This window comes from Ruegeria sp. AD11(2025), from assembly GCF_056542405.1.
Genome location: NZ_JBQFZU010000012.1, coordinates 1 through 54,153, shown reverse-complemented (window position 1 = coordinate 54,153; position 54,153 = coordinate 1). Strand labels below are relative to the sequence as shown.

The window sequence follows — 54,153 nt, the reverse complement described above, 5'->3', positions numbered from 1 at the left end:
TTACTGGGCCTGGAATAAAATTCCTCAATTCACCGACTTTGTGCGTCATTCCCCCTGCGCTGCGCTGGCAGCTGAACTGTTGGGCGCATCCTCGATCAACCTTGTGATGGACAACTGGTTCCTGCGGGAGGCCGGGTCAACCTCGCGCCCGCCGTTCCATCAGGACCTGTCCTATTTCGATTTCGAAGGCACGATGTGCGTCCTCTGGCTGCCGCTGGAGCCGGTGAGCAAGGAGAACGGGATAGCATTCGTCAGGGGCTCGCACCTATGGGACAAACTGTTCATGCGGGTCCGGTTTGCTGACGGGCATCCAAGCTATGAGCCGACCGAGGTCGCGGGCCTTACTTATCATCCACCACCCGATGTCAACGCCGATCCAAAAGCTTATGACCTGCTGCAATGGGATATGCAGTTGGGCGATTGCATCTTCTTTGACATGCGCACGTTGCACGGTGGATTGTCCTCGGTCACGCCAACTGAAACGGTTCGGCGCTTTACCCTGCGGATGACGGCGCCGGACGGGATCATCCGGTATCGCGGCGATTGGGCAAAAGATGAGCGCGCTCAGTTCGAGGCGGCAGGCTACCGAGAAGGCGATCGTATCGACGGGCCGTTCTTCCCCCGGCTATGGCCTTAGGCATTACATAAAGTACCGATTGCTGAGGGAAATGCACCCAAGCTGTGCAAATTTGCGAGTTTTCTGGCAATAATTTGACCTATATTACCAATTTATGAACCTTAAGCCTCTGATCGCAGGAGAGTTGGAATGAGTTGGAGCCCGACCCACAACCCCGAGTGCCTGTCGGAAAACGCAGCGCTTGAGACATTGATCATCCCGCGCGCCCGCGATCTGGGGGGATTTGAGGTGCGCCGCGCGCTGCCTTCTGTCAAACGCCAACTGGTGGGTCCATTCATCTTCTTCGACCAGATGGGGCCTGCCGAGTTCATCACCGATGGCGGCATCGACGTTCGCCCGCATCCGCATATCGGTCTGGGCACCGTCACTTACCTGTACCAGGGCGAATTCGAACATCGCGACAGTCTTGGCACCCATCAGATGATTTACCCGGGCGAGGTCAACTGGATGGTCGCCGGGCGTGGCGTCACTCATTCGGAGCGCACCAGTGCGAAAACGCGCGCCCAAAAGCACAGCTTGTTTGGCATCCAGACCTGGATCGCCTTGCCAGAGGCGCATGAGGATATGGCCCCCGATTTCGAGCATCACAAACAAGCCGCCTTGCCGCACATTCAAGACAACGGAGTCAGTGCCCGTCTTATCCTCGGCTCGGCCTATGGGGAAACCAGCCCGGTCACGATGTTATCCGAGACCTTTTATCTGGACGTACAGATTGACCCGGATGTCACGTTCCCCCTGCCGGACGATCACGAGGACCGGGGCGTCTACGTCACGCAGGGCTCGGTCGAAATTGCCGGTGACAGGTTCGAGGAAGGCCGCATGATGGTGTTCCGCCCGGGCGACCGCCTTTCGATCAAAGCCGGACCTCTGGGCGCGCGGCTCATGCTATTGGGTGGCGCGACGCTGAACGAGGATCGTTACATCTGGTGGAATTTCGTGTCATCGTCGAAGGAAAAGATCGAGGCCGCCACCCGTGAATGGAAAACCGCCGATTGGGCAAATGGCGCGTTCCACCTGCCTCCGGGGGATGATCTGGAGTTCATTCCGATCTCGGAAGAATTGGAGCGCACTCGGCCACGATTAGCGCGCTGACCAAGCGTCAGGGGGCCTTGCCTGAGGCGCTGATCCCGGCGATCCTTCGCGCCGGGGAGGGGCTTCATGAAGATTGTGATCGCAGGCGCTGGTAGTATTGGGTGCTTTTGTGGGGCCTTACTGGCCAATGCAGGCCATGACGTGACTCTGCTGGGCCGGTCGCGCATTTTGGACCCGATCCGCAACAAAGGGCTAACGGTCACGGACTATTCTGGCCTGAACCGTCACGTACCCGCACGAATGTTGACCTTAACTGAGAACCCAAGTTGTCTGACCAACGCAGAGGCCGCGATTGTGACGGTCAAGACTGGCGCGACAACTGAAATTGCCGCCCGGATCGCCCAATATGCACCGTTAGACACCCCGATCCTGTCTTGGCAGAACGGAATGGACAACACCCGTATTCTGCGTGCGACCCTACCGGAACACGACGTTAGGGCCGGGATGGTGCCGTTTAACGTGGTGCCGACCGACCCGTCGTGTTTTCACCGTGCGACCTCGGGCGAGATTGTCATTCAAAGCGGTCCCGGTGCGCTGGGCTATAGGCTCGGCAGCCCCGACCTGCCGGTTATCGAGAGCGACAACATTGATGCTGTGCAATGGGGCAAGCTGGTTATCAATCTCAACAATGCTTTGAATGCGCTGTCGGGGCTGACGTTGAAAGAGCAATTGTTGGATCGCAACTGGCGGCGGTTGATGGCGGATCAGATGGTCGAAGCTCTGGAGGTTCTCAAGGCAGCAGATCACCCGGTGGCTTCGACCACACCGCTGCCTGCGTGGGCAACACCGCATATCCTGCGGCTGCCGACGCCGGTGTTCTCGCGGATCGCGGCGCGGATGCTGACCATCGACCCCAGCGCGCGGACCTCGATGTCATATGATCTGATGGCGGGGCGCCCGACTGAGATTGACAGCCTGCAAGGTGAGATCATTCGCCTTGGCGAGCAGTTTGGTGTGGCGACCCCGATCTGTGCCAAAGTGCGGGCGTTGATCGAACAGGCGCCCGAAACCGCGCTGTTGCCGGGGCAGATCTCGCTCTAGCCGGGTTAGGTAAAGGCCGTCAGAAACACGAAAATCGCCGCCGACATAGCCGCAGCCGCTGGTACGGTAATTACCCAAGCCGCCACAATCGTCATGAAATGCGAGCGACGCACAAGCTTGCGGCGCTGACGCTCTTCGCGGGCGAGGCGCTGTTCGGCGGGGCGCTGGCGGTTCGTTTGCTTCCAGCGGCGATCCGAGTGCCATTCGCGGTAGAATCCAACTCCGAACACGGCACCCACGGCGATGTGGGTGGAACTGACGGGCAGTCCCAGCCAACTGGCCACGATCACCGTAATTGCAGCCGACAGCGCCACACAGAACGCGCGCATCGGGTTCAGTTTGGTGATCTGGCTGCCCACCATCCGGATCAGTTTGGGGCCGAACAGGAACAGACCGAACGAAATCCCAAAGGCACCAATCACCATGACCCAGCTTGGGATCGCCACTTTCGAGGCGAAATCGCCAAACTCAGCCGCGTGTACGATCGCGGCCAGAGGGCCAACCGCATTGGCAACGTCATTGGCGCCGTGCGCGAAGCTGAGAAATGTGGCCGAGATCACTAGCGGCAGGCCAAACAGTGTTTTCAGAGACTTGGTGCGGTTTTCCATCCCTTCGGACTTGCGCCGTACCCATGGCACCGTAACCGACCAGGCCAGCAGGCCCGAGGCCAAACCGATCAGCAGAGCCATCTCCAGCTCGATCTTCACGATCCGCTTCAGGCCTTTGACGGCCAGATAGGTGGCAAATGCCGCCGCCATGACGGCGACAAGGATGGGAACCCATCGCCGAGCAGCGGCGATCTTGTCGTCCTGATACTGGATCTTGGTCTTGATCAACGCCAAAAAACACGCTGCAATCACCCCGCCCAGAACCGGTGAGATCACCCAGCTTGCGGCGATGGCGCTCATCGTGCCCCAGCTGACAGCGCTCAGACCTGCTGCAGCAATGCCTGCGCCCATCACGCCCCCAACGACTGAATGCGTGGTCGAAACCGGTGCACCGACCCAGGTGGCAAGGTTGACCCACATCGCCGACGATATCAGCGCGGCCATCATCGCCCAGATGAATACATTGCTGTTCTGAACCGAGGCCGGGTCGATGATTCCCTTTGAAATGGTCGAAACAACATCTCCGCCAGCCAGTAACGCGCCCGCGCTTTCTGCGATGGCCGCGATAACGATCGCACCGCCCATGGTCAGGGCATTTGCGCCAACTGCAGGTCCCATGTTGTTGGCCACATCGTTGGCACCGATATTGACCGCCATATAAGCCCCGAAAACCGCTGCCGCGACTACGATCAAACCGCCATCGGCCTGTCCGAAAAACACTGCAGCCGACAGACCGGCCAATGCGATAAAGGCCAGTGCGATGCCGGGTGCCATCATCGGGCGCGCAATATGGACACTCGCACTTTCGACACGCGAGATGCGGTGCAGGTCGTTGTCCAGCGCCTGCCAACGGGGTTTTGTAGTCATGTTCGACATGGGATTTCGCGGCTTATTTGCGTTGCCGCACGCGGCTAGACGGTTTCACGAGCGTGAGCAACCGCTTTGTCTTCAATTTTTTGCGAAACTGTTACAGTTGGAGCAGTATGTCGCGCAGTTCCGGCTCATTTACACGTTCAGCTGCAGTCGCAGGAGCCACCCAAGTCCGCTTGCGTTCATCTGCTTCTGGAAACGCATTCGCAAGATCCTGAACCTCGATCCGGTAGACACTGGTCAACACTGGCAGGGCCGAGCCGTTGTTCAGGATTTTCTCGTAGGTAAAATGGCCTATCGGCTCTTTGGCAAGGCTGACCCCGCGCACGCCGGCCTCTTCCCAGGCTTCCTGCAGGGCGGTTTCTGCACCATCCTTGCCATCGATCGGCCAGCCCTTGGGGATGATCCAGCGTCCGGTATCTCGGCTGGTGATCAGCAAAACCTCGGTTCCGGTCTCGCGTTCCCGGGTGCACAGCGCAGCAACCTGCACCCGCTTGGGGCGTAGGAATATGGGTCGTGCGACCTCCTCCCAGATGTTTCGCAACCATTTTGTCATGAGTTGATTAATTGCACGCGCGTTACCGTTAAGCCGCAGAGATATAGCAACGCAAAGCTGCATCTTCAATGAGCCTTTTTGGGAAGTTAGTGTGCCTTCGTCGCCTGCCCAGACATTTAGTTGAAAACCTGAACAAAAGGTCAATCGCGGTTTTGTCTCCGTCGTTTGGCGCGCAGGGTGGGGTCGGCTTGGGTTGGGTCTTCGGGCCAGGGATGTTTGGGGTATTGCGCGCGCATATCCTTGCGAACGTCCGCATATGATCCCGCCCAAAAACCCGGCAGGTCCCGAGTGATCTGGATCGGGCGTTGCGCCGGAGAAAGCAGGGTGATCTTCAGCGCCTCGCCGCCCACTACGGGATGGCGGGTTACACCGAACAATTCTTGCAGGCGGACCGAAATCTCGGGCACTGCGCCTCCGTAATCAATCGGTACTTTGCGCCCAAGCGGTGTTTCAAACGAGCCCGGCGCGCGGCGGTCCAGCTCTTGCGTCTGGTTCCAGTCCAGCCGGGCACGCAGGGCGGGCAGCAGGTCAAACCGTTTCCACTCGTCGACACTACGCACACCCGAGAGCATCGGCAGCAGCCAATCTTCAAGGGTTTGGGTCAACCCCTCGACGGTGAAATCAGGCAGGTCCGCTCCCTCGGCCCGCACCAGTTCCACCCGTGCGGCGAGCCGCGCCGCGGCACCGTCCAGTCGCAGGCCAAGATCGCGCACACCGTTCAGCATGGCATGTGCCACCACATCGTCAGGAACGTTCTTCCAGATGCGGTCGCTCAGAGTGATTGCACCGAATCGCTCTTGTTGGCGCGCAACGACCCGACGGTCGCGCTTTGACCATTCGCAACTGTCTACCCATTCGATCTGATCCGCAAACAGATCGCGGATTTCCCGTTCCGATATCTGGGCCGCCATGCGCACGCGTGCCTCACGCGGGTTGCCGTCGGTATCCGTGACCACCAGATAGGGCGCGGCGGCCAGCGTGTCGCTACTGTCCAGCACAACCCCTTTGCCGCCCGACAGGACATAGCGCGGCACATCGCCGTTGCGGCGCTGTCCGATCCTGTCGGGATAGGCCAGCGCGGCCATGGAGGCGGGACTTAGGTCGGAGGAGTTGCCTTGTTTGCGCAGCCGTTTGGCTTCGGCCTTGATCCGATCCACTGCTCCCGGCTTCACCTGCCAGACCCTGTTGCGTTGAAATGCGCGAATGTCGCGCAATGCTTCCAGCCGCAGCAGCATATCCGCCGGGGCACCTTTGAGTGGATCGCGGTCGGCCATCAGTGCGGCCAATGGCGCGGCGTCTGATCCCGCCCGAACCAGCATATGCCCCAAACGCGGGTGCAGAGGCAGCGCGGCCAGCGCGCGCCCGTGATCGGTGATCCGCCTCTTGGCATCCAGCGCGCCCAGCATGTTCAGCAGGGCCTCGGCCTCGGCCATGGCGCCGTCAGGCGGCGCCGTCAGGAAGGCCAGATCGCCCGGCCCCGCGCCCCAAAGCGCCAGTTCCAGGGCCAGCCCGGTCAGGTCGGCCGCCTCGATTTCGGACGGGGGATAGGCGGCCAGAGCGCCTTCTTCTCCCTTGGACCACAACCGATAGCAGACCCCTTCGGCTACGCGCCCGGCGCGGCCTGCACGCTGGGTGGCCTCGGCCCGCGTCACGCGCTCGGTCACCAGCCGTGACATGCCCGAGCCTGGATCGAAACGCGCCCGCCGCGCTTGGCCCATGTCGACCACAACACGGATGTCGGGAATGGTCAGCGAGGTTTCGGCGATCGACGTGGCCAGCACCACTTTGCGGCCCTCGTCAACCGGCGCAATCGCGGTTCGTTGGGAGGAAAAGGGCATCGCTCCGAACAAGGGACGTACCACGCAATCGCCAGGCAAACGTCCGGACAAGGCGGTCTCGACCCGCCGGATTTCGCCCTCGCCGGGTAGGAACACAAGTACACCGCCGCCGGTTTTGCGCGTGTCCCTTTCAGCCTGAATCACAAGATCGACCAGAGCGTCCAATCGCCTTGCCTGCGCAGCCAAAGGCCGGTCCAGCCAGCGGGTTTCGACCGGATAGCTGCGCCCTTCAGAGGTGACCAATGGGGCCTCCATCAGCCGCCCAACAGGCTCAGCATCCAGTGTCGCGGACATGGCCAACAGGATCAGGTCGTCCCGCAGCGCGCTGGTGACTTCCAGGCACAAAGCCAAACCCAGATCAGCGTTCAGGGACCGTTCATGGAATTCGTCAAAGATTACCGCACCGACACCTGGCAGATCGGGATCGGATTGCAGCATTCGGGTCAGGATGCCCTCGGTGACAACCTCGATCTGCGTTGATTTCGAAACTTTGGTGTCGCCGCGCACCCGGTAGCCGACCGTTTCACCCGCGCGCTGACCCAGCGTTTCAGCCATGCGTTCGGCGGCTGCGCGCGCGGCCAGCCTGCGCGGTTCCAGCATTACGATCTTGCCGTTGCACAAGCCCGCGTCGAGCATTGCCAAAGGCACCCGTGTAGTCTTGCCCGCACCCGGAGGCGCCTGTAGCACGGCGCGGCCCGAGGCCTTTAGGGTCGCAAGCAGGTCAGGGATGGCGTCGTCGATGGGCAGGCGTGTCATGCGGGCTTTATCCGCCAACCGCCCGGCAAGGTCCAGTTCCGACGCACTGCGGCAATTCTCACGGTTCTTGGCACTGGACAAACCCCGTTCCGCTACGCCATCAAGGCGAAAATCGGGTAGGGGGACGTGCATGAATACCGCTGAGCTGGGCGACAGGATTTTGAACGGTGAACGCCGCGCGCTGGCTCGGGCGATCACTTTGGTCGAAAGCGGCCGCGACGACCACCGGGCGCAGGCGACCGAGTTGCTGGCCCATGTAGCCAAGTCTCAACGGCAATCCTTGCGCATTGGTCTGTCGGGGACGCCAGGGGTGGGTAAATCCACCTTTATCGAAAGCTTCGGTATGATGCTGATCAGGCAGGGGCTGCGCGTAGCGGTTCTGGCGGTCGATCCCAGCTCGGCTCGGTCTGGAGGCTCGATTTTGGGCGACAAAACCCGGATGGAGCGTCTGAGCCGTGAGAAAAATGCCTTTATCCGTCCGTCGCCCAGCCAGTCGCATCTGGGTGGTGTCGCGCGCCGAACGCGCGAAGCGATTGCCCTATGCGAAGCGGCTGCCTTCGACGTCGTCCTAATCGAAACTGTGGGGGTCGGTCAGTCAGAAACCGTGGTTTCGGAAATGTCGGATCTGTTCCTGTTGCTGCTGGCCCCGGCGGGCGGGGACGAACTGCAGGGCGTCAAGCGTGGCATCATGGAAATGGCCGACATGATTCTGGTCAACAAGGCGGACGGAGACCTGAAGGCCACCGCAACCCGAACCTGCGCCGACTACGCTGGGGCCCTGCGCCTTCTGCGCAAACGCCCGCAAGACCCAGAAGGGTTCCCCAAGGCGATGACGGTCTCGGCGGTCGAGGAACATGGGTTGGAGGGAGCGTGGTCCGAGATGCAATCCCTCACCCAGTCGCGCCGAGAACGTGGCCACTGGGACACGAACCGGGCGGCGCAAGCGCAGTACTGGTTCGAGCAGGAGGTGCGCGCCGCGCTTTTGGCGCAGCTGACTACTGCGCAGGCGCGGGCTGACATGGAAAACTTGGGCGCCCAGGTGCGGGCAGGCGGGCTGAGCCCCTCAGCGGCTGCGGAAACCATGCTGATGTCACTGATCCCGCGTTAGCAATTGTCCCGGACTTGGGTGCGGCGGACTTTCCATCCAGAGTTGTGTTGTGACCTGACGGTGGCGCAGAATAGTGTTATTCTGACACCCTCGACGTACAGGACCGGTCCGAATGCCCCGCATAAATGGGACAAATAGCGACGACGATATCGACGTCACAAACAATAGCGGTACCCTGAACGGGAACCCGCAGGGATCTCCGATTGACAATATCCGGGGGCGGGGTGGTGATGACGACATAAATGTCACCAACAGTGTCATCGCCGACAACGTGCTCGGCAATGCCGGAAGTGACACCATAACGGTTACCAACAGCACCATTGGCGACCGCGTTGCATCGGGGTCGGATGCCGACACCGTTGACATCACCGGCTCGACCGTTGGGTCCATTCGTCTGGGGGGCGGTGACGATACTCTGAATTTCAGCAGTACATCCGTCGACGGCGATATCCGCGGTGGCAACGGAACGGACACGCTGAATCTACCCGTAGGGACGGTGATCAATGACAGCGTTTTCGGCACCATCACGGTTGAGGATGGTGTCGGCTATTCGTTGTCCAGTGGCACATTTACCTTGCCGTCCGGGATCGCGGTCACGTATTCGACGTTCGAAAACGGCTCGGGGGTTCCCTGCTTTACCCGCGACACCGCTGTACTGACGCAGACCGGAGAACGCCCGATTCAAGATCTGCGGATCGGGGATATGATCCCCACCATGGAGGACGGGCTGCAAAACATCCGGTGGATTGGTCGCCGTGGGTTTGACCGGGCTGCATTGCTGAACAATCCGCGCCTTTGGCCGGTTCGCATCCTGACAGGGGCGCTGGGCACCGAGCTGCCCCGGCGCGACCTGCTGGTTTCGCGTCAACACAGGATGCTGGTGCAGTCAAAGATCGCGGAACGCATGTTCGGTACATCCGAAGTGTTGATCCCGGCGATCAAATTAACCGTTTTGCCGGGGATTTTCGTCGATGAATCTGTTGCGAGGGTGGAGTATTTTCACCTGTTGTTCGATCGCCATCAGGTGATCTTCGCCGAAAACGCCCCGACCGAAAGCCTGTTCACCGGGGCCGAGGCCCTGAAATCGATTGGTGTGGACGCAAGGCGTGAGATTTTTGAAATTTTTCCAGAACTGATCGAAAAGCGACTGTCTCCGATGCCTGCGCGGTTAATTCCGCGTGGGCGGCAGCAGGCGCGCCTGCTGGAACGGCACCGAAAGAACAACAAACCACTGTTGCGGGCACAAACCTATCCGGTCAGTGACGTCGGCTTAAAGAATTCGCGTGATCCGTCTTGACCCTTCCTGCGATTCCCACTACACGCATCCAACCAGTTTTCGGGCGCGACTTCGGGTTGCGCCCCTTGTGATTTGGCCGAGGGTGTAATGCCCGGCCTCCAGAAACAAAGGAAGAAACCATGTCGCGCCGTTGCGAACTGACCGGAAAAGGCCCGATGACTGGCAACAATGTCAGCCACGCCAAAAACAGAACTCGTCGTCGTTTTCTGCCCAACCTGAACGACGTTACCCTGCAGTCCGAATCCCTGGGTCGTGGCGTCAAGCTGCGCATCTCGGCTGCTGCGCTGCGCTCGGTTGACCATCGCGGTGGTCTGGACGCGTTCCTGGCCAAAGCCAAGGACGAAGACCTGTCGGCAAACGCGCTGAAAGTGAAAAAGGAAATCGCCAAGGCACAAGCCTCGGCCTAAGCCCTTTTTACTTGAGAAGAATTCGGCCCTGTACCGCAAGGTGTAGGGTCTTTTCTTTCGTGGGCTGTTCCTGAATTGGAACTAAAATTCACCCCTTGGTGATATTGTTCACATACACCTTGCTCTGCTCGCCTTATGTTTAGTCATATTCATCTGGCGGAGTTCAGTTTCATGTCTTTCAAATTATCTGATTATCTCTCCCTGTTGGCGGCCTTTTTAGGCAAAACGTTTGGGACATGCTTTCGGATGCAACGACAGGTGAACAGGTTGCATACGAGCCTGACCAAAGGATCTGTCAAACGTCCTGGCGTGGACAGCTGATACGTAACCTGAAATATCGGGCTTCGGGCGCATCCGTTTGCGCTTGAAGCCCGCTTTGCGTCGGGCTTATATCTGGCGCAGAATGAAACATTTTCTGAACAGATTCCTGCCTTTGGCACTGTCACTCCTCGTTATTCTTACGGGGCAGGGGGTGTCCGCATCTCGCGGAATGGATAGGGCGGTGGGGCAGGTCGTGCTGTGCACAGGCTCGGGTCCGGTGGTGGTCTATATGGACGCCGGGGGCCAGCCGACGCATCCGCCGCATTTCTGCCCCGACTATGCGCTGACCCTTTTGGGTGCGATTGCGGTCGCGGCACCCGAATTGCCTGTGGCACCGGCGGCAGCACTGCCCGCGCCCGTGCACAAGGCAGAAAACCTGATTGCGCTCCCGGTACCGTACAGACCGGCGCGTGCGCCGCCGGTTCTGTTTTAGAAAATTCTCCATTCCTATCAAATATCTAAGTAAGGAGAGACGCGATGTCCCTCAAATCCAAACTGCTCGCCACTTTGGCTGCCGCAACCTTGGCCACAACTGCTTTTGCGCAGGATACAATTTCTGTCGATGACGCCTATGCCCGGTCGTCGGGCAAATCGGCCAAGGCAGGTGCGGCCTTCATGATGATCCAGAACACCGGTGAAGCTGACGACCGGTTGATCGGCGCGGAATCCGATGCGGCGACGCGGGTCGAACTGCATACCCATCAGGTCGATGACAGCGGCGTGGCCAAGATGGTGCATGTCGAAGAAGGTTTTGCCATCCCTGCGGGCGAAACCCATATGCTGAAACGTGGTGGCGACCATGTGATGTTCATGGGGCTGACCGCTCCGTTCGAACAGGGCGCAACGGTTCCCGTAACCCTGATCTTTGAAAAGGCGGGCGAGGTTGAGATCGAGATTCCCGTCGATCTGGAGCGTCAGGACGAGGGCGGTCACGGGTCGCATTCGAACTGAGGCTACGCCTGTCTTCAGGCCGCGTTGCGGCCGTCATCCATACGTCAGGCCGGGCTTTGCCCGGCCTGTTTGCGTTGTGGCGAATGGTTCAGCGATTGACCACCCGCATCGCCACGCGATCATGGGCGCGTTTGAAACGGGCGGTCAGCCAGAACATCACAGCCGAAAAGGCCAGTGCCCCGAATGCGATAGCCCAGCCCAGCGCCATCATGCCGCTTCCGGGCCAGAAGATCAGCGCCAGACCGATTACCAACGCCACGATCCCCGAGTTGCGGACCGAAGCGGCATCGGGGTGTTGATCCGACATCTGCCGCCAAGCCATAAGAGAACCAACGCCCATGATCAGCGCCCATGCGCCCAGCAGGAAGAAGGTCAGCCGGGCCACGCCCTCGGGCCAGATCAGTAAGATCAACCCGATCAACAAGGCGCCGATCCCGGCGCCTCCAATCAGGCCGCGTCGTCCAAAGCCCAGCAAGGTCAGGCCGCCGTCGAACACCAGCAACAGGCCGACCAACCGCAACAGCAGTGAGATGCTGCCCGTCGGCCAGAACAGGGCCGCGATGCCCAGCGCTCCGGCCAAAACCCCGCGCAACAGGAAGGTCCACCACAGCCCCGCCAACTGGTCACCCAGCGCGTCGCGGTCGTCCAGACTGTCGTCATCAAGGATTTCTTCGCGTGGAAACTGGGGGTCTGTCATGATGCTCTCCCGGCGTGTTAGTCCTGTAGTATAAACAGGAAAATTTGCTGCTGTCTGCGGGGTTCGCTACCAGATTATCCCAGCAACCCCTGGACCCAGCGTGGGACAGTTTCTGACGCGGGGCCGAGGATGACGTCGTCAAAACTGGACGCGCCATCCGACGGGGCGAGGTTCAGTTCGACTGTTTGCGCGCCGGACATGCGGGCTTCGTGCACGAAGGCAGCAGCGGGGTAGACCTGACCCGAGGTGCCGATGGCCGCGAACAGGGTTGAATTGGCCAGATGGTCATAGATCGCGTCCATGTGGTACGGCATTTCACCAAACCAGACCACATCCGGTCGCGCTTTGGGGGCGTTACAGGCCGGGCAGTTTTCGCCAACCGCCATTTCAGGTGGAGCGGGCCAACGGTGATCGCAAGCCGCACACAGCGCCCCGGCCAGCGTGCCGTGCATGTGGATCACGTTTCGGGCGCCGCCAACCTCGTGCAGGTTATCGACGTTCTGAGTGACGATCACCACGTCGCCGCGAAAGTCCTGTTGCAAGCGGGCCAACGCCTGATGCGCTGCGTTAGGCAAGGCCTTGGCTGCCTGAACCCGGCGGGCGTTGTAGAAGCCATGGACCAGAGCCGGATCGCGGGCAAAGCCCTCGGGTGTGGCGACATCCTCGATCCGGTGCTTTGCCCACAGGCCGTCTTCATCGCGGAACGTGCCCAGCCCGCTTTCGGCGGAGATCCCGGCCCCTGTCAGAATGACGATCTTTTCCATCTTTGCCTCACGCGGTACACCTTGGCCTATGACCCATCGTATCCTCTTTGTCTGTCTCGGCAATATTTGCCGTTCTCCCGCTGCCGAAGGTGCGTTTCGCGCCCGTGCTCCCCAACACATGACCGACAGTGCCGGGACTTCGGGCTGGCATATCGGCGATCCGCCCTATGGGCCGATGCAGACGGCGGCGCGAGCACGGGGTATTGAACTGAGCGACCTGCGGGCGCGGCAATTCGGGACCGAGGATTTTGATCGGTTTGACCTGGTCATTGGTATGGATGCCGAGAACATCAGGAACATTGAGTCCTTGCGGCCTGCAGGGAATGAGACCCCGGTCCGCCTTCTGACCGATTTCGCGCCGCAGGCAGGAGCCGACCACGTGCCCGACCCTTACTATACGCGGGATTTTGAAGGGGCGCTGGACCTGATCGAGACCGCGGTGGCGGGGCTCGACGCGTATCTGCAGTCCTAGCCCATCACCTTCAGACGGTCGGTAAGCCATGGCAGTTGCGCAAGCGCCGGATCGACAATCTGGTTGCGCATCAGGCGACGCATCATGCCGGCAACCTCTTGCGGAACCTGATCGGACCAGTCGGTGCGCGTGAATAGGGAAATCGTGCGCGCAAAATCCCCGAACGGGGCGGGATGCGCTTCGAGTGCATCGTGAAACCGGGTTGCCCGCATGTAGCCCAGAGGCGTGGTAATAGCCCATCCCAACCCGCGCGCAACCATCGCCATAAGCGCCAGATGTGAGCCGATTTCGAACCGCTCTTCATAGTCCAGTCGCTGCCGGGCCAGGTGTGCCTCGATCTGGCGGCTGATCAATTGTTCGCGGGCATAGCGCAAGAAGGGAAGTTCCTGAATGGCATTCTCAACCCCTTTGGGCGTCACCAGGATGAATGGGTCCTGCACCAGGGGGTATTCGACCACGCCCTCCAGCACCTCGCCGGAATGGGCTGATACCATCAGATGCAGGCGCTGGGCCTCAAGCTCTTCGAACAAATCCAGGCTGGGCAGGGTGAGCAGCTTGAAGTTCGAACGGGTCAGGCTGTCGGCCAGCAGGGTCGCCAGCCGCGGGGTCAGGTCATTGTCGAAATCGTCGATCAGCCCGATGGACAGGGTGGTCAGATGGCCCAGATCCATCACGGTCAGCTCGCTTTGGGCCATCTGCAACTCGGCGAGCACCGCCTCGGTCCGGGCCAGAAAGCTGCGCCCCGCCTGCGTCAGCCGCATCGGGCGGCGTCCGTGATCGACCAGTTCGGTCCCCAGGGCGTTTTCCAGATTGCGCAACTGCTGCGACACCGAGGGCTGGCTGAGCCCCGTGATCTCGGCAGCCTGCGCCACCGAGCCCGTCCGCGCCAGCGCCTCGAACACTTCGAGTCCGCGCAGGGTCAGCCCTTTTATAAGCATGCAACATCCTCTCGCTGCGCCTTTTCTGAGGGGCAGCGAGCGTCAGGTCAAGGATTTGAACCGGGTCAGTTGCAGATTGCCTGTGCCATCTGGCCGAAGTTCCGATACCGGTCCCACAGCGCATCATCGCGCGCGGTTTTCGACATCTTCAGCTCTTGCGCCTGATGGGGATCGTTGAACCATTTGGCGACAGTCTTCTGGTCGCTGCGGGTGAGCGCCTGATCCGCGACGCGCTGGATGCAGCTACACCGGTCCCGCGTTGCGGCCGTACGGTCGGACGTCAGACACGCTCGTTTGATCTGCGCCGCGTCCACTGTCGGAGCCATCGCCGTCAGCGATGCCGCACAGAATGCGATTAAGAGAAACTGTTTCATGCTCGAGCCTCGTTTTTGCCTGCCCGGACGGGTCTGTTGCCCCTCTCGGTCTGGGCAGGAGTATGAATCAAACGGGGGAAGGGATCAATTGTTTTGACAGGCAAATAAAGCGGTGTTGATTTGCTGGGGATAAAACAGCACGCTGAGGTGCGTTGGAAGCGAGTATGAGCAGTCAATTCAAAGGGTAGAGTAGTGGTTTCGATTAAAACACTTTTTCTCTCGGTCGCACTCTGCATGCCTCCGGTATTGGCTTGGTCGGGAGCAGGTTCTCTGCAAGGCGAAGACGCGTCGGAATTCAAAGAAGCTGTTCAAGCATGGTTGGACGGCGACGATTTGGATGCATTGCAAAATCTATCTGAACAGGCGCAACAAGGAAATACTGCGGCGCAGATCCTGCTGGCAAGTATTGCAAGCGGCGCCGTTTACCACTCACATGTCACTGCTGATATGGAGCGCAAGGAGCGCATTGCTTTGTTGCGCAAGCCCGGCGGCTTGTCTGGCAAGTCTTGGCTGACCGAAGCTCAGAAATCAGAGGCTCTGGCTCTGGCTCTTCTTCAAGCGTCAAGGATTGGAGAGAAAGCTCCTGCAATTGCAGCGCTTATCGAGCTGGGCGAGCCGCAGACAGCAATAATTGCCGCGCAATCCATGCTATCCAACGGTAAAGCTGAGGAACTTATCTCTGTATTGCAGGGGCTAGATGACAAGCTCCCCGAAGAGGCTGATGTATTGTTGATCTGGGCACTTTTTCAGGTTTCACAAGGCTCAGACAGTCCATATGCGGGTTCGGCTCGAGTTCCGAGAACTTTAACTGGGAATGAGCGTTTCCATTTGTCTGAGTTTGCTTGGGATCATCTCTCACCACGCGCGCTGATGGAAGATGACGAAGCACGCAAGGCGGCAATTAAACACGGTGGTAGTATCCGGGCCTGGACGCCAATTCGGAAATTCTGTGAGGAGCAATGCCCGGGTTCTATTTCGGAATGTACTGCAACTGGCGGCAGCTTTCTTACGTCGCCGCTTTCACCACGCAGCCCGCTGGAAAGTGTAATTCCGAACGATGTTTATTGGGCCAGTAAGCGTGCCACTGGTGATCTTGCTCGGTCTACTTGGGAAATTGTTATAGACGCAGATGCTGATGCCACTGCTCTCGACGGATGTTTCATCCGCAAAATGAAAGAACTGCAGCAAGTCGAAGGTCATGGGTAGGAGCGGGGGGCGTGATTTTTTAAGCCTGCGTTTGAACAAACTGATGAATTTGCGTCTTAGCCGTATCCTGCTTCAATTTGATCGTAGCCGTCGTTTCAGCAACCATTGACCACAGCCCATTTCCGACGCATATCCCCAACCCATGACAGACCTCGCTCATATCCGCAATTTCTCCATCGTCGCGCATATCGACCATGGCAAATCCACCCTTGCTGACCGGCTCATCCAAGAGACCGGAACGGTCAAGGATCGCGACATGAAGGAACAGCTGCTCGACAGCATGGATATCGAGCGGGAACGCGGCATCACCATCAAGGCCAACACGGTCCGCATCGACTATACCGCCGACAACGGCGAGCAATACGTGCTGAACCTGATCGACACCCCCGGTCACGTGGACTTTGCCTATGAGGTCTCGCGATCCATGCGTGCGGTCGAGGGCTCGCTGCTGGTTGTGGACTCGACCCAAGGGGTCGAGGCGCAAACGCTAGCCAACGTGTATCAGGCCATCGACGCCGATCATGAGATCGTGCCTGTGCTGAACAAGATCGACCTGCCCGCGTCCGACTGTGACCGCGTGGCCGAACAGATCGAGGATGTGATCGGCATCGACGCGACCGACGCCATTCAAGTCAGCGCCAAGACGGGGCAGGGCATCCATGAGACGCTGGAAGCCATCGTAAAAATACTGCCCGCACCAAAGGGCACTCTGGACGCGCCGCTCAAGGCGATGCTGGTGGATTCGTGGTACGACGCCTACCTGGGCGTCATCGTTCTGGTCCGCATCATGGACGGCACGCTGAAAAAGGGGATGCGGGTCAAGTTCATGTCGAACAACACCCTGCACCATGTTGACCGGGTCGGCGTGTTCCGGCCCGAAATGCAGATGATCGACTCCTTGGGCCCCGGCGAGATCGGCTTTCTCACCGCGTCCATCAAACAGGTCCGCGACACCCGCGTCGGTGACACCATCACTAATGACCGCAACGGCGCCGAGGTCGCCCTGCCGGGCTTCAAGCCCGCGCAACCGGTGGTCTTCTGTGGCCTCTTCCCCGTGGACTCGGCTGAATTCGAAGACCTGCGCGACGCGATCGATAAACTGGCGCTGAACGACGCCAGCTTCAGCTTTGAAATGGAAACATCGGCCGCGCTGGGCTTTGGCTTCCGCTGCGGCTTCCTGGGCCTGCTGCACCTAGAGGTCATCCGCGACCGCATCGAACGCGAATATGATATCGAGCTCATCACAACCGCGCCGTCGGTGATCTATCACGTCTACATGAAAGACGGCGAGATGATCGAGCTGCACAACCCCGCCGACATGCCCGACCCCTCGAAGGTCGACCATATCGAGGAGCCGCGCATCAAGGCGACCATTCTTGTTCCGGATGAATACCTCGGCGACGTGCTGAAACTGTGCCAGGACCGCCGCGGTATCCAGCTGGACCTGACCTATGCGGGCAGCCGCGCCATGGTCGTCTATGACCTGCCGCTGAACGAGGTTGTCTTTGACTTCTACGACCGCCTGAAATCGGTGACCAAGGGCTATGCCTCGTTCGACTATCAGATGACCGGCTACACGCAGGATAATTTGGTCAAGATGTCGGTGCTGGTGAATGACGAACCGGTCGATGCGCTGTCGACCATGGTTCACCGCGACCGGGCCGAAATGCGGGGCCGGGCGATGTGCGAAAAGCTCAAGGACCTGATCCCGCGCCACATGTTCAAAATCCCGATCCAGGCCGCCATCGGAGGCAAGGTCATCGCCCGCGAGACCCTCTCGGCCCTGCGCAAGGACGTGACCGCGAAATGCTACGGTGGCGACGCCACGCGGAAACGCAAACTGCTGGACAAGCAGAAGGCGGGTAAGAAAAAGATGCGCCAGTTCGGGAAGGTCGATATCCCGCAAGAAGCATTTATTTCCGCACTCAAAATGGACAGCTAAGGCTGTCAACTTTTGTTTGCAGCCTGAGCAAGGTCGATTGCCGAAATCGAATTGGAATTATATCTCTAGTACCTTAATCCCGGCTGAGCTGAGTATCTCTTTGGCGGCTCGCATGGTTTCCTTGTGGCGGGGTTCGTCGTCTGGAATTGCCGGGCAAAGAATAGTTCTGATTCCCGATTGGACTATCGCTCTAGCGCAGTCCGCGCAGGGAAAGAGACTTACCGCGAGGGAACAATTTGACAAATCGATGCCTTGTTTGAGCGCCATGAATATTACGTGTCGCTCCGCATGTTCAATCCAGTAGTACTTTTGGTTCTGCTCTCGCGAAGTTTTTCTTTCTAGCTCGCTGTCCTTAGGAGTAACAAGAACGTTTGCGCTGTGGAGTAAGGCTTGCCCATTCAAGTCGAGGATGATTGCACCGACTTTTCTGTCTGCATCATCGCTCTGTTGAGCAACTTCTTGCAGTTGTTTCAGAAGGTTGAAACTATCGCCAAAGGTATTCTCGATTCTCATTGGATTTGAGTTTTGCATTAGGAGGCGAGTTTCATGTTGATTGACCGTCAGATCGAGCAGTTGGGTCTAGTAGAGCCTTGTATCAGGAAAAACTTTAAAAATTCCACTTATGATTTGACCATAGGGGAAATTTTTCCCATGGGAACGGAAAGCAAAGAAAGTGGACGAGGTCTTAACGAGTATTGGCTTGAACCAAGTTCAATGGTTGCTGTCCGAACAACGGAAAAAGTTGTTTTACCTAGTCACGTTACAGGACTTGCAACACTGGTGACTTCGTTGACTCATGATGGACTGCTATGTCTCAACGTTGGTGTGATTGATCCTGGTTACGATGGTCATATCAGTGCGTTTCTCGTGAATTTCTCGAGCCGACCTCGAAAGATCGAATTAAACAAAAGATTGTTGCGTGTACTGTTTTTTTCTCACAACACGGTTCGAAATCTCGAACCTTGGGAAAACCAAAAAACGGCGTACCAGTCATTTCTAAAGAACAAAGCAAGTAACGAGTTCTCAAGTACATTTTTGGATGCAGCAGGCATCACAGAGCTCGCACGAAAGAGCGCCGGGAAAGTTGTTGCTGATGCTTTCTTTAGTAAAGGAATAAATGTCTTTAGCGTAGTGATAGCAGTGCTTTCGCTCGCCGTAGCCGTGATAGCTCTTTTGACTGCAAGTTAAGACACTGTGGATTGAAAGATCTTAAGCAGACGGGAAAAGTATCAATAGCTGTCCCCAGCCCGGCGGCACCGCCGGTCCGCGCCGACCCGCCCCCATGGGGCGGCGCGTTTGCGCCTCCCCTCGGGCCGGCGCAGCCCTCAGTTCTGTTGATCGAACGGTTTTGAAAGCCCGCCCTACGGGTGAATTGGTGGGTCGAAAACCCACCCTACGTAGGGTGGGTTCTTAACCCATCACCCACACTGTGACCCACCTCACAGCCCCAACCCCTCCCTCCTGCTACACTTGACCCAACGGAACCCTCGGCAGGAGGCGCAGATGTCTACATCCATGATCCCCATCATCGCCCTCGGGTCGGCGGGTCTCTATTCTGTGGCCATGATCGCGATGAAGTTCTGGTGGAAACTCCCCGGCGTGGGCCTCGGCCTGTTGATCGTTGCTACCCTGCTGGCCGGAGCAACGCTGGAGCTTGCAGCGCTGCGCGAGGAACGGCTGGGCATCATCTATACCGGCATTCTGGGGGCCGAGGTCATCCTGATCGCCATTGCCTCGTATTTTTTGTTCGGAGAGAATTTCTCGTACCGTGAGGTCGCGGGAATTGGCCTTGTTTTGGTGGGAACGGCACTGGCATGGGCCTGATCGCGCTGCGCTTTCTGACACAGATCAAGGAGGATTTGCGACCTCAATTCTATGGTCCGCGGAAACAGGCTGATAAAAACGAGGCCCCTATGTCGCCGCTGACACTGATCCTTCACATCTTCCTTGGTTCCACCCTTGCCGGGTCCGCTGTAATCGCGGTTTTGGTCATGGGCCACGCATCGTGGACGACCCTGCTGATCGCTGCGGTTGTTGGGTTTTTCGCGGCGTTTCCGGTCTCGTTTCTGGTGGCCCGCAAGCTCGAAAGCTGAACGCCCGGTTTAGACGCAAAGATCGGAATGTGTTATCCTCCGCGCGGGGGACCGCGTTCAGGCGGTTTTTTCTTTACATGCTTGCAACGCCTGACCCTCAGAAATGAGAGGTTATTATGCACAAGTTCCTAATTGCGACCGCAACCACAGCCCTGACGCTCGGCCTGTCCGCAGGCCTGTCCGTGGCAGAAACCTATGACGCCACCAGCAAAGGCATGGGGACGAATGCGAACCAGGTCTATGGCATCTCGGACGGCCACGCGGTGGTGAATACGCAGACCGATTACGAAAGTTTCGAGGTCGCCGCCGGGCACCCTCTGGAAGGGGCGAGTGGATCGTGCTTCGGCGCGGTGCTGATCAATGGGGCCGGGGTCTCGGGCACCGGGAATTGCGTGTTCGACACTGCCGCAGGGGAAAAGGCGGTGATGACCTGGACGGCCACGGGGATCGGTGAGGACGGCGCCTTGACCGGTGAATGGACGGTTTCGGGCGGCTCGGGCAATTGGGCCAGCGCAACCGGAGGTGGAAGCTTTTCATCTCTGACCGACCCCGATACCAGGAAATTCGTGAATACGATCAATGGTAGTATTACGGTCGAATAAAGTAACATTTACAATGAATTAAGGCGGGGGCTGCGTCCCCGTCCCCTGGAGTCGTCTGAGGGATCAATTAACCACAGATGAAGTTTCCCTCAGGTAAGTTGTATCCGGCTCTCTCGCTTCCAATCTGTTCAGCAGGCCAAAGACGGCCACTGTTTTGGAGGAGAGAGCCAATGACCAGATACATGACTGCCGGAGCAGCCGCTCTGGCCGCGACCCTCACCCTTGGAACGGCCGCTTTGGCCGATGCGCCGGACCTGCGCGGAACATGGCTGGGATCGTATACGACCGTCTCGCCATCTCATACGCATCGCGGCGATGAACCCCGGTTCAATCAGGCCGAGTGGATGCTGGATATCCAGATTCAGGAGGAAAACGTCTTCTGGGGCCCCAGCAAATGGCGGCGCGATGGCGACACCGAGTGGAATGTGAATGAAGCCACCGGCACCATCAGCCTCGATGGGTCAGGCAGCATCGGGATCATCGAAACCTCACCACTGGTCATCGGTGCGAATGCGTTGATCGATGCCCGGTACGAAGACGGAAAGATCTTTGCGGATTTCCGTAGCCTGCGAAACGGAACGACCTACAGCACCGTTCTGGAACGTCAGGTGAACTGAAGCGTCTCCGACCCGAGCGGTCTGTAGGGGGTACTGGCTGCGATGTGGTGCAGCGCATAATAGGTAATCCCGGTCGGGTCGGAGCGCTTCGCAGGAGACGGAACCAAAGCCTCTGACGGAAAGAGGCAGGTCGGACGACCACTGCGCTGCCTGCAACAGGGTTTGGATCGCTACATGCCGGATTGAGGTATAGCCCGACATGGGCGATCCTGAGCTCGTGAACCTTCAGCACGGCGTTGCAGGAGGAGCAGGGCGTGCGTCCGGCTCTGGTTCCGTTTCCATGTCTATTGGACGTGTGAGACTCGGGCTGTATTCGAATCGCGGAACCGAAAATCGGCACAGGACACGCAGTTTTCAAACTTAGGTGTCGTTTTAACCTCTTTGCAGTCGCAGAAACGCAGTCTGAATGGGCGTTTTGGCGTTGCGCAAAGTTTTCCTGCCTCAAACTGGCCGTGTCGCGCGACTTCCAGAGTTATCCCCAAAACGCTCCCAAAGGATATAAACACGTTATCCCCGGCTAAATTTCATGCTGCAGTGCTATTCTCTTGCCGGACCCCGGCCCTGATGCAACGATCACCCTACCACAAAGGTTCCCAGGAGCCTGGGTGGGGCGCAAAGGCCAGGGGGTCGGCGCTGTAAGGGCGAATTTTAGGATTTGACTCGTTGCGCAGAGACTTACCGGTGGATGGACAGTTGATCGGGATTTCGCATCCGGGTCAGGTGACCAGCCTCTCAGAAGGTCGGCGCGGGCTGTGAGGTGCCTGTTGGCGCGGCATGGCGGTCGTGGTTCCTATCAGGGCCAGGGCAACTGGCTCGGGACGTCCCCCGGACGTGTCGACCCGGCAAGGCGTCAGGAGTGTCCGCTAGGATACGTGCATGGACAGCGTCCGCGCACCTGACGCCTTTTCCTTTTGCCGTATTTCGGCTTGAAACAGGCTGCCACTTTACCCTTGTTTGACAGGAAAGCGGGATTTTGTGTGTTCACAAGACCCGCTGTCCTGTCGGAAACGCAATGCAACGCCTATCCACCTGCAAGCCGAACCCTGCGGCAGGTCGGCTGATTTTCAACTGTATGCTGGGTGCCCGCTTTGCGACCTAACGATACCTAGGGCGTCAAAGGTTCTCCTGAACGTCCGTGGCTGCGTTCTGAATCGCGTCACCCGCTTTCTCAATGTCTTTGCCAGCGCCCTTTGTGGTTTCGCAGGCGGTGAGGGTGAACAGGGCAAGCCCAATCAGAAATGCACGGATCATCAGTATCTCCATTCGTGTTAGTCTTGTGTTGCGTAGCAGTTTTCCTTGAATTGAACCAGTGCTTTGAGGCCTGTTTGGTCTTTAAGGGTCGCCGAACCAAGCACGGCGATCAGAACGCGACAGGATTGTGCAATCAGCCTTTGTCTTCGCCGCAGAACATATCGTAGATCAGTTCGATCAAGCGACGCGGGCGGTCATCCGCCAGACGATAGTAGATCGCCTTGCCCTCGCGGCGTGGCGTTACCAGACCTTCAAGGCGCAAACGGGACAGCTGCTGGGACACGGCCGCCTGACGGGCGGACAGCAACCCTTCTAGCTCGGTTACTGATTTTTCACCTGACACCAGATGGCACAGGATCATCAAGCGACCTTCGTGGCTGATGGCTTTTAGGAAATTCGACGCGCGCGTTGCGTTTTCAACCATCTTGTCGAACGACTCGGGAGGCATATCTTGCGAAAGCTGGGGAAGGGCCATCGTTTTTTCCTTGTTTGCTCGAAAACAGAGCGGGCTTTGAGTGCGGGTTCTCAGAGTTGAGAGCCTTGATTACATATTTTGCGCATGTATTTCCATATGCATGAATCAAAATGATGTGATGTGAGGGCGTCTATTTGTGTGGCGCTGTCCGAACTGGTTACGAAAGAGCAGGTTCAACACTCAAATTCCGGCTGCAGGGCATGAAGTCTCCGGTCCCCCTTGCAGCCCCCCTGTGGCGACACTAAGACTTGGGTAACGTTTCTTCGGGTAATGTCCCGATCCATAGCAAAGCAGGCAGGTTCAGAATGTTCGATCCAGTTGATACCTATATGAATACGCTCGTCCCGATGGTGGTCGAACAGACCAGCCGGGGCGAACGCGCCTACGATATCTTCTCGCGCCTTCTGAAAGAGCGGATCATCTTCATCAACGGGCCGATCCATGACGGGATGAGTCATCTGGTCGTTGCCCAGCTGCTGCATCTCGAGGCGGAAAATCCCAGCAAAGAAATCTCGATCTACATCAACTCGCCTGGCGGTGTTGTGACCAGCGGTTTGTCGATTTACGACACAATGCAGTATATCAAGCCGAAATGTTCAACATTGGTCATCGGTCAGGCGGCTTCGATGGGGTCAGTTTTGCTGGCCGGTGGCGAGAAGGGAATGCGGTTCTCGCTGCCCAACAGCCGCATCATGGTGCACCAGCCCAGCGGTGGCTATCAGGGTCAGGCTAGCGACATCATGATTCATGCGGCCGAGACGCAGAAGCTGAAGGATCGCCTGTATGACATATACGTGCGTCATACCGGCCAGACCAAAAAGGCGGTTGAAAAGGCGCTGGATCGTGACAATTTCATGAGCCCGGAAGAGGCGAAAGATTGGGGTCACATCGACGAAATCGTCGAAAACCGCGCCAAAATGGACGGTGACGAGGCCTGAGGTTGAGCCTCTGTGCGCGTTGTGCGGAGGCGCATTTTGAGATTGTAGCCGTCTCGGTGCTGGCCTAAGCTGCACCAATAGGCGGCAAGCGGTCCGAGGGGGACCGCAGGGACGAAGCCCGAAAGGTAGAACATGGCGACGAATTCAGGCGGCGACGGCAAGAACACGCTCTACTGTAGCTTCTGCGGCAAAAGCCAGCATGAGGTGCGCAAGCTGATTGCTGGACCGACCGTTTTTATCTGCGATGAATGCGTCGAACTGTGCATGGACATCATCCGCGAAGAGACGAAGGCCAGTGGGCTGAAATCTTCGGATGGTGTTCCGACACCCAAGGACATTTGCGAAGTTCTGGACGACTATGTGATCGGTCAGGCCACGGCAAAGCGGGTTCTGTCTGTTGCTGTTCACAATCATTACAAGCGGTTGAACCATGCCCAGAAAGCGGGCAGCGATATCGAGTTGGCCAAGTCCAACATCCTGCTGATCGGCCCGACCGGTTGCGGTAAGACCTTGCTGGCGCAGACGCTGGCACGTATTCTGGATGTGCCGTTCACCATGGCGGATGCGACCACGCTGACCGAAGCCGGTTATGTGGGTGAAGATGTCGAAAACATCATCCTGAAACTGCTGCAGGCCAGCGAGTACAACGTCGAACGTGCGCAGCGCGGCATCGTCTATATCGACGAGGTCGACAAGATCACGCGCAAGTCCGAGAACCCCTCGATTACCCGCGATGTGTCGGGTGAGGGCGTGCAACAGGCTCTGTTGAAGCTGATGGAAGGTACTGTGGCCAGTGTGCCGCCGCAAGGCGGCCGCAAGCATCCGCAACAGGAATTCCTACAGGTGGATACAACGAACATCTTGTTTATCTGCGGTGGTGCGTTTGCCGGTCTGGACAAGATCATCGCGCAGCGCGGCAAGGGGTCGGCCATGGGCTTTGGCGCCGATGTGCGCGACAATGATGAGCGCGGCGTGGGCGAAATCTTTAAGGATCTCGAACCGGAAGACCTGCTGAAGTTCGGCCTGATCCCGGAATTCGTCGGACGTCTACCGGTTCTGGCGACGCTGGAAGACCTGGACGAGGATGCTCTGGTCACCATCCTGACCAAGCCCAAAAACGCTCTGGTCAAGCAGTACCAGCGCCTGTTCGAACTGGAAGATGCCGAATTGGCCTTTACCGACGATGCGCTGAAGTCGATTGCGAAGAAAGCCATCGAACGGAAAACTGGTGCGCGTGGTCTGCGTTCGATCCTGGAAGATATCCTTCTGGATACGATGTTCGAACTGCCGGGCATGAAGAACGTGACCGAAGTTGTGGTCAACGAAGAAGCCGTGTCGTCCGACAAGCAGCCTTTGATCATCTACGCGGATGCGGCTGAATCGGCCTCGGCCGGATAAGTTCAAGCCGAATTACCAATCACGGCGCGGCACTGACCGCGCCGTTTTCATGTGAGGCGCACTATGACGATCAAACGCATATCCTCAGGCGGAGAATTTGAGGCCAAAATCGGCTATTGCCGCGCGGTGGTTGCCGGTGGTTGGGTTCATGTCGCCGGAACGGTCGGGCAGGGTGGTGATGTGGTCATTCAATGCCGTTCCGCACTCGAAACGATCGAAAAGGCACTGACCAAGGCCGGGGCAAGTTTTGCCGACGTTGTGCGCGTGACCTACATGCTTCCGGACCGGTCAGAATTCGAACCTTGCTGGCCGATTCTGCGGGAGTATTTCGGTGACAACCCCCCGGTCACAACGATGATTGAATGCGGTTTGATCGACCCGAAATATCGGATCGAAATCGAGGTAACGGCATATTCGCCGGAATAGCAGGTGCGGCCCTAGTGGCACTGGACCTTGGCGAACCTTTGGTCCATATCTGCAGGAACAGAAATGTCGGAGGCAGCCGATGGGTATCCTGAACAGTCTTTTGCGGGCCGTAACCTGGTGGAACGGGGCCACCTTGAACACGCAGATCTATACTGCGCGGAAAGGTGAGAAAGTCGGTGAAGACAACGAAGGCAATATCTTCTACCGCAATGCTGACGACAGCAAGCGCTGGGTGATTTTCAACGGCGAAGCCGAGGCTAGCCGGATCGACCCCGATTGGCACGGATGGTTGCACCGCACTTGGGATGAGCCGCCGACCGATAAGCCGCTGCAGCACAAGTCCTGGGAAAAACCGCATCAGGAGAACCTGACGGGCACAGCTCTGGCTTATACCCCTGCGGGGTCATTACGCCGGCAAGATCCGGTCAAGCGCACGGATTACGAGGCCTGGAGCCCGGAATAGACGAGGCGAGCAATGTCGACCTATAACGTTACCGAAGTTCTTGTCGGTGGGGCCGTTCTGGCCTGCGCCGTAGCCTTTGGCGTTTATGCCAGCCAGTCCACCGGCCTGTCGCAGGGTGCCGCTGGATATCAGCTTGAGGCATCTTTCCGCTCGCTCGAAGGTGTGGGTGTGGGCACAGACGTGCGTCTGGCCGGGGTAAAGATCGGCACTGTAACGGGCGTAACTCTGAACCCGGACACCTATCGCGCGGACACGACATTCTCGATTGCGGACGGCATCCAGGTGCCTGATGACAGCGCCATCGTCATTTCGTCCGAAGGTTTGCTGGGCGGTAATTTCGTTGAAGTGATGCCGGGCGGTTCTCCGTTCTATTTTGAGCCCGGCGATCAGGTCGAAGACACGCAAGGCGCTGTCAGCCTGATCTCGCTGCTGGTCAAATTCGTGGCCGGGGACGGCGGCGAATGAGGCGTTTTGCCCTGATTGCGGTGCTGCTGGCCGCCACGGGCGCAGGGGCACAGCAAAAGGCGCAGTCAGGCCCCGGGGCGATCCTGCGGGGCTTGGATAAGGTCAATGGCCAGACCGTAGATGTGGAAATGCAGAACGGCGAGACCACAACGGTTTTTGGTCTGGACGTGGCGCTTGGGGAATGCCGGTACCCGGCTGAGAACCCGACCGGTGATGCTTTTGCCTATCTGACGATCTGGGAAAAAGGCAAGCCGGATCAATTGTTTGATGGTTGGATGATTGCCACATCGCCGGCGCTGAACGCACTGGATCACGCGCGTTACGACGTCTGGGTAATCCGCTGTATAACCCCTTCGGGTGACTGATCCAGTGGTGCGGTAAAATCTGCGCTCGCGCTGATCGCGTCATCCAGATCCCGCCGGTATTGCGTTCGAGGAATTTCAATCGCACCCAATGACGCCAGATGCGCAGTCAGAAACTGCGTATCGAACAACTGAAACCCGGATTGCCGCAGGCGATCCACCAGATAGGCCAGAGCGATTTTTGACGCGTCCTTCCGGCGCGAGAACATGCTTTCCCCAAAGAATGCAGCTCCCAGTGCAACACCGTAGACGCCGCCAACCAGATGGTCGGCCTCCCACACCTCAAGCGAGTGCGCGTGGCCCAAGTCGTGAATTTGCAGATAAAGGTCCCGCAACTCGGTGTTGATCCAAGTGTCTGCGCGATCCGCGCAGCCATCGACGACCCTGGCAAAGTCCTGATTGATCGTTACTGAATACCCGCATTTGCGGATACGGCGCGCAAGGCTACGCGAAACATGAAAGCCGTCGAGGGGAAAGATACCGCGAAATTTGGGATCAACCCAGAACAGCTCTGCAGCGTCGCGGTTCTCTGCCATCGGAAAAATGCCGATGGAGTATCCGTGCAATAAGAGTTCCGGGGAAAGGCTCATGCAGAATGCCCGAAGGTCGAAGGGTTGGCACCCTTCGACCCCGCTGAGTTAATTGGCCATATTCTCCGCAAGCCAGCGCTCCAGCCAGTGGATGTTGTAGTTGCCGCTGTGGATGTCGGGCTCCTGCAACAGGGCGTGGAACAGCGGTACGGTGGTGTCGATGCCGTCCACGATCAGTTCACCCAAAGCCCGTTCCAGACGCGCCAGCGCCTCGGCCCGGTCACGGCCCTGAACAATCAGTTTGGCAATCAGAGAATCGTAGTAGGGCGGGATCGAATACCCGTCATACAGAGCCGAATCCATCCGCACACCCAGACCTCCCGGCGCGTGATAGGCCGAGATTTTGCCCGGGCAGGGTGAGAAGTTCGGTAGCTTTTCGGCGTTAATCCGAACCTCGATGGCGTGACCATTGATCTCCAGATCGTCCTGACCGAACGACATGTCCTCACCAGCGGCGACAAGGATTTGTTCGCGCACCAGATCGACGCCAAATATCCCCTCGGTTACCGGGTGTTCCACCTGCAGGCGGGTGTTCATCTCGATGAAGTAGAACTCGCCATTTTCATACAGGAACTCGATGGTACCCGCGCCAATATAGTTGATCTTGGCCACGGCGTCGGCGCAGACCTTACCGATCTTGGCGCGCTCTTCCGGGCTGATGGCGGGACCAGGAGCCTCTTCGAATACCTTCTGGTGGCGGCGCTGTAGCGAACAGTCGCGCTCACCCAGGTGGACCGCCTTACCCTTACCGTCGCCAAAGACCTGAATCTCGATATGGCGCGGTGTGGTCAGGTATTTCTCGATATAGACCTCGTCATTGCCAAAGGCGGCTTTGCCTTCGGCGCGGGCGGTCATGAAAGCGCTTTCCATCTCACCCGCGCTCTGCGCGACTTTCATGCCGCGCCCGCCACCGCCAGCGGTGGCTTTGATGATGACGGGATAGCCGAATTCTTCACCGATCTTCTTGGCGGTGGCCAGATCGGGCACGCCGCCATCCGAACCGGGAACGCAAGGCACACCTAGCGCCTTCATGGTTTCCTTGGCGGTGATCTTGTCGCCCATGATACGGATATGTTCCGCGGTTGGGCCGATGAAAGTGATGCCGTGGTCCTCGACGATCTGCACGAATTCTGCGTTCTCGGACAGGAAGCCATAGCCGGGGTGGATCGCTTGCGCGCCGGTGATTTCACAGGCCGAAATGATCGCGGGCACGGACAGATAGCTTTGCGGGCTGGGCGGTGGGCCGATGCACACCGACTCGTCCGCCATGCGCACGTGCATCGCGTCACTGTCGGCGGTGGAGTGGACGGCGACCGTCTTAATCCCCATCTCGCGCGCGGCGCGGATGACGCGCAGGGCGATCTCGCCTCGGTTGGCAATCAGGATCTTGTCGAACATTGGACCGCCTTACTCAACGATGACCAGAGGGGTGCCGAATTCTACAGCGTCGCCGTCACCCACCAGAATGCGCTTGATGGTGCCGGACTTGGGCGCGTGGATGTGGTTCATGGTTTTCATTGCTTCGACGATCAGCAGCGTATCGCCTTCGGATACTGATGCACCAACCGAGATGAACGCGGGCGCACCGGGTTCGGGCTGCATATACACGGTGCCGACCATGGGCGAGGTCACAGCCCCGGGGTGGCTGGCCGGATCTTCCTGCGCTGCGGGTGCCTCAGCGGCGGCAGGTGCCGGTGCGGCAGCCGGTGCGACCGGTGCGGCGGCCGGAACCGCGACTTGAACCGGAGCGGCTACGGCCTGGTTCATGCGGCTAACGCGCACGTTCAGGCTGTCTTCCTCGCCATATTCGCGTTTGACCTGCAACTCGGTCAGGTCGTTCTCGCGCAGCAGTTCGGCCAGTGCCTTGATGAATGCCACATCCGCTTCGTGTTTGGTGTCTGTCATGAGTGTCCTCGACGGTTCCCCTTTGGCCCGTCTGTTCCATGCGGGCTTTGGTCTGATTACGCAGCGTTATAAGCCATGCGCCCGGCCATGAAAAGCGCGTCTGGGCCTGTCAGATGGCGGTTTTAACGAAGATTTCGAGGGGAAAGGAGATTACAGCGGCATTCCCGATAGTTTCGCCACCAGTTCGGGCAGTTTGCGGGCCCCGAATTTTTCCAAAAGGCGGGCGCGGTAGGCCTCGATCGTGCGATAGCTGAGGTCCAGTTCGGCCCCGATTTCCTTGGCGGACAGGCCGCGGCAGGACAAGATCGCGACCTCGCGTTCGCGCGCGGTCAGCTCGACCAAGGGGCGTTCTTCCGAGATGTCTGAAAAGCTCCAGATTCCGTGGCGAAACGGGTCGTCGGGGGTCAGTGAGCGTCCGCGCGCGCGGCACCAGAACAGGTCGCTGTTGCGTCGCCGCATGACGCGTTCGTCCGTGTAATAACCGGTGTCGCGCATCACCTGCAGGCTGCGTGCACCGATGCGTTCCCAGTCCGCCACGGACGGATAAAGGTGCAACAGGGGCATGTTGCGGTAGTCGGCGGCCTCACCACCAAAGGTTCGGGCGAACTGCAGATTGCAGCGCCGGATGATCCGGTTCTCCAACTCGACAAGCCCGATTGGTGCATATTCAAAGGCGGGATCGCTCATGCGGCTATCGTGCCGGGATTTCAGCAGAAATAGAAGGGGGCCCGCGCAGATTCTGCATGGGCATTGTCGGCATCGGGCGATCGCGTTTTGTCAAGATTGTAAATAACCTATGAAAACTACGTCCTAACCTATAGAAATAAATCAAGAGTTCTGAAAATAGGTTGAGGTTAATGTCCTATGGTTTCGCTTTGGAAGGGGTGAGAACATGCGCGATACGCTGACAGGCAGCCGTATTCGGGAAAGGCGTCAGATTGCCGGTCTCCGGCAGGCGGAACTTGCGCGTCAGGTCGGGATTTCAGCGTCATATCTGAACCTTATCGAACATAATCGCCGCCGGATTGGCGGCAAGTTGCTGGTCGATATCGCGGCAACGCTGGCCGTGGAACCGTCGGTTCTGACGCGGGGGGTCGAGGCCACGTTGATAGCGGCGCTGCGCGAGGCCGCGGCCGATGCCGTTGGCCAGCAGGCGGAACTGGACGGGCTCGAGGAGTTCGCCGGGCGGTTTCCCGGATGGGCGGGGGTGTTGGCGCAGATGCACCGCCGGGTCGTGTCGTTGGAGCGCACCGTGGAAACGTTGTCGGACCGTCTGACTCACGACCCGCACCTGGCGGCCTCGATGCACGAGGTTCTGTCGACCGCTGCTGCGATTCGGTCAACCGCTGCGATCCTAGCGGATACGCAGGACATCGAACCCGAATGGCAGGACCGTTTTCACAGCAACCTACACCAGGATGCTGAGCGTTTGGCTGAAAGCTCCAAGTCGCTGGTCGCTTATTTGGATGAAAGCGATTCTGACGGCGATCACCGCGGCGTACCGTTGGAAGATGTTGAAGCGTTTTTCGAGGCGCACGAGCACCATTTCCCCGAGATCGAAAAGGGCGGAGGGGAAGTTGATATTGACTTAAGTGATCTGGACTCGAGCGCGGCAAGAACTTTGACCAGCGACTTTCTCAAAGTTTACGCCGCGGATGCCCGGGCAATACCACTGGACCAACTGCAGGCTGCGCTAGCTGAGGCCCCTCTGGACCCGCTGCAACTCGCGGCGCGGTTTTCAGTTAACGTTGCAACGGTGCTTAGGCGGTTGGCGACTCTGCCGGGCGGGTATCTTGGGCGGCCGACTGGGCTCGTGGTGTGCGATGCCTCCGGCAGTATTCTGTTCAGCAAATCCGTGACTGGTTTTGCCATGCCGCGCTTTGGTGAGGCCTGCCCCCTGTGGCCGCTGTTTCAGGCGTTGAACCGGCCGTTGGTCCCCATCCGCAAACGCATCGTACAGCTTGGGCGGACTGCGGCGGTGTTCGATTGCTACGCCTATGCGTGGCCGCAGCACATATCCGGCTTTGATGACGGGCCGGTCTATCGTTCGATAATGTTGGTGCGGTCGGTCGAGGATGTTGCGCAGGATGATCAAGTGGTTGCCCGGGTTGGTCCCAGCTGCAGGGTTTGCCCCAGCAGCGATTGCGCATCCCGTCGTGAACCGTCGATTCTGAGCGAAGGTTTTTGACAGATTCCTGACAGAACGCGTAAGCTGGCAGAGACGGGTCGATCAGTTTATGACCCGTCACGGGGAGGACAGATAATCATGAGCCGCAAGGTTCTGCTAATTGAGGATGAGCCGAACATTGCCGAGGCCATTCGGTTCCTGCTGACACGTGAGGGTTGGCAGGTTGAAACGCACGCCGAAGGCAGCGACGCATTGCAGGTTATTCAGGGCGCAAATCCGGATCTTGTTATTCTTGACGTGATGCTGCCGGGCAAAAGCGGGATGGAGATTTTACGAGACTTGCGCGACGTGGACGGTATGCAGAACCTGCCGGTTCTGATGCTGACCGCGCGGGGGCAGTCCCGGGATCGGGAGATGGCCGAAAACGCCGGGGTCAGCCGTTTCATGACCAAGCCGTTTTCCAATACCGAGATGCTGACTGCGGTGCGGGACCTGCACGCGCAGGCAACGCAGTCATGAGTTCGGACGAAGACCGTCAGCCTACGGGCGTCCGGCCTTCGCTGTTTCTAGAGCGGCAGAGCTATCGTCGCCGCAGATTGTCGGATGCCGCCCGACTGCTGCCCTTTCTGGGCGCGGCCTTAGTGGCCATCCCGTTGTTATGGCCCGATGGTCAAGACACGCAGGAGGGCGTGTCGTTGTCTTCTGCGATCTTTTACATCTTCACTTGCTGGGTAGCGATGATCCTGGCCAGTCTGGTGTTTGGATTTGCCGCCAGACGCATGGGGACCCACGATGAATCCGAACCCGAGACGGACCGATGGCAACGCTGAACATTCTGATTCTGGTTTGCCTGGGCTATGTTGTTCTGCTGTTCGGCGTCGCGTTTGCTGCCGACAGAATGGCTGCCGCCGGGCGGGGGGCATGGCTGCGATCGCCGTTGATTTATACGCTGTCGCTGTCGATCTACTGCACCGCGTGGACGTTTTATGGTGCTGTCGGCAACGCCGCGCGGTCGGGGCTGGAGTTCGTCACGATCTATCTGGGCCCGACGTTGGTAATGATCAGCTGGTGGTGGGGTCTGCGCAAACTGGTGCGGGTCGGGCGCAGTCAGAGGGTGACCTCGATTGCCGACCTGATTTCCTCCCGCTATGGAAAGTCCAACACGCTGGCAATCTGCGTGACCATTCTGGCGGTGCTGGGCGGCACCCCCTATATCGCGCTGCAGCTGCAGTCCATCACTCTGTCATTTTCGATTTTTGCCGAGGCTGACCCCTCCGGCCTCTATCGTGAAGGCTCCAGCGTGTTCTGGGTTGCGGCCGGGCTGGCCGTGTTCGCCATCCTGTTCGGCACCCGCAATCTGGACGTCAACGAACGCCACCACGGGGTTGTCACAGCCATTGCGCTGGAATCGGTGGTCAAGCTATTTGCCCTGCTTGCGGTCGGAGCCTTTGTGGTCTGGGGTGTCGCGGGCGGCGTCGGGCCAATGATGGACCGCATCGATGCGTCCGAGATCGGACAATGGAACGTGGACGCGGGGCGCTGGACCACTTTCATCTTTCTGTCCGCGGCGGCCTTTGTCTGCCTGCCGCGCATGTTTCAGGTGATGGTGGTCGAGAACGCAGATGAGGGGCATCTGAGAACCGCCGCGTGGGCTTTCCCGCTGTACCTGCTGTTGATGAGCCTTTTTGTGGTGCCCATTGCCGTTGTTGGTCTGGACCTGTTGCCCGAAGGTTCGAACCCGGACCTGTTCGTGCTGACCGTACCACTGTCTCAGGGCAATGACTGGCTGGCGATGCTGTCCTTTATCGGGGGCTTTTCTTCGGCCACGTCCATGGTCATCGTGACGGCCATGGCGCTTTCGACGATGGTTTCGAACCACGTGGTCATGCCGATCTGGCTGAGTACGCAGGAAGGGTCAGGTTCCGTATCCGGCGATGTCAGGAACGTGGTGCTGTTGGCGCGACGTGTGTCAATCGCGGTGATCATGGCGCTGGGCTACTATTACTACCTGTTGTCCGGTGGCGGCGCGGCCCTAGCCTCGATCGGGTTGATAGCCTTTGCCGGGGTTTCCCAGATTCTACCCGCTTTGGTCGGCGGCCTGTTCTGGCGTGGAGCAACACGGACCGGCGCCCTGGTAGGGTTGACGGTAGGGTTTCTGCTGTGGGTCTACACTTTGCTACTGCCAGGGATGGACGGAGTGTTGATGCCCGAGACGGTGCTGCAAAACGGCCCGTTCGGTCTTGGTTGGTTGCGCCCGCAGGCCCTGTTCGGGATCGAAGGGATGGACCCGATGGTACATACCGTGATGTGGTCACTGTCCCTCAACACCATCGCATTCTGCATCGCCTCGCTGCTAAGTTTCCCCAGCCCGCTGGAGCGCCTGCAGGGGGCCCAATTCGTCAACGTCTTCGATCATTCTGTCGCGCCCCGCGGCTGGTCTGGCTCGGTTGCGCAAAGCGAAGACCTGATGATCATGACCCAGCGGATACTGGGCGCAGGCCCCGCGCAGGAGTTCTTTCAGGCCGAGGCGGAACAGCAGGGCGGGCGTTCCAGCCTGCCGGAACCCACCCCCGTGTTTCTGGAAAGGCTTGAGCGCGAGTTGAGCGGCTCTGTTGGGGCGGCGACAGCCCATGCGATGATCGGTCAGATCGTCGGCGGCTCTTCGGTGTCGGTCGAGGACCTGCTGGCCGTGGCAGATGAATCCGCGCAACTTCTGGAATACTCCAGCCAGCTGGAAGTGAAATCCGCAGAACTAAGCCGAACCGCGCGGCAATTGCGTGAGGCAAACACAAAGCTGACGCAAATCTCGGAACAGAAAGACAGCTTCCTCAGCCAGGTCAGTCACGAACTGCGCACCCCCATGACGTCAATCCGCGCGTTTTCCGAGATCATGCGCGATACCGAGGGGCTGAGTGGGGAAGAGCAGACGCGTTATGCCGCGATCATTCACGACGAAGCCTTGCGCCTGACCCGGTTGCTGGACGACCTTCTGGACCTGAGCGTGTTGGAAAGCGGGCGGGTGAATTTGAATGTCGGTGACGACACGCTGCGCTCGGTGCTGGATCGGGCTGTGTCCAGCGCGCTGGCCGGCTCGAACCGGAATCTTACGGTGCGGCGCTCGAAAACGGCTGAACGTATCCCGCTGCAAACCGATCTGGACCGGTTAGGGCAGGTCTTTATCAACCTTATTTCCAACGCACAAAAATACTGTGACGCCGATGAGCCTGTGCTGACGATCTCGGCCCATGATGTCGGCGGGCAGGTGGTGATTGATTTCGCCGATAATGGTAGTGGCATCCCGCCCGAGGCCCGCTCCATGGTGTTCGAGAAATTCGCCCGCGTGGGCGTCGACAAGGCTGGCGGGGCCGGGTTGGGCCTGGCGATCTGCCGTGAGATCATGCAGCGTTTGGGCGGAGAAGTCACTTATCTGCCGGGGCAGGGCGGGGCGGCGTTTCGTGTCAGACTGCCAATAGCCTATCAACAGGCGGCGCAGTGACACGGATGTAAAGACATTCGTAACCTGAACCGGGTTAGACCGAATGTCGGATACAGCAACCAACAGCGGTTTTGGGGCATGACGCAAACGGTCAGCGCAGCATTGGCGCGCAAGCTTTCAGTGGGGCAGGAAGAACAAGGTGACAAGCCGCGTTCGATCCTGCGGGCGCTGCGGTTAGCCTTTGCCCGGGCCGCCGGGGACCGATTGCAGCTGCCCATGGTCGTGATCGGCGCCAGACAATACCACCGAACGTCGGATGTGTTGACGGAACAGGTTGGGGAAGACTGGCTGCTGTTGCAGTTTGTCGACGGTGACGGGATGTCTGCGGCCGTCTGCATGGATCTGGGTGCGGTTTCGGCCATCGTTCAGGTGCAAACCATTGGCGAGGTGATGGCGGACGCACCCTCGCCCCGCGCGTTCACGCACACGGATGGGGCAATGGTGGCACCTTTTATCGAAGATGCTTTGGCGCGCGCAGTCGATTTGGTTGAAGCACAGTTGGATCAATCCAGCTTGTCGGGGTTTGAATTTGCCGCCCGTCTTGCTGATTTGCGCACGTTGTCGCTGGCCATGGTCGAAGACGCGTATCGGGTGTTTGACCTGACCGTCGAACTGGGTGGTGGTTTGCGGCAAGGGCAGATTTCCGTGATCCTGTCGGACCGAACCGCAGAGGATTCCGGCGAAGTTACGCAAGGCGGCACGGGCCCAAATCTTGAAAATGCGTCGGGGGTATTGCGGGCCGAACTGAACACGGTGATCTGCCGCATGTCGCTGCCTCTGGCATCTCTGTCTCACCTCAAATTGGGGGACGTTCTGCCGCTGAGAGGGGCAAGGCTGGATCGTGCAGAAGTCCTGACAATTGATCGCAACCGTGCTGCAATTGGCCGGTTGGGGCAATGCGGAGGGATGCGCGCGGTACGACTGAACGAATATGCGCCGCTGGCGGCGTTAACCCAATCTGAGGCTGACGAATTTCTTGAGGCTCGCTCGACCACAACGCCGCGACCTGATCCAGACCTGCCCGCGCCAACGGAACTATCGCAAATACCGACTACGTTCGATCCAGGGGAAACAGTCGATTTCAAGTCCAACCTAAATTTCACCGATTCAGACCGGATGGTGGCCGAGATATCGCAACTTGCCGGCCTGAAGCAATCGGACACAGATTCAGGCGGTCGTAGTTAAATCAACCGGTTACGCCGCGAATTTGGTCAAGGGTCGGGCGCAGGTTTTCTAGTGCGTAACCCGCTTTGGTGGTGGCATCCAGAATGTCGTCGGTGCTCATCCGATCACACTGACCCAGGGCCCAAACCACAGAACACCGTGTGCCCGAGGCGCAATAGGCCAGAACCGGCCCGTTGCAGCTTTCGGCCAGCTCGCGTTGCAGGGCTACATTCGCGGGTGTCATGGTCTGGTGGGTCAGCTCCAGAACTTCGTACTCCAGTCCGGCGGCACGTACTGCTTCACCGATCGCATCCGATTGCATATTCACCGGAACTTCGACATTGGGCCGGTTGCAGATCACTTTGACAAAGCCAGCTTCAGCAATGGCTGGAACGTCCTCGACCGTGATTTGCGGCGAGACGGCGTAGCGGGGGGTAATCGGGCGAATCTCCATGGCAATTGATTAGGCCGCCTTTGCGACTCTGTCCAGTTGCGCGCTCAGAGTTGGTGCCGCGTACATTCCCGCGAGCATGGCAATCAGAAAGACGGCACCACCAACGCCACCAAAGCTGAGCGATGCAAGGGCAGGCCCGGGGCATAGTCCCGCCAGCGCCCAGCCCATCCCGAACAGCACTGAACCCAGGATTAGACGGCGGTCCAGTTCTGGTGTGGCGGGTTGCGGAAATTGTCCGCCTGCTAGGGGGCGTCGATGGGTCGTCAATCGCCACGCAATCAGCATTGGCAGGATTGCTCCGCCCATCACGAAGGCAAGCGTTGGATCCCAGTGCCCGAAAAAATCCAGCCAGCCTTGTACTTTGGTCGTGTCGGTCATACCGGACAGCAGCAGACCTGCGCCGAAAAGTGATCCTGAAAGAAGGGAAATCAGTGCGCGCATCAGATCACCCCCCAAACATGGCGGAACAAGGTAATCGTCACGACTCCGGCCCCGATATAGATCAGGGTGGCGACGATGCCGCGCAGCGAGAAGCGCGATATCCCGCAGACGCCGTGACCGGACGTGCATCCGTTGGCGATGCGCGTTCCGGCCCCCACAAGCAGACCGGCGAGGATCACCACGGCGATATTACTGGTCAGATGTGTCTCGGGTGCCGGAGAGAGCAGGGGGCGCAGCAACAGGGGCATTCCGATCACGCCTGCCAGAAAACCCAGCCTTTCCAGCGACCGGTCGCTGTTGTCGAGCAACCCTCCCAAAATTCCGCTGGCCCCCATGACGCGCCCGTTGCCCAGCAGGTAAACGGCGGCACCAAGCCCAATAAGAAGGCCTCCGCCAAGGCCCCATATCCAGTCTGTAAGCATTTCGTGTCCTTTGCTGTGCTGCGGCCAGTATTTCAGAGTTTGTTCAGGGGAAGCTTCAGAAACACGTCGCCGTGTTCATCCGCCGGAGGCATTTGCCCTGCGCGCATGTTGACCTGCAGAGATGGCAGGATCAGGCGCGGCATGGCCAGCGTCGCGTCCCGGGCGTCGCGCATCTCGACAAATTCCTCGATCGAGCGGCCTTGGCCAATGTGGACATTCAGCGCCTTCTGCTCGCCGACTGTTGTTTCCCAGGCATATTCATCACGCCCGGGTGCTTTGTAGTCATGCCCGACAAAAACCCGCGTTTCATCCGGCAGCGCCAGAATTTTCTGGATCGAGTCATACAGCGTTGCAGAAGACCCACCGGGAAAGTCGCAGCGCGCCGTGCCGAAGTCCGGCATGAAAAGGGTGTCGCCGACAAAAGCTGCATCGCCGATCACATAGGTCAGACAAGCCGGTGTATGACCGGGCGTGTGCAGCACGTCACCGCGCATCTGCCCAACGTGAAAACTGTCGCCTTCGCGAAAAAGGGCGTCGAACTGGCTACCGTCGCGCTGAAACTCGGTGCCTTCGTTGAAGATCTTGCCGAAGGTTTCCTGAATGGTGACGATCTGGTCACCGATACCGATTTTACCGCCCAGTTCCTGCTGCAAATAGGGGGCCGCTGACAGATGATCGGCGTGGACGTGGCTTTCCAATATCCAATCGACCCGCAGATTGTTCTTCCGCACATGGTTAATGATCTGATCGGCCGAGCGCGTGCTGGTGCGGCCCGAGGCGTGGTCGAAATCCAAAACACTGTCGATAACCGCGCAGGAAAGGCCTTCGGGTTCTTGCGCGAGGTAGGAAACCGTAAAGGTCTCGGGGTCGAAAAACGCTTTCACAATGGGTGTCATGTAGCCCTCCACCGGTGTAGTTATTTCATATATTAATTATGGAATATATTATAATCAACATGCGTAATTTGATGCTGGTCAAGGCAAGGAAGTCTCAGTATGAGTAAAATCTAGTCAATTCGCTTTTGGACAACCGGAACGGCAGGGCTCATCGGCGGATTCCCGCGCTATTTTTTGGTAATCTGGGCGGGTCTTAAAATGGTCACATAAATCGGAGTAAATGAAGACATTTGGGAGGATGGAGATGTCGTCAATCAATTTATATTCAGAAGCTGAGCAACTTGAAAAAAAACTCAACGGCGCGTGTCTGGATACGCGACTTGCCCTTCAGCCAAGTGTAACCAAGGTGATCGAACGGATGCGTCAGGAAGGTATACATATACCATCGCGCTTGCGGCAACTGGATGCAGCCCTGTGTGAAGATGCCATGGAGGCGCGCTTTGATAACCTGCCAGTCTAAGCTGGTCGGTTAGCCAAAGGAAATCCCCAGGATTACCACCATCAAGCCAATCACTGACAGAAATAACGAAGCCAGATTCCACGGCAGAACACCCTGAACAACAGCGCGCAGTTCTTCGTCCGAGAGGCCGGATTTGCGCGCTTTCATCACGTGTCCAATACACCAGACTAGGCCCACAAGCCCGGCAAGCGACAGGGCGGCGCCGCCCCAGGTGATGAATTCGAACATGGTTCCCCACATTTGCTTGTCACGTTCACTTGCGCTTAGCCGAGAACCCCCGCTCACACAAGCCCGCCTGCGATTGGGCGCTTGCGGCGCGGGCGGCAGCGATGTATCCGGCATATTGCCCGCTGCATAGCAACAGAAATCTACCTCTGGGAGAGACGTAAATGGATGACATGACCGAAGATCAGGCCTCTGCCAACTATCGCGTAACCGCAGGCGAGCTGCGCCAGTTCATCGAACGGTTCGAGCGACTGGATGCGGAAAAGAAGGATCTGGCGGAACAGCAAAAAGAGGTGATGGCCGAGGCCAAAGCCCGAGGCTACGATACCAAGGTCATGCGCAAGGTGATCGCTCTGCGTAAACGCGACAAAGACGATATCGCCGAGGAAGAGGCCGTGCTGGAAATGTATAAAGAAGCGTTGGGCATGAGCTGAAGCTCGCCTGACGGTAACCTTCAGACGTTCGAAACATGTGTGCCCCGCAGGGATTGCGTTGATCCGGGGCACGCGCCACAGGATTTCTTCTTCTGGCCGCGGCGGCCTTGAAGTAGGCGCGGATTGCTTCGAGATTTCTGTCGGTCGTGCGTGATACAGGTAAGGCCTCAAGTCGGATGTCCGCACAGTGACGGCTTCAGAACGCCGGTGCCCCCAAAAGCGCGATCAGGGTTGCAGAACCCGAACTCCGGGAATTGCGCCAAGCCGTTCTAGATCCTGTTCATAAAGTTCCGAAAATGCGTCTACGATTTCGGTGCTCCACCCGGGCAGGTCCAGTTCTTCTTCGATTTCTTCCGGTTGCGCGTGATTGTCGAATATACGAGCCATGTGTTCGTGCAGGCTCGCCTTGCTTTGCCCCGCATCCTGATCGGTCAGCGTGAGGACTTCGTTCTGACCGGCTTCATCCAGCAAAGAAAGCAACAATTCGTGCTCATCCTGCAAGGGCGTGTCTTCATCAAGGTCAGCCAAAGCGCGAATGATGTCACCCCAGATAAAGGGGGTGTCTTCGTTGCTCCACAAAGTAATCTGAACACTGGGTGCAAGATCCCGGATGTCTTCAATCATGCCAATCCAGCTTAGGCAGCTCAGATCAGTATCCCGAATTGCGTCGGTGCGTGCTTCCTCTGGCAGTGACATCAGCAGTTTTGGGACGAAGCTGCCCGGATTTCTAAGTCCCATGAAGAGCTCAACCTCGTGGTCGTGGAAGCCCTGTTCCAGCAATGCCATTCTGCGGCCTGCGAAAGGGTACAAATGCCCATCCCGCAGCGCTGACTCAGGTTCACCTGCAAAACTGGCGCTGGTGTAGATTGCACGTCGGGTGCCCCCACCACTGGGCAAAATGCCATTGATTTTCTTCTGGATCGAGAACTCGGTAGGGGCGACTTCGAACCCGTCAAATGCTGGTTTGAACACGCGTTTGTATCGTCGCGGACCAAAAAAAGCCACGCCTTGTGTTGCCAAAGCGGATGCGTTTTTTGTCAACGAGGTTAACACCCGACCCTCGTCGGTAAGAGCTACGCCTGCGTGGATAGCAATCTGCATTTTAGGTTCTTGTCCTTGCTTTTTGCCCCGCTTGCCGGGTTACCGTCTGGGACCAGAACAGTCAAACCAAAGCCAGTTTGCGCAGAAGGATCTTTGCGCAGTCAGGAAAACTGCCAATCCCTAAGTTCAGATAAAAATATGGGCTTGCAGTCCACAACAAGAGAAAGTAATCGACACCAAGTGCCCCTATAGCTCAGCTGGTAGAGCAACTGATTTGTAATCAGTAGGTCCGCGGTTCGAGTCCGTGTGGGGGCACCACTTCAACACCTCAGAGCCTTTTTTCCTTATTTCATTGGGTTATCAGCCCGGAAATTAGGACACAAATGAGGGCACCTCTAACTCACAGAGGTGAGAATATGGTGAAGGGGCAAGTGTTTATGGGGGTGATGAGAGGACTGAACAGGTACGTGAGTGGCTGGTGAAGGCTAGGCTTCAAGCCAGAAAAGCACCTCAGACAGCCTCAGGGATTCCATCAGGGCCCATATAGAAAGGGCGCAAAGCGGATACCACTGTTCCCCTCTTACGGTCGTGACGAAGGCCCTGCGGCTGCCTCTGCGGCTCTGATGAAGGCGGTCAACTTTCACGTCCCCAAGGCAGGCGTATCCCGTCGCAACCGTCGAAAAACTTCTCACCTCTGCTCTTCCTCCCAAAGACGGATCCGAAGAAGCGCGTGCTCATATTTTCCAGTCGCAAGAAGAGCGTTAGACAGTTTCTCCTCGTAAAGGCCAGCTAAGCGGCTTTTCAATCAGTATAGTTGGCGGTATGAGTTCCAGGCGTCACCATCCGTGAAATCTCGGTGTCGCGCGGATGTGGTGAAACTGGTAAACGCAAGGGGCTAAAAATCCTTCGTTTCCGCCCGTAAAGTGCATTGTATTCATAGCCTTGTGGCCGTATGGAGTTTTTCAGGCCCGAAATAGGCCCGACACGCTTGCCCGCGTGGTGGAATGGTAGACACAAGAGACTTAAAATCCTTCGCTTCCGCCCGTAAAGCGCATTGTATTCATGGCCTTGTGGTCGTATGGAGATTTTCAGGCCCGAAATAGGCCCGACATGCTTGCCCGCGTGGTGGAATGGTAGACACAAGAGACTTAAAATCTCTGGGCCGGAAGGCCGTGCCGGTTCGAGTCCGGCCGCGGGTACCAACGCTAGCTTTCAGCTAAAATGATCTCCCTAAGAATTCTCCCTCTTGTTGCTCGCACAGCTCTATCATTCGTAGATTGCAGAGTCGCGCCCAAGTATTCTCCGGCAGCGCCAGTGTGTGCTTCATCACTGCCCCGTAGGTCATTAACTGATTGGAAAAATGCTGCGAGTCGGGTACCTGCTGCCACAGCGTCCAGCGATTGACTCTCTCGGTGTAAAATACGGTCGACTTCAATAAATAGCGTATAAAAGTCCGCTTTACGCCATGCGCGGCTGTCTTGCTCAAACCCCATCTCAGCGATGCAGGAAAACGTTGCTAAAAATCGGGATTCTAAAGCTGGAGCCTCATCAAATTGTTCATCATATCGCTCAAGGTAATCTTCGACTTCGTCGTCGCGATGGAAATAGTCTGAGAGCATAGTCGTTGCGAGTGATGCAATGAACGATACGTCTTTCATTCGTCTTATGTCGGCGGCACTAAAAATTCTATGCTCAGCCAAAAAGTCATCGACCGCAATTCGTTCACAAAACTGCTTAAATTCTCCTATGTAAGCAGCATTGAAGCGTTCCATATCATTAAGGTCATACGAAGTCGCATTCATACGCTGGAAGACCTCCCGCACTTCATCCAGGCCAATAATTCCAAGGTTACGCACTGAAACGTCGTAGTTCAGGAAATCTTTTTTCTGATCGTCTTCAAGCTGTTTATATCTGGTAATTGACTGCGTCCGAGCAAACGGTTTAACCCCTCTGAAGTACTCATCTATCGTCCTAAGCCTTTGCTGGCCGTCTACCAAGAGCTCCGTCGCGTCTCCGGTCTGGGTATCGACGTCACCGGATGCAACGTAGATCTCGGGAAATGGGTAGCCGAGGAGTATTGTTTCGATAAATGCAATTTTGTCCTTGTTGGTCCAAACTGCTCGTCTTTGAAAATCCGGCGAAGGTTGAAGGCTACCTTCACGGAGCGCCTTTAATACCGCTGAGATTTTTCTGCTTTCTGGTGCTGTTCTCATATCTTATCCTCAATAAAACGCCGGCATTTGTCTAAAGACGAATGGATGTACCTCTCGAGAAACGTTTCATCATAGTAGATACCTGCGTTGATCTTATATCCCCCGTACAGTCCAGATGCCTGTAGCCTGCGAAAAAAGTCGAACCATTCGTCCGAAGCCGCAAAACCTGACCCTGTTGGCAGCATGTCAGGTCGAAGCCAACCGCGGAATAAATAGAGGCGAAACTGCTCGGCCTTTCTCCAATCGCTGTGGTCTTCCCAATGACTCAAAGCGAGCTGCCAATATTTGTTGAAGAGAGTCTTGGAAATGATTGCCACATCAATGTCCGAGTTTCCGAAGTGGGAAAACGTAGGTCGCTGCGGTTTTTGAACTATGGTGAAACCCAGTCGCGCTGAACCCACTATCAGAATGTCTCGTATTGAAACGGAAAACTGATCTGAGACTTCTCGTCGAAGCTGAGCTTCGGCTTGATGTTCTAAGCCAGCACAGTCACCTGAGTAGTACCAACGGTCGAGCATAGATGCATTGTTTAGCGATCCGATGTCTGCTCTGAAGGCAGCAATCCGCGCATCATAAGACATTAAAATACGGCATCCATCAATTGATATTGTACTAAAATCAGGCGTTCCAGTGCCAGCTAACCCGTGTTATCTTGTGTCACAGTAACATATGCAGCGCAAGATATGGAATTCTCGGAGGGCTTGTGAATATAGTCGATCTTTTTTCCTGCGGCGGCGGAATGTCCTCCGGTTTTGTTAGCCAAGGCTTTAGAACAATCGGTGCCGTTGATCTTGAGGTTGCGAAGCCTAGCCACGGGATCGGAGCTACATTTTGCAACGACACATACGAACGAAACTTGGGTCTTCGACCGATGTCGGCCGATCTAGCCGATACCGGGCCTGATGACGTCGCGACTCACTTCGGATTTGGCCCGAGCGACGTAGACGTACTCATTTCTTGTGCTCCTTGCACTGGATTTAGTCAGAAACAAAGCCGCAATCATATCCACGACGATAGACGGAATAAGTTGGTAGAAAGAGCGGCTGTCTTTGCCGCGGCCTGGCGCCCGCGATACATTGTGATAGAGAATGTCAAAGAACTATTGCGAGGCCGTCACAAGCATCACTTCTATGCATTACACAGAGATCTTTCGGATCTGGGATATGACGTCTTCGCCGAGATACACGACCTTAAGAAATTTGGCTTGCCCCAAAGCCGTATTAGGTCACTCATCGTGGCAAAGCTGGATGGCAACTTTCATCTACAAATACCTGAGACTAGCTTGCGTTCTGTGCGGGACACGATTGGGCATCTTCCTGCGCTTGCCGCTGGCGAAACCCACTCAGAAGACCCAATGCACGTTTGCCCACGTATCAGTGGTCGCTCGCTCGAACGGATGCAGGCAATTCCGAAGGATGGGGGAAGCTGGATTGATTTGACGGAAGATCAAGCACATTTGCGTATCCCGAGTATGAATGTTGAAAAACCAGGCTCATTCCCCGACGTGTACGGTCGACTTGCGTGGGACAGGCCCGCTCCAACTATCACACGCGAGTGCAGCCATCCCGGAAATGGCCGCTACAGCCACCCTGAACAGGACCGACTATTGTCGGTCCGAGAAATGTCTCTCCTTCAAGGCTTTCCGTCCAACTATTACTTCGAAGGTTCACTATCCTTCAAATACCGGCAGATTGGCGACGCAGTGCCTCCGATGATTGCTTCAAAGATCGCGAAATCAATTTATGAAGATGCCAACGGTCGGGGTGCTATGCCCAATCAACTGAGAATGGCGATCTAACCAGGTCTGTTGAGTTCCCACCATGCATGAAGTGGGCACAATTCAACATCAAGACCCGAGATGGTCACTTTCTCAACACTACCATCCAAGACAATCCGGAAAGCTTTGCGGCCGTTCAACATTACATTGGCGCCAGTTCCGCCCGCTGCTGAAAGTTCTTTAAAGTCGTCTACGGTGAGATGCTCAACCATAGCCAAAACGTCTTTAGGGATCTCTCGTAGATCATATCGCACTTTCTGCTCATCGCCGTAACTTCGAAGGATGAAGATTCGCTCGTACTCTTTCAAATGCGAGAGCACGCGTTGGCGCACTTGATCTGGGGCGTCTGCACGACTCTCAAGGTCCCGGATCCAGCGAGCTTCCATCAGTTTTGAAATAGTGATGGACTTTGTGTTAAGCCCCTTGGCTGCTTCGGTTTTTAGAGAGTGAAAGTGACCGTCCACTTCTAGATCAGCACCCCGGTGTGTCATGTCCTCTGTTCTTTTGGCATAATGCCCGGTTCGGAGAAATGATTGTTCCAGGATGTGTTCGAAATTCTCCTTCTTTAGCGGGACAGCACTCGATGCATGGTGAGCTGCAAGACGCGTGGAAAAGTATTCGAACGCGCTGGGGTCCAGAAAGTCTGTAAGCAGGTGTTCGTGTTCCTGTCCTTCTGCAAACTTTTCGACGATGCTCCTCAAAACTTCAATCTGGATCGGCGTCAACTTTTTCAGCGCCACAATTAGGGTTTCAAGGTTTCTTTGGCTGTCAGATTGATCGCTCACTATTCTCACCAAGTTATTGATTTTGGAGGAATATCAAGGCAATATCTCGTAAGGTCAAGATAAAGATATTGGTTGCTCTGAAGTCATATGAGAATGGCTGCTACCACGTCATTATGTTTGTCAAATTTAACAAATTGAAAAAATTCCCGCTTAGGCTCCTCATCGTTCCGTGGACGTAAAACGACAGAATTGTTGTTTCTGTTCTTGTCTGCAAATTCCGACAGTGAACCTGTTTTCTGTGTGGCACTTCTCGGCAGATTCAAGGTTTCAAGTCACTTAGCTTGCAAATTGCCCAATGTTCTAACTGGTTAGAATTTCGACAGCATCTACTCCAAGTGCTTCACACCAGTGCTTGAACTCGATGACGTCAAGACGTCGCTCGCAACCCTCAACCTTAGCAACGAAGGACTGCGGCTTCCCTAAGGCGTCAGCGAGCGCCTGCTGGGTCATGCCGACTAATTTGCGATGATCGCGCAGTCGCTTGATGAGCGACCTGTACTCGTCGTCGTAGATGCTCTTGGCCACCCGCACGTTCCATTTGACTGCCCGTACAGGTCGCGGTAATCCCGAAAAGAAATTATCCCAAAACAGGATAGGGTGTGGGACGGAACGGCGGGTTGACCTCGACCCAGAGGGGCAAGATCGCGGAACTCCACGTGGCGACGGCGCTGATGTCACAATCCTCAGGGCGCCTATCACCGTTCGAGCCGCTATCGGACGACCACGGCATCGATCTCGTTGTCCTGGACAAGGAGAGCGGCCGCGCGCTCCCCATCCAGGTTAAGGCATGGCTCCTCGACTCAGAGAAACCGGTCAGGACCGTCCAATTCGATGTACAGAAGACCACTTTTGGCAGTGGCAAGTCGGGCGTCTTGATATGCGTCGTGGTGAAGAAGGAAACGTTGGAGATAGCCATGTCCTGGCTCATGCGCATGGCCGAGATACCGTCCATTGCGACCGACAGGCCCAACAAGTTCGCCCTGGCTCCGAGCATCGCCGAAGGTTCGAGAGACAAGTACGTACCATTCCGGCACTTGACCATCGCATCACTGACGGAGGCGGTAGTATCCGTGTTGCAGGACGACGGCTGACACCATCCACTGGAGGTAATTGCCCCGGCGCACGGTTAAACGCCGGGGCCACGTCGTCGCGGGTCGGTCATGATGCGGGAGGAGGCCGCAGCAGGGACGTGCCCTGCACCCCGCAAATACGTCTCTAGGTGTGTTTGCCTCGAACGATCTCGATGGCGTCCGGAAGGCTCAACAGGCGACCACTCCTCGCGCTGCGGACCTGCTCCTCCTGCGCCCGTCGCATCGTCTCCCGGTCCGCGGTCTTAGCGTTGAGCCCAGCTTTTAGGGCTCTCGTCTCATCGCTATTCCTGACGGCCAGATCGAACTCAATATCCTCGTGGCTCAGGGGCAGCTGTTCGGGCTGGAAGCCAGCGGTGCCTCCGAGCGCATGTTCCGTAAGCTCAGGATGCGCCTCGCAGACGGCCTCGTAAGCTTTCAGATAGGGCTCTCCGGTGTTATCAGCGCGGGCCGCTGCAAGGCGATCCAGCTTCCGATTGGAATCGACGGCTACCGTCCGCGCCGCTTTGTTCAGGCACTCCATGACCTGTCCTCTGGTTTGTAGTTGGATGTCCTTAGTCACGTTCTCTCCTCGATTTCGTATGGTTTCGGGGTATTTTGGAGTGAATAGCTGAAAAGTGGCTATCGGCGCCCAAACGCGAAATTGCCTCCGCGCTTTTCGAACCGGCACTCAACGCCTATCTGCGGGGTAAATCGATGCGAGGGGTTTTATGCTTTTGTTCGTACCCGCCACCGGACGAAGGCCGATCCGTTTCGCGAGCGGGCGCGCGCGATCCCAGAAGGCCGCGACCAGCGCTCCGGTTCTCGCGTGACCGACGATCACTGGTCTCTTGCCGCTGCCGTCGCCCGTGAGCTTTTCGAGTCTCACGACCTCCACCGAAAGTTCCTCGAGCGCCTCAAATGCTTTGCAGGCATCTGACAGCGCCTGGTCGAATGAATCGGCCCACTTGTGCTGGCAATTTCTGGCATCCGTGAGTTTTTTCCGGGCGTCCGTGAGTGCCTCTACCTCTCGCGCCCGCGCTTTTTCGCGCTCGACCCGGTCGGCCTCCTCACGCTCTATGGCGTCGAGCTCCGCCTCGAGCGATCGGCGCTCGTCCTCGGCCATCTCCTTAAGCAGCGCTTCTCGCGCCGCGTTCCTATCACGCAGAATTAAGCCTCTGGCCTGTTCGAACATCTTGTTAGCCTCCTCTTAGCATGCACTCACTGTGCTGGCTGTTGTCGCGGGATGTAGACCAGCAGTTCGACCCGAGCAGCCAATTGCTTCAGGAAGCGACCACGGGTGTCCTGGCAATACGCTCACAGATCGTGCGCCGCTGGCTGGACGAGAGGCGATGATCGCTGGCTATACATCGAACGGCCTGTTCACGCTGGGTCTCATCTGCGAACCGAGCGGCACAACATCCAACGGCAGCGCCCTCGTCGGTCCGAGTGGTCGTGGCAGTCAGTAGCGGAGAGGGCGCGCTGTCCAGCCAGGCGTCGTCAGCCATTGCCTCGACGACCTGCCAGTCCGGCGGCTCGACGAACTCGACTGAGATGATCGCATGGACCTCAGGGGTCGATAGAACCGGCGTGTCCGCCACGTGTGCGAGGAGGCGGCGGCGATCCGCTACAGTAAGCGAGCCGTCGGCGGCAACGCGGCGGGCCTGAGCCAGTCGGGCCGCCGCGTCTCGGTAGGGCAGCTTGGGTTCGGATCCATCGATCTCGTCGAACAGGCTCTGAGCGTCCGCTGCGGCCCTGCAGGTCAGGTCCTTGTCCGGGAGCAGTACAGTACCATCATCGAACAGCACCTCGACCCATACCGCGTGTCCCTGATCTGCGACTCTATTCGACATCGGTGCCCAGATCCTCGTATTCGGCGAGTATCGCGTCCACGTCTATCGGTGGTCCCGAGATCAGCTCGGGCGCGGACGGGGCCATGATGTTGTTCTGGATGGCGACTGTCGCCGTCTCGTTCACGCCGCTAATCCTAAGGCCGATGAGGCGGACCGCGATCCTCGGGTCCACGTTCGAACAGTCGAACCGCATCACGGACTCGAAGTCCTCGTCAAGTTCCGCTTCTCCCGTTTCGGGGTCTATGGCGGGGACCCAGCGACCGGTGCCCATGTGGAGCGCCGTGGCGATCACCCTCTGCGTCAGCGTCTCCTCGAAGGTATCGATCGCCTCGTCCCATCTGGCCGCGAAGTCGGCGTCACGTCGCCGCCGTTCGTACAGCGACCGCCGCGCCATGCCGGAGACGTTCGCAGCATAGGTGACCTGGCCGAACTCGGACAGCGCCGACAGGAACCGCTCGTCAACGTCCGAAGGTATCTCGGAGCGCGTCCGATATCGGCTCGGCGCATCGGCCCTTGCGGCGGGCCTGATCTGTATCGCTGCGTTTCCCATGGCTCACCTGTTTCGGGCCCACGGCAGGGCCTGGAATTCGGCCACATGCAGGGCCTTGTTTCGGTTGGGCTTTTTGGTGCCCCAGACGGGACGAGGGATCCGGTGTCCGTAGGTCCTCGGCGAAATAAATTTTGCCGGTTCGTCTCATCCGTCTCGAACAGGTATGCCAAGTGTTTCTAGCCGACGATGCCAACGTTGCACATGGGATGAGAAGTTCTCTCCTCGGCCAAGGATTGCAGACACTAGGAAAAAGAAAAAAGGCGCATAACAAGTCGTGACCACGATGGCATTGCCTCACAGAATTGACGCCATGCTGAGCAGCGCACATCGTGTGTAGCGTCAAATTTGCCAGAGTTGACAACAAATGTCGTGACTAGTCATACGGCGACATTCCTAATCCGATTTGACCACCCTAATTTTCTTGATCCTGCCGGTCGAGTTGACTTGAAATTGAAATGGCCCTCTTACGACATCGGCCATGGACCTGAGTGCGGTACTCGCCTTCTTCGGACTGTCGAGGTTGTAGCCGATGAGTGCTTCGAATGATGCGGTGTCCAAGTCCTCAGAAGCTGAAAGGCGACGAACCTCCTCAATAAGTTCCCGCACCGTGGTCCATTCACCTTTGGTTATCTGATGGATTAGCTCAAGTGCCTCAAGTTCGTCATCGCGTTCCCGGTCACCCGCTTTAACCTCGGCAATCGTCATTGCCGGATCCTCAAAACCGCACCAGAGCAATGCACCCCTCACTGCCGTCCAGTCTTCGAAAGAACCCAGCGGATCAGGGTCTGTCGGCCTTCGGGCCTTAATGTACGATGCAAGTACAGAACAGAGGTCGGACACAATGCGCCCTCTGCGTTCTGCCGCCCTCTTAACTGGATCGAATTCGAAATTCCTGGTCTCTGGGTGCTCCATCTTTGCATCCAATCGGCACTTTACCACTCTGCGACAGGCGTCCCCCTTGACCTCCAGATTGTTGCCGGTCGGCATGACGAGGGTCCGGGTGGGCAATTCACGCTTAGTACTCTGACCTAGCACCCTCACTGAGACGCTCTCCTGGGTTAGCATAGAGCAGAACGTCGTACCGCACAGTACATCGCCGCGTTTTGCGTCCATGTTGTCCACCATGAAGATCGGTGCAGCCGACAGCAGGAATGCCCCGATACGCTTCTCGTTCTCGTCTTCATTATGTGCCCAGGTCTGCGCAGAAGCGGTTACACCTGTGGCAATGACAGCGACAGTGTCGACCATTTTGGACTTACCGGTCCCGGCCGCGGCCGCGTCGAAGGCGTGCGCAGGACACGTCGCCATGGTTGGGCGCGATATGGCACAGAGAAGTGCCGAAGCGGCTACCGCCCGCGAGGCCTCTCCATTGAATGGGAACATACCGAACAGTTCGTCCATGACCCGTGACATCAACTCCATTGCGGCATCACGGTCTAGATCGTTGCGGATTGGCTCAAAGTCTCCGTCTTCAAAGGAGCAGAGTACCCCAGATTCGGCATTCATCCCCGGACGATCTGAAATCACGCCGGTCGAAGCATTTACAATGGGACAGGATGCTACCGTTTTTACCACGTCGAACGGCCAGTCGCCCGAAAGCGCCGCTATTGTCCTTGCCACCTTGGTTGGTGGATCGGCACGGCGGGTTTTGCCACCCTTTTCTTGTTGGAACCAGTCAGCACTTCTCGCAAGTTGGTATGTAAGCCAGTGTTCTGTAACTTCGGTCAAGATTAGTGCGCCGCGCGTATGCCTCACTGGTCCATCCACAGCCTCATCAAGCCTAAGTGGTCGGACAATATGTCCTCCCCTTTGCAGGACTACGTCAGATAATTCCCGTCGTAGGGCTTGGATGCCTGCGTCCACATTGTCGACAAGTCGGCCACGCCCGACTCTGATCGCTATTCGAGAGGAACCTCCACTGGAGTTTTCCTGCAGGTCCAGAACGTTTTCAACCTCATCGAAGTCGTCACTTGGGTCGGTGCAGGGTATGACATCGGCGCGGCCGATGTCGCACAGCGCCTTGTACAAGGTACGGTAGGTAATGCCACCTGCCTTTTCAGTATCAAGGCTGTCCCAGCGAGCACCGATCTCAGCCTCGTGGCCCGCGTAGATTGGATCCGAGGTCGACCAAGCAACGAACACGTCGCGACCACTTCCTCCAGTGGCGTGATGGCAAGCCATCATGATTTCGAGCCAGTCCGATTGATCCCGAAAGGCCTCGGAGTCTAAGGCCTCTAACATTTCGGCAACTTCATCAGCCGTATGCAAGCCAGAATTCGTACCAGGTACCTCTTTAGTTAACGACCTCTGGGCAGCATCCAGCAATGACTGAGGCGCCATTGGGACACCATCGAGCCACATGTCTTCCGGGAGTTCGATCCATCGGTACATCTTGCCTTCGGGGTGGATTGATCCGGGTGCGACTACCTGGCGACCCAGTGATTTGAACTCGATGCCAGGAAAGTCCTTTAGACGGTCTACAATCGGCAGATTGGTGGGCTTTCTTAGGTAGAGATGTAGACCGCCTGAGCCAGTCTGCACTGTGGGCCAATCAGTGGGATCAAGACCATTTTGCAACATGAACTCAACGTAGTCAGAGTCGCCCCATTGGCCGCTGTCATGACGTGGATCGTAGTCGATCACAAGGTCCTCGGCTCTGAGCCTCACTCCTGTGTTTCCCTCTCCTCTGTCCATTCGGGAAAGAGTTCCAGCGTTGTCGCACGGGCGATTTGTCCAGTCCTTTTGCACCGGCACTTTACCAAGATTGCGGATATTGCCGGCCTTGTCTTTCGCTTTCCGATTCCACCGATTCACGGGGATCAAGTCATAGCCCGCTTCGTGAAGCGGGATAGTCTGGCTTACATCAGGTTTGATCTCAGCCACGGCGGCACCCCTTGAAGATTGGAGTTGGCGAGCAGGTTTTGGCCAAGGCCTCAGAAAGTCTTACATGCAACCATTGTCCGACCCTCTGGGTGTTTGAGACGCGTGGCTGTCGACACTTGGAATGGCCACCACGATTTGATACCACAAAGTGTCTGATAACTGCCGATCCATCAAAGGTCGATTGTCGGGGAACGTGGTCTCTAAATGTGGGTTCCGCGACGACGTGTATCGCGTCAGAATAGCTATCAAGCATGTGTTCGCCTCCGAAACGGGTACGTGTTTTTCCTGTTCATCTGGTCCGTTGCGCCCCCAAGGTGCGACGGGCCGATTCGTTCATCGAAAAAGATCGTAGCTTTCGACAGCGAAGCAGTACGCCACCGGATGCCGCCGGGTATATAAACACTTGGAAAACTAGCTTGCGCGGTCGGAACATGGTTTATCTGTTATGAATCAAAGACATGAATGGCAAGGTAAGGGACTAACGCTTTCGGCGCTCACCCCAATCTCCCAAAATTTCAGTTAACCTCTCGTTTCTTGGCGAGTGGTTCCTTCCGGTGTTCCTCCATGAAAGCGCGCAGATCTTTGATGGAGTACAACACGCGACGTCCGACCCGATGGACTGCGGGCCCAGTGGCTTCCATGCGCCATTTGTCCAGTGTCTGGCGGCTTACCCCGATGAAGTCGGATGCTGCCTCAATGTTGAGGTACTCGCGCGGTGGCGCTGAGAGCAGTTCTTCGATGCGATCAAGCTGCTTGATAACCTGTTCCAAATATCCACTCCGTTTGAATTTGTTTTGAGGTCATTATGGAGCAGTTGTCGGATGGCGCTGACCATCACTTCGACCCATTGCGGTCTAAGGAATCCTCATTTCAAGTAGAAGTAGAATCCTTAGCAATGCGGGCTTGAACAAGATAACCATGAAAGTCAGTGTGCAAAGGTGCATTCGCTATCGATGTTGATAACGCGAAAAGTTAATTTGAAAGTTACTTGTGGACGAGATTGAGTTGGCATGGAGGTAGTAAAGATAATTTCTTAAATGCGTTTGTCTTCACCGGATCAGAACTCGTAGGATTCAACCTACTCACAATTGCAGTCTCAGGTTCTTGAGCTCAGGTCCCTTGTGGAACTTCGCCCAAAACTTGACGTAAAGCTGCTTGAACCGTCCAAGAAAAATGCAAACTACTGACAAATTGACTTCTACTAAAGCTAGCTTCCAACTCTGGTGACTTACGATAAATGACCACACGAACAGTATTTTTTGATGAATCTGGCTTCACTGGCTACAATCTTTTGGATCCGCATCAACCCGTATTCTCTATAGCGAGCGCAGACATCTCGGAGGAACGCGCAGGTGAAGTTCTTAGTAGCTCGTTTCCACGCTACCGAGGAGACGAATATCATTTCACAAACCTCTGGCGCTCACGAAACAAGGATGGCCTTAGGCGGTTTTGCAACCAACTCCACGAAGTATCAGACCTAGCTTTTTGTTACGCAACAAATAAGCGCTTCGCGGTTCTAACCAAGATCATGGACTTCCTCGTAGAACCGGCGATTACTGACGCCGGCTACGACTTTTATGACGAAGGATTCTGCTGGAAATATTCAAACTATGTTCACTATGGCTTGACACAGTTTGCTCCTCCAGAATTGCTGGATTCACTTCTGACTTTCTACCAGGAGTTCAGCCGCAACCCAACTCGTGAAACCCTTGCAACACTCCAGTACCGCCTCCGTTTGGTGGCTTCAAGCGTTGAAGAACCGGTGAAGCTTTTCATTGAACAAATGGCGTTGGGCGCGGAGCTATTCGAGCGTTACAACGATTTGGAAAATTTTAGAGCGTCCAACAACTTGCAGACAAGCACTATGATTGCTGTGATAGGGCACTGGCGACAAAATCATCCAGAGGATTTTGCCGTAGTACACGATGCATCGTCTTCGTTCTTGCGCGATCGAGATATGTGGGAAGTTATTACGGATACTAAAAATCCCGAAGTTGCACTAAGGGCTGGTGACGGTAGCTTAGTTGAGTACCCATTGCGCGTCATTTCAACCGATGCAATGGACTCGAAAGAAAGCCGCTCAATACAATTCTGTGACATCCTAGCAGGTTTGGTCTCCAAGCACTTTAATCCCATTTTAGGAGACGAAGACAGGGCTTTTATGAATGAACTAATCGGCGAGGGCTTGTGCAATATTTCCTCAAATACCCTCGTCCCGGGCACAGATTTTCCAGTACGAATCCCTCCCAAAAAACTTGAAGGCCCCGACGTTGTTGATCAGATGGCAGAAATGCTGCGCGCGCGTCTAACATAGCTTAGGCTCAGGACCCATTGATTTCCGTATAGCGGCGTGATTCACGGTTCGAAAACGAGCGGTGAACATGTCTGATCTTTTCTGGCTTAC

62 protein-coding genes and 2 tRNA genes (1 of these 64 only partly in view) are annotated in these 54,153 nt (G+C 57.2%); 34 read left to right on the top strand and 30 right to left on the bottom strand.

Translation table 11 applies throughout. The annotated features are described in order from the left end of the window. The 3 genes from ACR1XY_RS13130 to ACR1XY_RS13120 form a co-directional block, all read left to right on the top strand. On the top strand, positions 1-637 hold the 3' portion of the coding sequence (locus tag ACR1XY_RS13130; protein ID WP_480593857.1) for a phytanoyl-CoA dioxygenase family protein. Its footprint begins 194 nt before the window's first position; only the last 637 of its 831 coding nucleotides appear in the window; its start codon lies off the left edge, out of view; it ends in the stop codon at positions 635-637. A 129-nt stretch (positions 638-766) separates the two neighbouring features. Then, positions 767-1,729, top strand: coding sequence for a pirin family protein (locus tag ACR1XY_RS13125; RefSeq protein ID WP_480593856.1), 963 nt, complete (start codon positions 767-769; stop codon positions 1,727-1,729). Positions 1,730-1,795: 66 nt separating this feature from the next. Then, complete coding sequence (locus ACR1XY_RS13120) at positions 1,796-2,770, top strand: 2-dehydropantoate 2-reductase (RefSeq protein WP_480593855.1); 975 nt, start codon at positions 1,796-1,798, stop codon at positions 2,768-2,770. A gap of 5 nt (positions 2,771-2,775) precedes the next feature. Here the strand turns inward: ACR1XY_RS13120 and ACR1XY_RS13115 are convergent, their stop codons facing one another. The 3 genes from ACR1XY_RS13115 to hrpB all read right to left on the bottom strand — a co-directional run bounded on the left by ACR1XY_RS13115 (position 2,776) and on the right by hrpB (position 7,398). Further along, a complete protein-coding gene (locus ACR1XY_RS13115) occupies positions 2,776-4,254 on the bottom strand; it encodes an inorganic phosphate transporter (RefSeq protein ID WP_480593854.1) in 1,479 nt (492 codons plus the stop codon). Positions 4,255-4,345: 91 nt separating this feature from the next. Continuing rightward, on the bottom strand, positions 4,346-4,804 hold the full coding sequence (locus ACR1XY_RS13110; protein WP_480593853.1) for an NUDIX hydrolase: 459 nt from the start codon (positions 4,802-4,804) through the stop codon (positions 4,346-4,348). A 140-nt stretch (positions 4,805-4,944) separates the two neighbouring features. Next, positions 4,945-7,398: an ATP-dependent helicase HrpB gene (hrpB, locus tag ACR1XY_RS13105; protein ID WP_480593954.1), complete on the bottom strand. Its 2,454-nt coding sequence runs from the start codon at positions 7,396-7,398 to the stop codon at positions 4,945-4,947. A gap of 130 nt (positions 7,399-7,528) precedes the next feature. On the opposite strand from hrpB, the gene meaB reads away from it, so the two are divergent. From meaB to ACR1XY_RS13080, 5 genes are all read left to right on the top strand, one after another. After that, positions 7,529-8,506, top strand: coding sequence for a methylmalonyl Co-A mutase-associated GTPase MeaB (gene meaB / locus ACR1XY_RS13100; protein ID WP_480593852.1), 978 nt, complete (start codon positions 7,529-7,531; stop codon positions 8,504-8,506). A 112-nt stretch (positions 8,507-8,618) separates the two neighbouring features. Beyond that, the gene (locus tag ACR1XY_RS13095) at positions 8,619-9,803 is read left to right on the top strand and encodes a Hint domain-containing protein (protein ID WP_480593851.1); all 1,185 of its coding nucleotides are present in this window, start codon (positions 8,619-8,621) and stop codon (positions 9,801-9,803) included. 119 nt (positions 9,804-9,922) lie between these two features. Then, positions 9,923-10,210, top strand: coding sequence for a 50S ribosomal protein L28 (rpmB, locus tag ACR1XY_RS13090; RefSeq protein ID WP_480593850.1), 288 nt, complete (start codon positions 9,923-9,925; stop codon positions 10,208-10,210). A gap of 472 nt (positions 10,211-10,682) precedes the next feature. After that, positions 10,683-10,964 (top strand): hypothetical protein, encoded by a 282-nt coding sequence (locus tag ACR1XY_RS13085; RefSeq protein ID WP_480593849.1) that lies wholly within the window; start codon positions 10,683-10,685, stop codon positions 10,962-10,964. A 44-nt stretch (positions 10,965-11,008) separates the two neighbouring features. Beyond that, complete coding sequence (locus tag ACR1XY_RS13080) at positions 11,009-11,482, top strand: copper chaperone PCu(A)C (protein WP_480593848.1); 474 nt, start codon at positions 11,009-11,011, stop codon at positions 11,480-11,482. 88 nt (positions 11,483-11,570) lie between these two features. Here the strand turns inward: ACR1XY_RS13080 and ACR1XY_RS13075 are convergent, their stop codons facing one another. Both ACR1XY_RS13075 and ACR1XY_RS13070 read right to left on the bottom strand, forming a co-directional pair. Further along, a complete protein-coding gene (locus tag ACR1XY_RS13075) occupies positions 11,571-12,179 on the bottom strand; it encodes an HdeD family acid-resistance protein (RefSeq protein ID WP_480593847.1) in 609 nt (202 codons plus the stop codon). Between the two features lie 74 nt (positions 12,180-12,253). Further along, complete coding sequence (locus ACR1XY_RS13070) at positions 12,254-12,943, bottom strand: NAD-dependent deacylase (RefSeq protein WP_480593846.1); 690 nt, start codon at positions 12,941-12,943, stop codon at positions 12,254-12,256. Between the two features lie 28 nt (positions 12,944-12,971). On the opposite strand from ACR1XY_RS13070, the gene ACR1XY_RS13065 reads away from it, so the two are divergent. Next, positions 12,972-13,415, top strand: a complete 444-nt coding sequence (locus ACR1XY_RS13065; RefSeq protein ID WP_480593953.1) for a low molecular weight protein-tyrosine-phosphatase — start codon at positions 12,972-12,974, stop codon at positions 13,413-13,415. Here ACR1XY_RS13065 and ACR1XY_RS13060 read toward each other — a convergent pair. Beyond that, positions 13,412-14,353, bottom strand: a complete 942-nt coding sequence (locus ACR1XY_RS13060) for a LysR family transcriptional regulator (protein WP_480593845.1) — start codon at positions 14,351-14,353, stop codon at positions 13,412-13,414. The two genes, ACR1XY_RS13065 and ACR1XY_RS13060, sit on opposite strands and share 4 nt — an antisense overlap. Positions 14,354-14,418: 65 nt before the next feature. Next, a complete protein-coding gene (locus ACR1XY_RS13055) occupies positions 14,419-14,727 on the bottom strand; it encodes a hypothetical protein (RefSeq protein ID WP_480593844.1) in 309 nt (102 codons plus the stop codon). Positions 14,728-14,919: 192 nt separating this feature from the next. On the opposite strand from ACR1XY_RS13055, the gene ACR1XY_RS13050 reads away from it, so the two are divergent. Together ACR1XY_RS13050 and lepA are read left to right on the top strand one after the other, a co-directional pair. After that, the gene (locus tag ACR1XY_RS13050) at positions 14,920-15,933 is read left to right on the top strand and encodes a hypothetical protein (protein ID WP_480593843.1); all 1,014 of its coding nucleotides are present in this window, start codon (positions 14,920-14,922) and stop codon (positions 15,931-15,933) included. A 142-nt stretch (positions 15,934-16,075) separates the two neighbouring features. Continuing rightward, positions 16,076-17,875, top strand: a complete 1,800-nt coding sequence (gene lepA, locus ACR1XY_RS13045) for a translation elongation factor 4 (protein ID WP_480593842.1) — start codon at positions 16,076-16,078, stop codon at positions 17,873-17,875. Positions 17,876-17,932: 57 nt separating this feature from the next. On the opposite strand, the gene ACR1XY_RS13040 is transcribed toward lepA, so the two are convergent. Then, positions 17,933-18,406, bottom strand: a complete 474-nt coding sequence (locus ACR1XY_RS13040) for a deaminase (RefSeq protein WP_480593841.1) — start codon at positions 18,404-18,406, stop codon at positions 17,933-17,935. Positions 18,407-18,421: 15 nt separating this feature from the next. Between ACR1XY_RS13040 and ACR1XY_RS13035 the strand changes: the two genes are divergently transcribed. The 5 genes from ACR1XY_RS13035 to ACR1XY_RS13015 all read left to right on the top strand — a co-directional run bounded on the left by ACR1XY_RS13035 (position 18,422) and on the right by ACR1XY_RS13015 (position 21,187). Beyond that, positions 18,422-19,063 carry a dCTP deaminase domain-containing protein gene (locus tag ACR1XY_RS13035; RefSeq protein ID WP_480593840.1) on the top strand — a complete coding sequence of 214 codons (642 nt, stop codon included), beginning with the start codon at positions 18,422-18,424 and terminating at the stop codon, positions 19,061-19,063. A gap of 315 nt (positions 19,064-19,378) precedes the next feature. Continuing rightward, on the top strand, positions 19,379-19,699 hold the full coding sequence (locus ACR1XY_RS13030; protein WP_480593839.1) for a hypothetical protein: 321 nt from the start codon (positions 19,379-19,381) through the stop codon (positions 19,697-19,699). Positions 19,700-19,788: 89 nt separating this feature from the next. Beyond that, positions 19,789-19,968: a CTP synthetase gene (locus ACR1XY_RS13025; RefSeq protein WP_480593838.1), complete on the top strand. Its 180-nt coding sequence runs from the start codon at positions 19,789-19,791 to the stop codon at positions 19,966-19,968. Positions 19,969-20,084: 116 nt separating this feature from the next. Continuing rightward, positions 20,085-20,570 (top strand): hypothetical protein, encoded by a 486-nt coding sequence (locus ACR1XY_RS13020; protein WP_480593837.1) that lies wholly within the window; start codon positions 20,085-20,087, stop codon positions 20,568-20,570. Between the two features lie 170 nt (positions 20,571-20,740). After that, positions 20,741-21,187, top strand: coding sequence for a hypothetical protein (locus ACR1XY_RS13015; RefSeq protein WP_480593836.1), 447 nt, complete (start codon positions 20,741-20,743; stop codon positions 21,185-21,187). 1,113 nt (positions 21,188-22,300) lie between these two features. Here the strand turns inward: ACR1XY_RS13015 and ACR1XY_RS13010 are convergent. Both ACR1XY_RS13010 and ACR1XY_RS13005 read right to left on the bottom strand, forming a co-directional pair. After that, positions 22,301-22,438 (bottom strand): entericidin A/B family lipoprotein, encoded by a 138-nt coding sequence (locus tag ACR1XY_RS13010; protein WP_480593835.1) that lies wholly within the window; start codon positions 22,436-22,438, stop codon positions 22,301-22,303. A 133-nt stretch (positions 22,439-22,571) separates the two neighbouring features. Further along, positions 22,572-22,913: an ArsR/SmtB family transcription factor gene (locus ACR1XY_RS13005; RefSeq protein WP_480593834.1), complete on the bottom strand. Its 342-nt coding sequence runs from the start codon at positions 22,911-22,913 to the stop codon at positions 22,572-22,574. 305 nt (positions 22,914-23,218) lie between these two features. Between ACR1XY_RS13005 and ACR1XY_RS13000 the strand changes: the two genes are divergently transcribed. The 6 genes from ACR1XY_RS13000 (at position 23,219) to ACR1XY_RS12975 (ending at position 26,968) form a co-directional block, all read left to right on the top strand. Further along, positions 23,219-23,851 carry an ATP-dependent Clp protease proteolytic subunit gene (locus ACR1XY_RS13000; protein WP_058282412.1) on the top strand — a complete coding sequence of 211 codons (633 nt, stop codon included), beginning with the start codon at positions 23,219-23,221 and terminating at the stop codon, positions 23,849-23,851. Positions 23,852-23,983: 132 nt separating this feature from the next. Further along, entirely contained in the window at positions 23,984-25,249 is a 1,266-nt protein-coding gene (clpX, locus tag ACR1XY_RS12995; protein WP_058282413.1) for an ATP-dependent Clp protease ATP-binding subunit ClpX, read from the top strand. A 63-nt stretch (positions 25,250-25,312) separates the two neighbouring features. Next, complete coding sequence (locus tag ACR1XY_RS12990) at positions 25,313-25,675, top strand: RidA family protein (RefSeq protein WP_480593833.1); 363 nt, start codon at positions 25,313-25,315, stop codon at positions 25,673-25,675. A gap of 79 nt (positions 25,676-25,754) precedes the next feature. After that, positions 25,755-26,138 carry an NADH:ubiquinone oxidoreductase subunit NDUFA12 gene (locus ACR1XY_RS12985; protein ID WP_480593832.1) on the top strand — a complete coding sequence of 128 codons (384 nt, stop codon included), beginning with the start codon at positions 25,755-25,757 and terminating at the stop codon, positions 26,136-26,138. Between the two features lie 12 nt (positions 26,139-26,150). Continuing rightward, entirely contained in the window at positions 26,151-26,603 is a 453-nt protein-coding gene (mlaD, locus tag ACR1XY_RS12980; protein WP_480593831.1) for an outer membrane lipid asymmetry maintenance protein MlaD, read from the top strand. Next, positions 26,600-26,968: a DUF2155 domain-containing protein gene (locus ACR1XY_RS12975; RefSeq protein WP_480593830.1), complete on the top strand. Its 369-nt coding sequence runs from the start codon at positions 26,600-26,602 to the stop codon at positions 26,966-26,968. Before mlaD ends, ACR1XY_RS12975 begins: the two co-directional genes overlap by 4 nt. On the opposite strand, the gene aat is transcribed toward ACR1XY_RS12975, so the two are convergent. From aat to ACR1XY_RS12955, 4 genes are all read right to left on the bottom strand, one after another. Further along, positions 26,923-27,555: a leucyl/phenylalanyl-tRNA--protein transferase gene (gene aat, locus ACR1XY_RS12970; RefSeq protein WP_480593829.1), complete on the bottom strand. Its 633-nt coding sequence runs from the start codon at positions 27,553-27,555 to the stop codon at positions 26,923-26,925. The two genes, ACR1XY_RS12975 and aat, sit on opposite strands and share 46 nt — an antisense overlap. A 48-nt stretch (positions 27,556-27,603) precedes the next feature. Then, positions 27,604-28,953, bottom strand: coding sequence for an acetyl-CoA carboxylase biotin carboxylase subunit (gene accC, locus ACR1XY_RS12965; RefSeq protein ID WP_480593828.1), 1,350 nt, complete (start codon positions 28,951-28,953; stop codon positions 27,604-27,606). A 9-nt stretch (positions 28,954-28,962) separates the two neighbouring features. Then, positions 28,963-29,460, bottom strand: coding sequence for an acetyl-CoA carboxylase biotin carboxyl carrier protein (gene accB, locus ACR1XY_RS12960; protein ID WP_480593827.1), 498 nt, complete (start codon positions 29,458-29,460; stop codon positions 28,963-28,965). 150 nt (positions 29,461-29,610) lie between these two features. Next, complete coding sequence (locus ACR1XY_RS12955; RefSeq protein ID WP_170326802.1) at positions 29,611-30,147, bottom strand: LuxR C-terminal-related transcriptional regulator; 537 nt, start codon at positions 30,145-30,147, stop codon at positions 29,611-29,613. A gap of 205 nt (positions 30,148-30,352) precedes the next feature. On the opposite strand from ACR1XY_RS12955, the gene ACR1XY_RS12950 reads away from it, so the two are divergent. The 5 genes from ACR1XY_RS12950 (at position 30,353) to ACR1XY_RS12930 (ending at position 36,269) form a co-directional block, all read left to right on the top strand. Continuing rightward, complete coding sequence (locus tag ACR1XY_RS12950) at positions 30,353-31,648, top strand: short-chain fatty acyl-CoA regulator family protein (RefSeq protein WP_480593826.1); 1,296 nt, start codon at positions 30,353-30,355, stop codon at positions 31,646-31,648. A 78-nt stretch (positions 31,649-31,726) separates the two neighbouring features. Then, a complete protein-coding gene (locus tag ACR1XY_RS12945; protein WP_480593825.1) occupies positions 31,727-32,107 on the top strand; it encodes a response regulator transcription factor in 381 nt (126 codons plus the stop codon). Beyond that, complete coding sequence (locus ACR1XY_RS12940) at positions 32,104-32,418, top strand: hypothetical protein (protein ID WP_480593824.1); 315 nt, start codon at positions 32,104-32,106, stop codon at positions 32,416-32,418. The genes ACR1XY_RS12945 and ACR1XY_RS12940 overlap by 4 nt, the downstream gene beginning before the upstream one ends. Then, positions 32,406-35,084 carry an ATP-binding protein gene (locus tag ACR1XY_RS12935; protein WP_480593823.1) on the top strand — a complete coding sequence of 893 codons (2,679 nt, stop codon included), beginning with the start codon at positions 32,406-32,408 and terminating at the stop codon, positions 35,082-35,084. The genes ACR1XY_RS12940 and ACR1XY_RS12935 overlap by 13 nt, the downstream gene beginning before the upstream one ends. Before the next feature lie 78 nt (positions 35,085-35,162). Next, positions 35,163-36,269 (top strand): FliM/FliN family flagellar motor C-terminal domain-containing protein, encoded by a 1,107-nt coding sequence (locus ACR1XY_RS12930; protein ID WP_480593822.1) that lies wholly within the window; start codon positions 35,163-35,165, stop codon positions 36,267-36,269. 1 nt (position 36,270) lies between these two features. On the opposite strand, the gene ACR1XY_RS12925 is transcribed toward ACR1XY_RS12930, so the two are convergent. From ACR1XY_RS12925 to ACR1XY_RS12910, 4 genes are read right to left on the bottom strand one after another with little or no spacing between them, the layout of a single operon-like run. Next, positions 36,271-36,702, bottom strand: coding sequence for a protein tyrosine phosphatase family protein (locus tag ACR1XY_RS12925; RefSeq protein WP_480593821.1), 432 nt, complete (start codon positions 36,700-36,702; stop codon positions 36,271-36,273). A gap of 9 nt (positions 36,703-36,711) precedes the next feature. Then, positions 36,712-37,143, bottom strand: coding sequence for a DUF6691 family protein (locus ACR1XY_RS12920; RefSeq protein ID WP_480593820.1), 432 nt, complete (start codon positions 37,141-37,143; stop codon positions 36,712-36,714). Further along, a complete protein-coding gene (locus tag ACR1XY_RS12915) occupies positions 37,143-37,565 on the bottom strand; it encodes a YeeE/YedE family protein (protein ID WP_480593819.1) in 423 nt (140 codons plus the stop codon). Before ACR1XY_RS12915 ends, ACR1XY_RS12920 begins: the two co-directional genes overlap by 1 nt. A gap of 32 nt (positions 37,566-37,597) precedes the next feature. Next, positions 37,598-38,461 carry an MBL fold metallo-hydrolase gene (locus ACR1XY_RS12910; protein ID WP_480593818.1) on the bottom strand — a complete coding sequence of 288 codons (864 nt, stop codon included), beginning with the start codon at positions 38,459-38,461 and terminating at the stop codon, positions 37,598-37,600. A gap of 244 nt (positions 38,462-38,705) precedes the next feature. Between ACR1XY_RS12910 and ACR1XY_RS12905 the strand changes: the two genes are divergently transcribed. Further along, positions 38,706-38,921: a hypothetical protein gene (locus tag ACR1XY_RS12905; protein ID WP_480593817.1), complete on the top strand. Its 216-nt coding sequence runs from the start codon at positions 38,706-38,708 to the stop codon at positions 38,919-38,921. Positions 38,922-38,930: 9 nt separating this feature from the next. Here ACR1XY_RS12905 and ACR1XY_RS12900 read toward each other — a convergent pair whose 3' ends face one another. Further along, entirely contained in the window at positions 38,931-39,149 is a 219-nt protein-coding gene (locus tag ACR1XY_RS12900; RefSeq protein ID WP_480593816.1) for a hypothetical protein, read from the bottom strand. Between the two features lie 161 nt (positions 39,150-39,310). Here ACR1XY_RS12900 and ACR1XY_RS12895 point away from each other — a divergent pair, with 161 nt between their 5' ends. Beyond that, entirely contained in the window at positions 39,311-39,580 is a 270-nt protein-coding gene (locus ACR1XY_RS12895) for a DUF2312 domain-containing protein (protein WP_170445087.1), read from the top strand. A gap of 225 nt (positions 39,581-39,805) precedes the next feature. On the opposite strand, the gene ACR1XY_RS12890 is transcribed toward ACR1XY_RS12895, so the two are convergent. Further along, positions 39,806-40,681, bottom strand: coding sequence for a hypothetical protein (locus ACR1XY_RS12890; protein WP_480593815.1), 876 nt, complete (start codon positions 40,679-40,681; stop codon positions 39,806-39,808). A gap of 182 nt (positions 40,682-40,863) precedes the next feature. Between ACR1XY_RS12890 and ACR1XY_RS12885 the strand changes: the two genes are divergently transcribed. Continuing rightward, positions 40,864-40,939, top strand: a tRNA-Thr gene (locus ACR1XY_RS12885). Positions 40,940-41,737: 798 nt separating this feature from the next. Continuing rightward, positions 41,738-41,823: transfer RNA gene (locus ACR1XY_RS12880), tRNA-Leu, on the top strand. A gap of 3 nt (positions 41,824-41,826) precedes the next feature. Here ACR1XY_RS12880 and ACR1XY_RS12875 read toward each other — a convergent pair. Together ACR1XY_RS12875 and ACR1XY_RS12870 are read right to left on the bottom strand one after the other, a co-directional pair. Further along, entirely contained in the window at positions 41,827-42,834 is a 1,008-nt protein-coding gene (locus ACR1XY_RS12875) for a GmrSD restriction endonuclease domain-containing protein (RefSeq protein WP_480593814.1), read from the bottom strand. Continuing rightward, positions 42,831-43,415 (bottom strand): hypothetical protein, encoded by a 585-nt coding sequence (locus tag ACR1XY_RS12870; RefSeq protein ID WP_480593813.1) that lies wholly within the window; start codon positions 43,413-43,415, stop codon positions 42,831-42,833. The genes ACR1XY_RS12875 and ACR1XY_RS12870 overlap by 4 nt, the downstream gene beginning before the upstream one ends. 122 nt (positions 43,416-43,537) lie before the next feature. Between ACR1XY_RS12870 and ACR1XY_RS12865 the strand changes: the two genes are divergently transcribed. Then, entirely contained in the window at positions 43,538-44,632 is a 1,095-nt protein-coding gene (locus tag ACR1XY_RS12865) for a DNA cytosine methyltransferase (RefSeq protein WP_480593812.1), read from the top strand. Here ACR1XY_RS12865 and ACR1XY_RS12860 read toward each other — a convergent pair. Together ACR1XY_RS12860 and ACR1XY_RS12855 are read right to left on the bottom strand one after the other, a co-directional pair. Continuing rightward, positions 44,629-45,396: a hypothetical protein gene (locus ACR1XY_RS12860; protein ID WP_480593811.1), complete on the bottom strand. Its 768-nt coding sequence runs from the start codon at positions 45,394-45,396 to the stop codon at positions 44,629-44,631. The genes ACR1XY_RS12865 and ACR1XY_RS12860 overlap by 4 nt on opposite strands. A 300-nt stretch (positions 45,397-45,696) precedes the next feature. Then, positions 45,697-45,921, bottom strand: a complete 225-nt coding sequence (locus ACR1XY_RS12855; RefSeq protein ID WP_480593810.1) for a helix-turn-helix domain-containing protein — start codon at positions 45,919-45,921, stop codon at positions 45,697-45,699. A gap of 92 nt (positions 45,922-46,013) precedes the next feature. On the opposite strand from ACR1XY_RS12855, the gene ACR1XY_RS12850 reads away from it, so the two are divergent. Next, positions 46,014-46,487, top strand: a complete 474-nt coding sequence (locus tag ACR1XY_RS12850; RefSeq protein WP_480593809.1) for a hypothetical protein — start codon at positions 46,014-46,016, stop codon at positions 46,485-46,487. 124 nt (positions 46,488-46,611) lie between these two features. Here the strand turns inward: ACR1XY_RS12850 and ACR1XY_RS12845 are convergent, their stop codons facing one another. The 6 genes from ACR1XY_RS12845 to ACR1XY_RS12820 form a co-directional block, all read right to left on the bottom strand. Continuing rightward, on the bottom strand, positions 46,612-47,046 hold the full coding sequence (locus ACR1XY_RS12845) for a hypothetical protein (RefSeq protein ID WP_480593808.1): 435 nt from the start codon (positions 47,044-47,046) through the stop codon (positions 46,612-46,614). Positions 47,047-47,154: 108 nt separating this feature from the next. Further along, positions 47,155-47,658: a hypothetical protein gene (locus ACR1XY_RS12840; protein ID WP_480593807.1), complete on the bottom strand. Its 504-nt coding sequence runs from the start codon at positions 47,656-47,658 to the stop codon at positions 47,155-47,157. Between the two features lie 88 nt (positions 47,659-47,746). Beyond that, the gene (locus ACR1XY_RS12835; RefSeq protein WP_480593806.1) at positions 47,747-48,316 is read right to left on the bottom strand and encodes a hypothetical protein; all 570 of its coding nucleotides are present in this window, start codon (positions 48,314-48,316) and stop codon (positions 47,747-47,749) included. Then, entirely contained in the window at positions 48,306-48,866 is a 561-nt protein-coding gene (locus ACR1XY_RS12830) for a hypothetical protein (protein WP_480593805.1), read from the bottom strand. Before ACR1XY_RS12830 ends, ACR1XY_RS12835 begins: the two co-directional genes overlap by 11 nt. A 393-nt stretch (positions 48,867-49,259) precedes the next feature. Further along, positions 49,260-51,749 (bottom strand): bifunctional DNA primase/polymerase, encoded by a 2,490-nt coding sequence (locus ACR1XY_RS12825; protein ID WP_480593804.1) that lies wholly within the window; start codon positions 51,747-51,749, stop codon positions 49,260-49,262. A gap of 515 nt (positions 51,750-52,264) precedes the next feature. Beyond that, a complete protein-coding gene (locus ACR1XY_RS12820) occupies positions 52,265-52,519 on the bottom strand; it encodes a helix-turn-helix transcriptional regulator (protein WP_480593803.1) in 255 nt (84 codons plus the stop codon). Between the two features lie 467 nt (positions 52,520-52,986). Between ACR1XY_RS12820 and ACR1XY_RS12815 the strand changes: the two genes are divergently transcribed. Next, positions 52,987-54,063, top strand: a complete 1,077-nt coding sequence (locus tag ACR1XY_RS12815) for a DUF3800 domain-containing protein (RefSeq protein ID WP_480593802.1) — start codon at positions 52,987-52,989, stop codon at positions 54,061-54,063. Positions 54,064-54,153: the final 90 nt, after the last annotated feature.

What these genes read in the sequence shown, in the direction of transcription:
- ACR1XY_RS12870 (WP_480593813.1), bottom strand. Translation starts at nt 43,415, where the DNA reads ATGTCTTATGATGCGCGGATTGCTGCCTTCAGAGCAGACATCGGATCG.
- ACR1XY_RS12875 (WP_480593814.1), bottom strand. Translation starts at nt 42,834, where the DNA reads ATGAGAACAGCACCAGAAAGCAGAAAAATCTCAGCGGTATTAAAGGCG.
- ACR1XY_RS12840 (WP_480593807.1), bottom strand. Translation starts at nt 47,658, where the DNA reads ATGTTCGAACAGGCCAGAGGCTTAATTCTGCGTGATAGGAACGCGGCG.
- ACR1XY_RS13070 (WP_480593846.1), bottom strand. Translation starts at nt 12,943, where the DNA reads ATGGAAAAGATCGTCATTCTGACAGGGGCCGGGATCTCCGCCGAAAGC.
- ACR1XY_RS12930 (WP_480593822.1), top strand. Translation starts at nt 35,163, where the DNA reads ATGACGCAAACGGTCAGCGCAGCATTGGCGCGCAAGCTTTCAGTGGGG.
- ACR1XY_RS12925 (WP_480593821.1), bottom strand. Translation starts at nt 36,702, where the DNA reads ATGGAGATTCGCCCGATTACCCCCCGCTACGCCGTCTCGCCGCAAATC.
- ACR1XY_RS13010 (WP_480593835.1), bottom strand. Translation starts at nt 22,438, where the DNA reads ATGATCCGTGCATTTCTGATTGGGCTTGCCCTGTTCACCCTCACCGCC.
- ACR1XY_RS12915 (WP_480593819.1), bottom strand. Translation starts at nt 37,565, where the DNA reads ATGCTTACAGACTGGATATGGGGCCTTGGCGGAGGCCTTCTTATTGGG.
- ACR1XY_RS12815 (WP_480593802.1), top strand. Translation starts at nt 52,987, where the DNA reads ATGACCACACGAACAGTATTTTTTGATGAATCTGGCTTCACTGGCTAC.
- ACR1XY_RS13055 (WP_480593844.1), bottom strand. Translation starts at nt 14,727, where the DNA reads ATGAAACAGTTTCTCTTAATCGCATTCTGTGCGGCATCGCTGACGGCG.
- ACR1XY_RS13095 (WP_480593851.1), top strand. Translation starts at nt 8,619, where the DNA reads ATGCCCCGCATAAATGGGACAAATAGCGACGACGATATCGACGTCACA.
- ACR1XY_RS13025 (WP_480593838.1), top strand. Translation starts at nt 19,789, where the DNA reads ATGTCGCCGCTGACACTGATCCTTCACATCTTCCTTGGTTCCACCCTT.
- accB (WP_480593827.1), bottom strand. Translation starts at nt 29,460, where the DNA reads ATGACAGACACCAAACACGAAGCGGATGTGGCATTCATCAAGGCACTG.
- ACR1XY_RS13040 (WP_480593841.1), bottom strand. Translation starts at nt 18,406, where the DNA reads ATGCAAAACTCAAATCCAATGAGAATCGAGAATACCTTTGGCGATAGT.
- ACR1XY_RS13125 (WP_480593856.1), top strand. Translation starts at nt 767, where the DNA reads ATGAGTTGGAGCCCGACCCACAACCCCGAGTGCCTGTCGGAAAACGCA.
- ACR1XY_RS12935 (WP_480593823.1), top strand. Translation starts at nt 32,406, where the DNA reads ATGGCAACGCTGAACATTCTGATTCTGGTTTGCCTGGGCTATGTTGTT.
- ACR1XY_RS12895 (WP_170445087.1), top strand. Translation starts at nt 39,311, where the DNA reads ATGGATGACATGACCGAAGATCAGGCCTCTGCCAACTATCGCGTAACC.
- ACR1XY_RS13110 (WP_480593853.1), bottom strand. Translation starts at nt 4,804, where the DNA reads ATGACAAAATGGTTGCGAAACATCTGGGAGGAGGTCGCACGACCCATA.
- ACR1XY_RS12940 (WP_480593824.1), top strand. Translation starts at nt 32,104, where the DNA reads ATGAGTTCGGACGAAGACCGTCAGCCTACGGGCGTCCGGCCTTCGCTG.
- ACR1XY_RS12910 (WP_480593818.1), bottom strand. Translation starts at nt 38,461, where the DNA reads ATGACACCCATTGTGAAAGCGTTTTTCGACCCCGAGACCTTTACGGTT.
- aat (WP_480593829.1), bottom strand. Translation starts at nt 27,555, where the DNA reads ATGAGCCTTTCCCCGGAACTCTTATTGCACGGATACTCCATCGGCATT.
- ACR1XY_RS13075 (WP_480593847.1), bottom strand. Translation starts at nt 12,179, where the DNA reads ATGACAGACCCCCAGTTTCCACGCGAAGAAATCCTTGATGACGACAGT.
- ACR1XY_RS12955 (WP_170326802.1), bottom strand. Translation starts at nt 30,147, where the DNA reads ATGAGCGATCCCGCCTTTGAATATGCACCAATCGGGCTTGTCGAGTTG.
- ACR1XY_RS13005 (WP_480593834.1), bottom strand. Translation starts at nt 22,913, where the DNA reads ATGGCCCTTCCCCAGCTTTCGCAAGATATGCCTCCCGAGTCGTTCGAC.
- ACR1XY_RS13120 (WP_480593855.1), top strand. Translation starts at nt 1,796, where the DNA reads ATGAAGATTGTGATCGCAGGCGCTGGTAGTATTGGGTGCTTTTGTGGG.
- ACR1XY_RS13060 (WP_480593845.1), bottom strand. Translation starts at nt 14,353, where the DNA reads ATGCTTATAAAAGGGCTGACCCTGCGCGGACTCGAAGTGTTCGAGGCG.
- clpX (WP_058282413.1), top strand. Translation starts at nt 23,984, where the DNA reads ATGGCGACGAATTCAGGCGGCGACGGCAAGAACACGCTCTACTGTAGC.
- ACR1XY_RS12890 (WP_480593815.1), bottom strand. Translation starts at nt 40,681, where the DNA reads ATGCAGATTGCTATCCACGCAGGCGTAGCTCTTACCGACGAGGGTCGG.
- ACR1XY_RS12905 (WP_480593817.1), top strand. Translation starts at nt 38,706, where the DNA reads ATGTCGTCAATCAATTTATATTCAGAAGCTGAGCAACTTGAAAAAAAA.
- ACR1XY_RS12975 (WP_480593830.1), top strand. Translation starts at nt 26,600, where the DNA reads ATGAGGCGTTTTGCCCTGATTGCGGTGCTGCTGGCCGCCACGGGCGCA.
- lepA (WP_480593842.1), top strand. Translation starts at nt 16,076, where the DNA reads ATGACAGACCTCGCTCATATCCGCAATTTCTCCATCGTCGCGCATATC.
- hrpB (WP_480593954.1), bottom strand. Translation starts at nt 7,398, where the DNA reads ATGACACGCCTGCCCATCGACGACGCCATCCCTGACCTGCTTGCGACC.
- ACR1XY_RS13020 (WP_480593837.1), top strand. Translation starts at nt 20,085, where the DNA reads ATGCACAAGTTCCTAATTGCGACCGCAACCACAGCCCTGACGCTCGGC.
- ACR1XY_RS13015 (WP_480593836.1), top strand. Translation starts at nt 20,741, where the DNA reads ATGACCAGATACATGACTGCCGGAGCAGCCGCTCTGGCCGCGACCCTC.
- ACR1XY_RS12920 (WP_480593820.1), bottom strand. Translation starts at nt 37,143, where the DNA reads ATGCGCGCACTGATTTCCCTTCTTTCAGGATCACTTTTCGGCGCAGGT.
- ACR1XY_RS12835 (WP_480593806.1), bottom strand. Translation starts at nt 48,316, where the DNA reads ATGTCGAATAGAGTCGCAGATCAGGGACACGCGGTATGGGTCGAGGTG.
- ACR1XY_RS13065 (WP_480593953.1), top strand. Translation starts at nt 12,972, where the DNA reads ATGACCCATCGTATCCTCTTTGTCTGTCTCGGCAATATTTGCCGTTCT.
- ACR1XY_RS13080 (WP_480593848.1), top strand. Translation starts at nt 11,009, where the DNA reads ATGTCCCTCAAATCCAAACTGCTCGCCACTTTGGCTGCCGCAACCTTG.
- ACR1XY_RS12830 (WP_480593805.1), bottom strand. Translation starts at nt 48,866, where the DNA reads ATGGGAAACGCAGCGATACAGATCAGGCCCGCCGCAAGGGCCGATGCG.
- accC (WP_480593828.1), bottom strand. Translation starts at nt 28,953, where the DNA reads ATGTTCGACAAGATCCTGATTGCCAACCGAGGCGAGATCGCCCTGCGC.
- ACR1XY_RS13030 (WP_480593839.1), top strand. Translation starts at nt 19,379, where the DNA reads ATGTCTACATCCATGATCCCCATCATCGCCCTCGGGTCGGCGGGTCTC.
- ACR1XY_RS13000 (WP_058282412.1), top strand. Translation starts at nt 23,219, where the DNA reads ATGTTCGATCCAGTTGATACCTATATGAATACGCTCGTCCCGATGGTG.
- ACR1XY_RS12950 (WP_480593826.1), top strand. Translation starts at nt 30,353, where the DNA reads ATGCGCGATACGCTGACAGGCAGCCGTATTCGGGAAAGGCGTCAGATT.
- ACR1XY_RS13115 (WP_480593854.1), bottom strand. Translation starts at nt 4,254, where the DNA reads ATGTCGAACATGACTACAAAACCCCGTTGGCAGGCGCTGGACAACGAC.
- ACR1XY_RS12945 (WP_480593825.1), top strand. Translation starts at nt 31,727, where the DNA reads ATGAGCCGCAAGGTTCTGCTAATTGAGGATGAGCCGAACATTGCCGAG.
- mlaD (WP_480593831.1), top strand. Translation starts at nt 26,151, where the DNA reads ATGTCGACCTATAACGTTACCGAAGTTCTTGTCGGTGGGGCCGTTCTG.
- meaB (WP_480593852.1), top strand. Translation starts at nt 7,529, where the DNA reads ATGAATACCGCTGAGCTGGGCGACAGGATTTTGAACGGTGAACGCCGC.
- ACR1XY_RS13035 (WP_480593840.1), top strand. Translation starts at nt 18,422, where the DNA reads ATGTTGATTGACCGTCAGATCGAGCAGTTGGGTCTAGTAGAGCCTTGT.
- ACR1XY_RS12985 (WP_480593832.1), top strand. Translation starts at nt 25,755, where the DNA reads ATGGGTATCCTGAACAGTCTTTTGCGGGCCGTAACCTGGTGGAACGGG.
- rpmB (WP_480593850.1), top strand. Translation starts at nt 9,923, where the DNA reads ATGTCGCGCCGTTGCGAACTGACCGGAAAAGGCCCGATGACTGGCAAC.
- ACR1XY_RS12900 (WP_480593816.1), bottom strand. Translation starts at nt 39,149, where the DNA reads ATGTTCGAATTCATCACCTGGGGCGGCGCCGCCCTGTCGCTTGCCGGG.
- ACR1XY_RS12990 (WP_480593833.1), top strand. Translation starts at nt 25,313, where the DNA reads ATGACGATCAAACGCATATCCTCAGGCGGAGAATTTGAGGCCAAAATC.